The organism is Archangium sp. (genome assembly GCF_057119385.1).
Window position 1 is genome coordinate 1 of record NZ_DBNGVP010000185.1, and the last position, 45619, is coordinate 45619.

Annotated in this window: 33 protein-coding genes and 1 pseudogene; 18 read left to right on the forward strand and 16 right to left on the reverse strand. The window is 70.3% G+C overall.

Annotated features, from left to right (window positions below; genetic code table 11):
• Positions 1-38: 38 nt before the first annotated feature.
• The 4 genes from AC16DP_RS43340 to AC16DP_RS43355 all read right to left on the reverse strand — a co-directional run bounded on the left by AC16DP_RS43340 (position 39) and on the right by AC16DP_RS43355 (position 2652).
• A complete protein-coding gene (locus tag AC16DP_RS43340; protein WP_329733961.1) occupies positions 39-308 on the reverse strand; it encodes a hypothetical protein in 270 nt (89 codons plus the stop codon).
• A 71-nt stretch (positions 309-379) separates the two neighbouring features.
• Positions 380-1027, reverse strand: a complete 648-nt coding sequence (locus AC16DP_RS43345) for a nuclease-related domain-containing protein (RefSeq protein WP_329733962.1) — start codon at positions 1025-1027, stop codon at positions 380-382.
• Between the two features lie 246 nt (positions 1028-1273).
• Positions 1274-1999, reverse strand: coding sequence for a DUF2381 family protein (locus AC16DP_RS43350; protein WP_329733963.1), 726 nt, complete (start codon positions 1997-1999; stop codon positions 1274-1276).
• On the reverse strand, positions 1996-2652 hold the full coding sequence (locus tag AC16DP_RS43355) for a serine/threonine-protein kinase (RefSeq protein ID WP_329733964.1): 657 nt from the start codon (positions 2650-2652) through the stop codon (positions 1996-1998). Before AC16DP_RS43355 ends, AC16DP_RS43350 begins: the two co-directional genes overlap by 4 nt.
• Before the next feature lie 76 nt (positions 2653-2728).
• Between AC16DP_RS43355 and AC16DP_RS43360 the strand changes: the two are divergent.
• Positions 2729-3457: pseudogene (locus tag AC16DP_RS43360) on the forward strand (hypothetical protein); the annotation flags it as partial.
• 7 nt (positions 3458-3464) lie between these two features.
• Here the strand turns inward: AC16DP_RS43360 and AC16DP_RS43365 are convergent.
• Positions 3465-5597 (reverse strand): ATP-binding protein, encoded by a 2133-nt coding sequence (locus tag AC16DP_RS43365; protein WP_329733965.1) that lies wholly within the window; start codon positions 5595-5597, stop codon positions 3465-3467.
• A gap of 177 nt (positions 5598-5774) precedes the next feature.
• Here AC16DP_RS43365 and AC16DP_RS43370 point away from each other — a divergent pair, with 177 nt between their 5' ends.
• From AC16DP_RS43370 to AC16DP_RS43380, 3 genes are all read left to right on the forward strand, one after another.
• The gene (locus AC16DP_RS43370; RefSeq protein ID WP_329733966.1) at positions 5775-7748 is read left to right on the forward strand and encodes a 4-alpha-glucanotransferase; all 1974 of its coding nucleotides are present in this window, start codon (positions 5775-5777) and stop codon (positions 7746-7748) included.
• Positions 7749-8091: 343 nt separating this feature from the next.
• Positions 8092-11298 (forward strand): ATP-binding protein, encoded by a 3207-nt coding sequence (locus AC16DP_RS43375; protein ID WP_329733967.1) that lies wholly within the window; start codon positions 8092-8094, stop codon positions 11296-11298.
• Between the two features lie 12 nt (positions 11299-11310).
• Positions 11311-11799, forward strand: coding sequence for a response regulator (locus AC16DP_RS43380; RefSeq protein WP_329733968.1), 489 nt, complete (start codon positions 11311-11313; stop codon positions 11797-11799).
• A gap of 78 nt (positions 11800-11877) precedes the next feature.
• On the opposite strand, the gene AC16DP_RS43385 is transcribed toward AC16DP_RS43380, so the two are convergent.
• The 3 genes from AC16DP_RS43385 to AC16DP_RS43395 form a co-directional block, all read right to left on the reverse strand.
• Complete coding sequence (locus tag AC16DP_RS43385; RefSeq protein ID WP_329733969.1) at positions 11878-15039, reverse strand: sensor histidine kinase; 3162 nt, start codon at positions 15037-15039, stop codon at positions 11878-11880.
• 123 nt (positions 15040-15162) lie between these two features.
• A complete protein-coding gene (locus tag AC16DP_RS43390) occupies positions 15163-15858 on the reverse strand; it encodes an AMIN-like domain-containing (lipo)protein (protein ID WP_329733970.1) in 696 nt (231 codons plus the stop codon).
• Positions 15859-15960: 102 nt separating this feature from the next.
• Positions 15961-16443, reverse strand: a complete 483-nt coding sequence (locus AC16DP_RS43395; RefSeq protein ID WP_329733971.1) for a CHRD domain-containing protein — start codon at positions 16441-16443, stop codon at positions 15961-15963.
• Positions 16444-16722: 279 nt separating this feature from the next.
• On the opposite strand from AC16DP_RS43395, the gene AC16DP_RS43400 reads away from it, so the two are divergent.
• From AC16DP_RS43400 to AC16DP_RS43410, 3 genes are all read left to right on the forward strand, one after another.
• On the forward strand, positions 16723-18015 hold the full coding sequence (locus tag AC16DP_RS43400; RefSeq protein ID WP_329733972.1) for a pyridoxal phosphate-dependent aminotransferase: 1293 nt from the start codon (positions 16723-16725) through the stop codon (positions 18013-18015).
• A 230-nt stretch (positions 18016-18245) separates the two neighbouring features.
• On the forward strand, positions 18246-19544 hold the full coding sequence (locus tag AC16DP_RS43405) for an NTP/NDP exchange transporter (RefSeq protein WP_329733973.1): 1299 nt from the start codon (positions 18246-18248) through the stop codon (positions 19542-19544).
• A gap of 29 nt (positions 19545-19573) precedes the next feature.
• Positions 19574-20746 (forward strand): SDR family oxidoreductase, encoded by a 1173-nt coding sequence (locus AC16DP_RS43410; RefSeq protein ID WP_329733974.1) that lies wholly within the window; start codon positions 19574-19576, stop codon positions 20744-20746.
• Positions 20747-20883: 137 nt separating this feature from the next.
• On the opposite strand, the gene AC16DP_RS43415 is transcribed toward AC16DP_RS43410, so the two are convergent.
• The gene (locus tag AC16DP_RS43415; protein ID WP_329733975.1) at positions 20884-21315 is read right to left on the reverse strand and encodes a hypothetical protein; all 432 of its coding nucleotides are present in this window, start codon (positions 21313-21315) and stop codon (positions 20884-20886) included.
• Between the two features lie 282 nt (positions 21316-21597).
• Between AC16DP_RS43415 and AC16DP_RS43420 the strand changes: the two genes are divergently transcribed.
• The 7 genes from AC16DP_RS43420 to AC16DP_RS43450 all read left to right on the forward strand — a co-directional run bounded on the left by AC16DP_RS43420 (position 21598) and on the right by AC16DP_RS43450 (position 35101).
• The gene (locus AC16DP_RS43420; protein ID WP_329733976.1) at positions 21598-26049 is read left to right on the forward strand and encodes a DNA topoisomerase 3; all 4452 of its coding nucleotides are present in this window, start codon (positions 21598-21600) and stop codon (positions 26047-26049) included.
• Positions 26050-26250: 201 nt separating this feature from the next.
• A complete protein-coding gene (locus AC16DP_RS43425) occupies positions 26251-27528 on the forward strand; it encodes a hypothetical protein (RefSeq protein WP_329733977.1) in 1278 nt (425 codons plus the stop codon).
• Positions 27525-31595, forward strand: a complete 4071-nt coding sequence (locus AC16DP_RS43430; protein ID WP_329733978.1) for a DUF6531 domain-containing protein — start codon at positions 27525-27527, stop codon at positions 31593-31595. The genes AC16DP_RS43425 and AC16DP_RS43430 overlap by 4 nt, the downstream gene beginning before the upstream one ends.
• A 36-nt stretch (positions 31596-31631) precedes the next feature.
• A complete protein-coding gene (locus tag AC16DP_RS43435; RefSeq protein WP_329733979.1) occupies positions 31632-32834 on the forward strand; it encodes an SMI1/KNR4 family protein in 1203 nt (400 codons plus the stop codon).
• Between the two features lie 48 nt (positions 32835-32882).
• On the forward strand, positions 32883-33413 hold the full coding sequence (locus AC16DP_RS43440; protein WP_329733980.1) for a hypothetical protein: 531 nt from the start codon (positions 32883-32885) through the stop codon (positions 33411-33413).
• Between the two features lie 121 nt (positions 33414-33534).
• Positions 33535-34218, forward strand: coding sequence for a hypothetical protein (locus AC16DP_RS43445; protein WP_329733981.1), 684 nt, complete (start codon positions 33535-33537; stop codon positions 34216-34218).
• Positions 34219-34525: 307 nt separating this feature from the next.
• Complete coding sequence (locus AC16DP_RS43450; RefSeq protein ID WP_329733982.1) at positions 34526-35101, forward strand: DUF2378 family protein; 576 nt, start codon at positions 34526-34528, stop codon at positions 35099-35101.
• 12 nt (positions 35102-35113) lie between these two features.
• Here the strand turns inward: AC16DP_RS43450 and AC16DP_RS43455 are convergent, their stop codons facing one another.
• Positions 35114-36571, reverse strand: a complete 1458-nt coding sequence (locus AC16DP_RS43455) for a phospholipase D-like domain-containing protein (RefSeq protein ID WP_329733983.1) — start codon at positions 36569-36571, stop codon at positions 35114-35116.
• Positions 36572-36704: 133 nt separating this feature from the next.
• Between AC16DP_RS43455 and AC16DP_RS43460 the strand changes: the two genes are divergently transcribed.
• Both AC16DP_RS43460 and AC16DP_RS43465 read left to right on the forward strand, forming a co-directional pair.
• Positions 36705-37769, forward strand: coding sequence for a Rieske 2Fe-2S domain-containing protein (locus AC16DP_RS43460; RefSeq protein WP_329733984.1), 1065 nt, complete (start codon positions 36705-36707; stop codon positions 37767-37769).
• 329 nt (positions 37770-38098) lie between these two features.
• A complete protein-coding gene (locus AC16DP_RS43465) occupies positions 38099-38896 on the forward strand; it encodes a M57 family metalloprotease (protein ID WP_329733985.1) in 798 nt (265 codons plus the stop codon).
• 81 nt (positions 38897-38977) lie between these two features.
• Here AC16DP_RS43465 and AC16DP_RS43470 read toward each other — a convergent pair whose 3' ends face one another.
• The 5 genes from AC16DP_RS43470 to AC16DP_RS43490 all read right to left on the reverse strand — a co-directional run bounded on the left by AC16DP_RS43470 (position 38978) and on the right by AC16DP_RS43490 (position 42678).
• The gene (locus AC16DP_RS43470; RefSeq protein ID WP_329733986.1) at positions 38978-39352 is read right to left on the reverse strand and encodes a DUF5335 family protein; all 375 of its coding nucleotides are present in this window, start codon (positions 39350-39352) and stop codon (positions 38978-38980) included.
• A 28-nt stretch (positions 39353-39380) separates the two neighbouring features.
• Entirely contained in the window at positions 39381-39647 is a 267-nt protein-coding gene (locus AC16DP_RS43475; RefSeq protein ID WP_483957065.1) for a hypothetical protein, read from the reverse strand.
• A gap of 227 nt (positions 39648-39874) precedes the next feature.
• Entirely contained in the window at positions 39875-40420 is a 546-nt protein-coding gene (locus AC16DP_RS43480; protein WP_329733988.1) for a peptidase M23, read from the reverse strand.
• A 57-nt stretch (positions 40421-40477) separates the two neighbouring features.
• On the reverse strand, positions 40478-41470 hold the full coding sequence (locus AC16DP_RS43485) for a HEAT repeat domain-containing protein (RefSeq protein WP_329733989.1): 993 nt from the start codon (positions 41468-41470) through the stop codon (positions 40478-40480).
• 32 nt (positions 41471-41502) lie between these two features.
• A complete protein-coding gene (locus AC16DP_RS43490) occupies positions 41503-42678 on the reverse strand; it encodes a HEAT repeat domain-containing protein (protein WP_329733990.1) in 1176 nt (391 codons plus the stop codon).
• 72 nt (positions 42679-42750) lie between these two features.
• Here AC16DP_RS43490 and AC16DP_RS43495 point away from each other — a divergent pair, with 72 nt between their 5' ends.
• Positions 42751-43899, forward strand: a complete 1149-nt coding sequence (locus AC16DP_RS43495; RefSeq protein WP_329733991.1) for a pyridoxal phosphate-dependent aminotransferase — start codon at positions 42751-42753, stop codon at positions 43897-43899.
• Positions 43900-43999: 100 nt separating this feature from the next.
• Complete coding sequence (locus tag AC16DP_RS43500) at positions 44000-44320, forward strand: hypothetical protein (protein ID WP_329733992.1); 321 nt, start codon at positions 44000-44002, stop codon at positions 44318-44320.
• A 229-nt stretch (positions 44321-44549) separates the two neighbouring features.
• Here AC16DP_RS43500 and AC16DP_RS43505 read toward each other — a convergent pair whose 3' ends face one another.
• Positions 44550-44777 (reverse strand): hypothetical protein, encoded by a 228-nt coding sequence (locus AC16DP_RS43505; protein WP_329733993.1) that lies wholly within the window; start codon positions 44775-44777, stop codon positions 44550-44552.
• Between the last annotated feature and the right edge of the window lie 842 nt (positions 44778-45619).

The window sequence follows — 45619 nt, forward strand, 5'->3', positions numbered from 1 at the left end:
CTGGCGAGACTTGCGGCGCTTCGGACCGCGCTGAGGCACTAATGGCCTGGAACCCGAGCCCCACGGCTCACACATAAAGAGCTGTGACAAGGAGAGCAGCGTGCGTGGAAGATCAGCATGGGTGTCAGCTGGGCGTAGCTCTCCACTCCGCCCACGCCGCCGTCTGGCAGCAGCGCCAGCCCGGTGATCTCCAGGCGGGTCAGGTAGCGCCACCCTCCCGTCATGGACGCCGCGAGCGGCGATGGCATGGCCGTAGCGGGCCGCTCCGCCTGGGACAGCAGCAACAGCACCAGCAGTGCGGAAGTCATCGGCGCCTCCAACAGCAGGCGCCAAGGCTAGCAGAAACCTCATCAACTCCAGCGTTGCTACCCCTCTCCTATTATTGCCACGTCTCCTCGCGCCGTGCTGCCCGGACGAGCTCCTCCACCTCGTGCTCACCGAGTTTCGCGGGCCGCTGAAGCAGGAACGAGAGCAGCATGTCGTCGGCGAGTACCGACACGTACTGCGGCTGCTTCTTCACCGTGAGGGCGGGCTTGACGAAGACGAGCAGGCCGTGCACCCAGAGGGTCTGCCGCCGTGTTGCGCTCGTGAGCTTCTCGCGTACGCGCTTCGCCTCGGCCTCGAGTTTCTCGATGTGGTGGGTGGGCTGGCCGTTCACTTGGAGATGGGGCCCCGCCACCCAGACCTTGCCGCCCATGTTCTTCGTGTTGATGACGAAGACGCCCGGGGGACCCACGAGCAGGTGGTCGATGTTCGCCCCCCGGGCACCGATCTTCACATCATGCTCGATGGCCCACCCGTGAGGCTGGAGCTGCTGCAAGAGCCCGGCGACGTGCTCCTCGCCTTCCGCGCCCTTTCCCCAGGCGGATTCCTCCGTCGGGATGTTGAAGAGACGGGTGATGAGCGTCCGGATGGGCGCCTCTCTCCTGAGGGACTCCTGCCGCTCTCTGGCACTCTGGCCGGGCCGACGTCCCACGCGGCGTGGCGACGCGGAGGCCGAGGGCTCCTTCCTCCTGCCGAAGAACATGAACGTACTCCTGTGGAAGATGACGGCTTGCTGCTCCCGCACACGGGTACGCAGCCAACCATGAACGTTGGAATACCGTCATGATTCCCAGGAGGTTGTATGGCCCCTCAGTCGCCCACCGATCATCGAGCCGAGCAGCTGTCTGCCTGGAAGCCAGCAGTGGGGTGCCGCTGGCCCCCTTTCCAGGGGACTCACTCCAGGGTGATGTTCAAGGAAGGGGTGGCAGGAGCAAATGGTGGGAGCCCCTCATGGGAACGTCACTCCACCGACGCTGAACGTCCGCGCCCCACTCTCATCCCATGGCTTGAGGGTGAAGCGGCCCCGGGCCTGCTCCTCCGTCAGTTCCGCTTCCACCATCACCTCCCATCTTCCTGGCTTGAGAGGAGGGGACTGCCACAGCGTGACGTTCGGCCGCACCCCACCCGGCGCCGTCAGCTGCGCGCCTTCGGCCCTCCAGTCTCGCGCGTCTGGACTCTCCAGCGTCAACTGCACCGCCACCCGCACGCGCTTGTCTCCTGCTTCAGAACTCGGGGCGGCGGTCCGTAATGCGACGGCGTCACTCAGTTCGAGGGCGTTGTCGCGGGCGAGGGTGAGCTTCCTGATGATGCTCTGGGCGTGAACGCCTTCTGGTGCCTCGTCCGGTCCGCCCATCATACCGTCGGCGCGCAGACCGGTGAGGCCCCGTGGCCCGGCCGCGAGACAGCCCGCCTGGGTACGTGCCAACTCCTCCTGACACAGCTGGCGCTTGCGCCGCTCCGCCTCGGCCTCCTGGCAGCAGGCCTCGGCGGAGCGTGGCTGGCGGTACACCTGGACGTGCGTCTCGGCCTGGGCCCACTGCGTCACGAGGGTGAATTCCGCGCTCGCGGGCACGCCCCCATCCGCGAAGGACACCCGGAGCCGCAGTCGCTTCCCTGGCTTTTCCTCACGGGAGAGCACGAGGGGGAGGACGCGGCCCTCCTCATCCAGGCTCACCCGGCGCCACGCGCCCGGACGCCACTTCCTGGCCCGGCGCTCACCGGAGCAGGAGGAGGCGGAGTCCTCCGCATGAGCGCGAGGAGGGCGCCCATGGCCAGCAGCAGCACGAGGCCGCCCAGCGCCCACGTGGCCCACCCCGGCCCTTGCCGTCGCGCCGAAGGCGGCGTGTCCACGGGCGCGGCGTGTGCGGCCTCGTCCTCCTCCAGCGGCGCCTCGCGCGTGGGCGGCTGGAGCGTGGCACTCTCCTCGGGCGGCGGTGCCAGGGCCTGGGCGTACAGCGGCACGTCCCACGTGGCATCCGCCGTCTCCAGTACCTGCGCCAGGGCTGTCTCCAGCGCCTCGGCGTGCGGCGGCCGGGCCCCGGGCTCCTTCTCCAGCAGGCGCAGGCACAACCCGCTCAATGCCTGGGGCACGCGCGGGTTGAGCTCGTGCGGCGGCGGGGGGCTGTGGGTGAGCACCGCGTCCTGCAGCGCCAGCTCGTCCTCGCCGTCGAAGGGGTAGCGGCCCGTGAGCAGGTGGTAGAGGACGACGCCCAGCGCCCACACGTCGTCGCCCACACGGGCCTCGTAGTGGGCGCCCGGCTGGCGCTCACGCACGAAGCGCCACACCTCCGGGCCGCGGTAGTACCAGCTGCCCGGGGGGAGGCCCACCGTGCGCCGGGGCGCCCCACGCCAGGTGCTCGCCCCGAAGTCCACCAGCACCGGCCCGCCCTCAGGCCCCACCAGCACGCTACCCAACGGCTGCGTGCTGCTGGTGACGTGGCCCACCGCCGCGGACTTCGCCAGCGACGAGGCGCGTCTGGCACAAGCCCGCGCCCACGCCCACCTCCGCCCGGATCTGGACTTCGACACCCTCCTGCATACCCTGCGCGAGCGCAGCGCCACGCTCGCCCCCGTGGAGCCCCGCTTCCACCCGGACGTGGCCCCGCTCCTTTCTCGCGTGGTGGACCGCACCGCCAGCCACCAGCGCCAGCGGAGAATCGCCGAGCTCAACGCCTGGCAGCCGCCCGAACCCGAGGAGTGGCGCCCCGCTTCCTCCGCCCTGTCCCCGGACGTGGACAGACCCGAGCGCGCCCTCGAGCACTACAGCGACCTGGCCGAGCACCTCGTGGCCCTGCTGCACACGCAGGTCCCCTCCGTCTTCGAGGAAACGCCCGAGTCCCTCACGGACGTGGACTTCTACTTCTGGCGCGAGGACTTCCCCAAGAGCCGCCTGCGGGAGAACATCGAGGCGTACGCGGTGCCCGCCATCGGCGCGTACCTGGGAGAGGTGCTGGTGCGCAACCTCGGGGGCCGGTGGATACCGCGCCAGAAGCTCGAGGAAGCCCAGGTGCTCGTGGGCCGGCGCGTCTGGTTTCCCTTTGTCCGTGCCCGTCACTACATGAGCTCATGCCAGGCGCTCCTGGACTACTCCCTCACGCGCCTCTACCGCGTCGCCGAGCGCCACCGCGCCTGAAGAGCGTTCAGGCCCGAGGCGCCTCCGCCGCGCCGAGCGTGAAGCGGAACGTGCTGCCCTGCCCCGGGGTGGACTCCACCCAGATGCGCCCGCCGTGGCGCTCGACGATCTTCTTGCAGATGGACAGGCCGATGCCCGTGCCCGGGTACTCCTCCTTGCCGTGCAGCCGCTGGAAGATGGCGAAGATGCGCTCGTAGTACTGCGGCTCGATGCCGATGCCGTTGTCCTCCACCGGCACCGTCACCGTGTCGCCCTCCCGCGCCGCGGACACGCGGATGCGCGGGGGCCGCTCGCCCAGGAACTTCACCGCGTTGCCCACCAGGTTCTGCAGCAGCTGCGCCAGCTGGGTCTCGTCTCCCTTCACCCACGGCAGGGGCTCCACCTTCATCTCCGCGCCCGCCTCCTGCAGCGCCAGGCGCAGGTGTGACAGCGCCCGCTCCACGCTCCGCTCCAGTGGCACGGGCACCAGCTCCTTGCCCCGCGTTCCCACGCGCGAGTAGGCCAGCAGGTCATTGATGAGCGCCTGCATGCGCGTGGCCCCGTCCACCGCGTAGCGGATGAACGCGTCCGCGTCCGCGTCCAGCTTGCCCTTGTAGCGCCGGGACAGCAGCTGCACGTAGCTCGCCACCATGCGCAGCGGCTCCTGCAGGTCATGCGAGGCCACGTAGGCGAACTGCTCCAGGTCCGCGTTGGAGCGCGTCAGCTCCTGCGCGCGGCAGGCCAGCTCGGCCTGGGCCTTCTCCAGGCTCGCCAGCAGCCCGGCGGTGTGTTGACGGGCCCGCTCGGCCTCGGCGCGCGCCGCCTGCTCGCGCACCAACCGGCGTGCGTCCTCCTCCAGGGCCAGCCGCTCGGTGATGTCCGTGCACACGCCCGTCAGCCGCGAGGGCCGGCCCTGCTCGTCCAGCGTGAGCCGGCCATGGGCCTCCACGTGGCGCACCCGCCCGTCCGGCAGGACGATGCGGTACTGCACGTGGTGCTCCGGCTGCTGCTCGGCCACCACCCGCTGGATGCTGGTGAGCACGCGCTCCCGGTCCTCCGGGTGCATGTCGCTCTGGTAGTCCTCGAAGCCGCCGCCGAAGCTGCCCTCGGGGATGCCGTGGATGCGCTCCAGCTCGGGCGACCAGAGGACGCGCTGGGCCTGGATGTCCCACTCCCAGGCGCCCATCCGGCCCGCCTCGAGCGCCACCGCCTGCCGCGCCTGGGCGCGCCTGGCCTCCGTGTAGAGCCGGGCGTTGTCCACCGCGAGCGCGGCCCGGCGCGCCAGCTCCTCCACCAGCTTCAGCTCCTCCGGCCCCAGCCTCCGCAAGGACTCGGCGGTGGCCACCGTGAGCGTGCCCAGCGTGCGCCCCCGGGCGTTGAGCGGCACCACCATCAGCGAGCGCAGGCCCAGCTCGCGGAGGATGCACAGGTGCTCCTCGCTGCGCGCGGCGGCCACCAGCATCGCGTCGGTGATGTCGGAGGTGAGCTCCGGCTGGCCCGTGCGCATCACGTGGTGGATGCCGCTCGTGGCCTCGGGGTCCTTCGGGTAGAGCTCGGCCAGCCGCTGGGCCAGCTCCACCTTGGCGGGGTCCATGTGGATGGAGGCCACCTGCCGCGACGGGGTGCTGTCTCCCGCCAGGTGCACCGCGCACCAGTCCGCCAGCCGCGGCACCAGCAGGCGCGCGGTGGCGGTCAGCGTGCCCTCCAGGTCGAGCGAGGCGGAGAGCAGCTCCCCGGCCTCGGCCAGCAGGCTCAGCCGCTCCTGGGTGCGCATCACCTCGGTGACATCCCGGAAGACGTTGATGGCGTACACCACCTGGCCCCGTGCGTCGCGCACCGGCGCCGCGGACGCCCGGCTCCAGTGCTCCTGGCCCGTGCGCTTGTCGCGGAAGCGCAGCACCCGCTCGGGGGCACTGCCGTGGGTGATGACCTGACGGCCGGGCAGCTGGCCGAGGCTCAACGGATGGCCCCCGGCATCCAGCACGTCGTAGCGCTCGAACACCCCGCCGCTGCCCGTGCGCAACAGCTCCTCCGGGGAGGCGGCGCCGAGGATGCGCGCGGCGGCGGGGTTGGCGAAGGAGAGCGAGAGGTCCTGCGCCTGCCCTCCGGGACGCTCCTCGGGCAGGAGAGGGGGCGAGGGGGGAAGGGCCGCCGTGCTCATCAGGAACTCCAGGTCGAAGAAGACAGTCTCCCGAGGGGGCTCGAAAGCTCCCAATGGAACGCCAGGACGTCCATCCACATGCCCGGCCACTGTTCACTGGTGGGAGCCGTGGACGAAGGGGTTCACGGTTCCGCCGCTATCTCCTAGGGTGAGGCGTCTCCCCCCCGACAGGTGCCGATGCCCCGAGGAAACCTGCCCGAAGACTACCGGCGACACGTGACGGCGGCCCTGGCCGCGCTCGATGTGCGCAACCTGGTGCTGAGCATCCACGACCCGAGCTTCCCGAGCGCTCCGGGCGAGGACACCGGCCGGGGCACGCCCTACTCGGAAGGGGGCATGGGCTTCCTCGAGTTCGCGCGGGAGCTGGGCTTCAACGGCATCCAGCTCGGCCCGCAGGGGCAGACGTCGGAGGACAACGCCTCGCCGTACGATGGGACGCTCTTCTCGCGCAACGTGTTGAACGTGGCGCTCGCGCCGCTCACGCACGAGGAGACGTGGGGCGGGCTGGTGCGGCCCGAGCGGTTGCAGTCCCTCGTCTCGGCGCGGCCGGGGGGGGACGCGCGGGTGACGCACCGCTACGCCTTCCGGGCCTGGTCCGAGGCGCTGGAGGCGGCCTGGGAGGCCTTCCGGCACAAGCGGCCGCGGGCGGCGCCCGGCAGTGCCGTCGCGTGGCTCTCCGAGCACTTCGACACCTTCCGGCGCCAGCACCACGCATGGCTGGAGCGGGACGTGCTCTACGACGTGCTCTGCCTGGAGCATGGCCGTCCCTACTGGAAGGAGTGGCCGAGCGAGTGGGACCGGCGGCTGTGGAGCCCGCGTCCCGGCGAGGAGGCCTCGTTCGCCAAGCGCCGGCAGCTGCTGCTGGCGAAGTACGCGGCGCGGGCGGAGGCCTATGCCTTCCAGCAGTTCCTCGTGCACTCGCAGCACGCGGCGCTCCGGGAGCGCACGGCGGCGTGGGGCCTGAAGCTGTATGGAGATCTGCAGATTGGTTTCTCGCCGCGGGATGCCTGGGCGTACCAGGGGCTCTTCGTGGGCTCGTACCTGATGGGGGCGCCGCCCAGCCGCACCAACCCCGAGGGCCAGCCGTGGAACTACCCGGTGTTGGACCCAGGGCAGTACCACGCGCCTCCCGACCCCAAGGGCCCGTACCCCGGTGTGCGGCAGCCCGGGCCGGTGTTGTGGTTCATGGGCTCGCGGGTGAACAAGATGCTCTCCGAGTATGACGGGCTGCGCATCGACCATCCGCATGGCCTCGTGTGTCCGTGGGTGTACCGGTCCGGGGAGCTGAACGCGCTGCACGCGGTGCAGAACGGGGCGCGGCTGTTCTCCTCGCCGGACCTGCCGGACCATCCGGAGCTGGCGCGCTGGGCCCTCGTGGCGCCAGGACAGCTGGACCGCTCGGTGCCGCGCTACGCGGATGGCTGGGTGCGCGAGCTGAGCCCGGAGCAGGTGAACCGCTACAGCGCGCTCTTCGACGCCATCATCGCCGCGGCGCACGCGCACGGGCGCAAGGTGTCGGACCTGCTGTGCGAGGTGTTGAGCACCATGCCCCATCCGTTGCAGCGGGTGCTGGAGCAGTATGGGCTGGGGCGCTTCCGCGTGACGCAGAAGGCGGACCTGAAGAATCCGCGGGACGTGTACCGCGGTGAGAACGCCGCGCCCCAGGATTGGATCATGGTGGGCAACCACGACACGAAGCCCATCTGGGCGCTGGCGGAGCGGTGGCGCCAGGAGGGCGAGGCGCGGGCCCAGGCGGACTACCTGGCGTGGCGGCTGCACCCGGAGGACGCGGGGCGCGAGGACTTCGCGCGGCGGCTGCTGGAGGAGCCGGGGATGCTGGTGCAGGCGAAGTTCGCGGACCTCTTCGCCAGCCGGGCGGAGAACGTGATGGTGTTCTTCGCGGACCTGTTGGGCATGAAGGAGACGTACAACGCGCCCGGCACGGTGAGCGAGGAGAACTGGAGCCTGCGCGTCCCCCGGGACTACCGGCGCGAGTACGGGGAGAAGCTCGCGGGCGATGCGGCGCTCAACCTGCCGAAGGCGCTGGCCCTGGCCCTGCGCGCGGGCGGCGAGGCGGCTCGTACCCGGCACGCGCCGCTCATCGCGGCCCTGGAGCGGCTGGCCATGCAGCTGAGCCAGCCGCCCGGGTAGACAGCGCCGAGGGGGCGGACTACCGGAGGCGGCCAGAGGCCTGGCTCTTCACTTGGTCCACCCTCCAGCCCGCGGGGATGCTGGCCTGGGCGGCCGAGGGCCGGGCGTCGAGAAAAACAGTACAGACCCGCCGTCAGCGCTCCGTCGCCGCCGCGGCTCCAAAGATGTGCGTTGTGTCAATCCCTCGTCAGACGCGCGTCTTCTCGGGCCCGCTCACCATGCGTGAGAGAAACCTACATCTCCGTTGAAAGCGGGAGAGATGTGACGAACCGGAATCGAGGTAGTGTGGGGACGGCAAAGGGCTACTCCTTCCCCGTACGGATTCCGTCCTCGCGCATCCCTCATGGCTCCCCTGATCTTCCGCCTCCTGGGCCCCCTCGTCATCGAGCAAAATGGTGGCGCGGTGGAAGTCAAACGCACCAAGGCCAGTGCGCTCGTCGCCTATCTGGCGAGCAACCCGCATCGGCATACGCGCAGCCACCTGGTGGGGCTGTTGTGGCCCGAGGTGGAGGAGGCGCGCGGGCTGGCGTCGCTGCGCAATACCCTCTGGGAGCTGCAACGGATTCTGGGCAACGGCTGGTTGCAGACGGATCGTACCGGAGTGCAGCTGTCCCCCGAGCCGGCGGTCTGGGTGGACGTGGCGCAATTCCAGCGCCTCCTCAAGGACGCGGGAGCCGGAGGCCGGGGGGCGGAGCCCCAGCTGGAGGTGCTCGCCCAGGCGGTGGAGCTCTACCGGGGCCGCATGCTGGCGGGGCTCACCCTGCCGGACTGCTCCGTCTTCGACGAGTGGTTGTCGCTGACCACGGAGCGCCACCACCTGATGGTGACGCAGGCGCTGGTGCGGCTGTCCACCACCCTCGTCGCGCGCGGGCAGTTGGAGGAGGCGCTGCCCCACGCCCAGCGCCTCGTCGCGTTGGACCCGACCAATGAGGAGGCGCACCGCTCGTTGATAAAACTGTACGCGTGGCTGGGCCGTTGGTCCGACGCGCTCCGGCAGCACCAGCTGTGCATGGAGGTGCTGCGGCAGGAGCTGGACGTGGCGCCGCAGGCGGAGACGAGCCGGCTGCTGGAGGCGCTCAAGGCGCGCGAGCTGGCGCCGCCCCCGGGCATGGAGGCCGCGGGCGCGAGCGTGGCCGTGAAGCAGGAGGTGGAGGCGCGGCCGTCCGTGGTGCTGCCCTCTCCGGCCACGCCGCTGTACGGGCGTGCCAGCGAGCTGGCGGCGCTGGTGAAACGCCTGGAGGATCCGGCGTGCCGGCTGCTCACGCTCACCGGGCCCGGCGGTATCGGGAAGACGCGGCTGGCGCTGGAGGCCGCCCACCAGCTGGCCGGGACGTGGCGCGATGGGGTGCGCTTCATCCCGCTGGCGGCGGTGGACGAGCCGAGGCGGCTGTCCAACGCGCTGCTGGAGGCGCTGGAGCTGTCCCCCTCCCAGGCCCCGCCGGAGGTGCAGCTGCGCGAGCACCTGCGCTCGCGGCGGATGCTGCTCATCCTCGACAGCATGGAGCACCTGTTGGAGGCCACGCCGCTGCTGGCGGAGCTGCTGGCGCACGCGCCGGGACTCGAGCTGCTCGTCACCTCGCGCGAGCGGCTCAACCTGCGCGGCGAGTGGCTGCAGCCGCTGGATGGCCTGCCCTTCCCCAGCCCGCAGGGCCCCGCGCGGCCAGGTGAGCGCGAGTCGCTGGAGCTCTTCGCGCTGCTGGCCGGGCGCGTGTCGGCGTCCTTCCAGCTCGGTCCGGACACCGAGGCGGCCGTGGCGCGCATCTGCCAGCTCGTCGAGGGCTCTCCGCTGGGCCTGGAGCTGGCGGCGGCCTGGGTGCCCTTCTTCTCCCCGGCGGAGCTCGTCTCCCGCCTGGAGCAGAGCCTGGACTTCCTGGCCGCGCCCCGGGACGCCCCCGAGCGCCACCAGAGCCTGCGCAACACCTTCCTCCACTCCTGGCGGCTGCTGTCCGCCGAGGAGCAGGGGGTATTGCGGCGGCTGTCCGTCTTCCGCGGAGGCATCGCGCTGGAGGCCGCCGCGGAGGTGGCCGGCGCGTCCCTGGCCACGCTCACCTCGCTGGTGCACAAGAGCCTGGTGCGGCGCGCGGCCTCGGGCCGGGTGGAGCTGCACGGCCTGCTGCGCCAGTACGCCGCGGAGCAGTTGCTGGCCGCGCCCGAGGAGCACCATCAGACGCATCAGCGCCATGCCCGGCACTTCCTCGGACTGCTGGAGCGGCTCCACCCCCTGCTGCTGGGCGGCATGGCCCGGCAGGCCGAGGCCATGGCCGCCTTCGGCACGGAGCAGGAGGACGTGCGAGCCGCGGCACGCTGGGCCTTCCAGAATGGCCAGTGGGAGCTGATGGACCGGGGCCTGGAGGCCTTCTGCCTGGCGCGGGAGCTGCGCGGGCAACCCCACCAGGCCTTCCTCGGGCTGGTGGAGCTGACGGGCTTCCTGCGGCCGGTGGTGGACGTGAAGGCGCCCGGGCCGCTGCGGCGGCTGCTGGGCCGGGTGCTGGTGTGGCAGGCCCGCTTCGCCCTGAATGGCGCGGACTGTCCGAACGGCATGGCGCTGGCCCGGGTGGAGGAGGGCCTGCTGCTGCTGGGCGCGGAAGGGGCCCGGGAGCTCGTCCCCGCGGGCCTGCTCACCGCGGGCCAGCTGGCGCTGCGGCAGGGCAACGTGCCCACCGCGCGCTGGTGCTTCCACGGCAGCCTCTCCCTGGCGCGGGCCAATGGGGACAAGCGCGCCGCCGCCCTGGCCCTGAGTGAGTTGTCCGGGGTGGCCTCCCTCCGGGGCCAGCCCGCGCAGGCCCAGCGCCTGCTGGCCCGGGGCCTGGCCACCTTCCGGGCGCTCGGCGACGAGCGCCACGTGGCCACCTGCCTGGGCCGGCTCGCCACCTTCCTGCACACGCGCGGCGAGCTGGCGCAGGCCGCCTCCACCCTGCGTCAGGGCCTGCGCCTGCTGGAGGCCGCCGGGCTGCGCCTGCAGGCCGCTCCGCTGCGCGCCCAGCTCGCCGAGGTGCTGTTGCCGCTGGGCGCCGTGCAGGAGGCCCGCCAGCTGCTCGAGGCGGACCTGCACCTGGGGCGCTCGCTGGGCCATCTGGAGACGGTGGCCCAGTCCCTCCACGGGCTGGGGCTCGTGGCCGTGCACCAGCAGCAGGGGGCCTCCGCCCGGGAGCTGCTGGAGGAGGCGCTCGCCCTGCGCGGGCAGCTGAGCGCCCGCCGCGCCTACGCCGAGTCCCTGCTGGCCCTGGGCCGGCTGGAGCTGTCCCAGGGGGACCTGCCCCGCGCCCGCGCCCGCCTGCGCGCCGCCCTCCAGGCCGCCACCGAGGTGGGCTCCCAGCCCCTCATCCTCGATGTGCTCGGTACGCTCGCCGGGCTGGCTCCCTCCAGCGGCGGGGAGCGGCTGCACCGCGCCGCCCGCGCCCTGCTCGTCCACCCGCTCACCTCCCATGCCACGCGGCAGCGCGCCGCGGCCCTCCTTCCTCCCCAGGAGCTGCCGCCCGTCGCCGACTTCTCCCGGCCCCCGCTGCCCCAGCTGGTGGCGGACGTGCTGGCGGCGGTGGGGATGGATTAATAAAAGAGCCCCATGCCCTTCAAACAGCTGGATGCGCTTCTGCAACAGGTGGTCGCCGCCCAGCGCGAGCAGGCCGAGCACCCGCGCATCGTCGTCGTGGACGATGATCCAGGCATGCGCCGCTCGCTGGAGACGTTGCTGCGCGGCCTCTACCAGGTGGTCCTCGCCAGCAGCGCCACCGAGGGCGTGGCCGCCGTGGATGGCGACACGTGCGCCGTGGTGCTCGACATCAAGATGAAGGGGTATGACGGCTTCTGGGCCAGCACGGAGATCCGCAAGAAGTACCCGGACGTGCCCATCATCTTCTACTCGGCCTGGCAGGACTTGAAGGACCCCTACGCCGTCATCAACGAGCACCACCCCTTCGGCTACCTGACGAAGGACGGGGACACGGCGCGGCTGCTGGACATGCTGGAGTCCGCGGTGCGCATGCACCGGATGACGCTCTACAACAAGAAGCTGGTGGACGGGCTGCTGCGCGCGCGCCGCGAGGAGGGGTGAGCGCGGGATGACGCTGCGCTGACGGTGGGGGTGTACTCCATGCGCTCTCGGGGACGTGAGTCGAGCCGGGGTGGGGCCTCACCCAGCCGCCGTGGGGGCGGATGCTGCTCCGTGGGGCATGGAAACGGAGAAGGTAGTGCCCCGCCCCGGCTCGGATTGGACGTCGATATGGCCGCCGTACAGGGACACCAGGCGCGCGACCATGGCCAGCCCCAGCCCGGTGCCCGAGTGGGCCTTGGTGCTGAAGAAGGGCTGGAAGAGGTGGGCGCGGTGCTCCGGGGCGATGCCCCCCCCCGAGTCCTCCACCCACAGCACGCACGTCTCCTGCTCCCAGCGCGCCTCCACCCGCAGGCGCCGCTCGCCGCCGCCGGGCTTGTCCCGCAGCGCGTCCAGCGCGTTGAGCACCAGGTTCTTCACGATGGAGTAGGCGTGCTCCTGCCGGCCCCACCACTGGCAGCCGTCGGGCACGCGCACCTCGAGGGCCACGTCCCCCAGGGCCTCGCGCGACTCGCCGAGCACCGCCTCCACCAGGGGCCCGAGCGCCACCGGCTCCTGGCCCGGCGTCTGCCGGCCGAGCTGCGCGAATTCCAATATCTGCCGGGTGATGGCCAGCCCCCGGCCGAGCGCCGAGTCCACGTCGTGCAGCACCGTGTCCAGCTCCTCCTGCCGGGTGTTCACCTCCTGGAGGCGCCGGGCCACGGAGGCGTGCACGTCCGGGGGCAGCACGTCGCGCACCTGGAGGTAGAGGGCCATGAGCTGCTCGCTGGTGTCCGCCGGGAGGCTGGTGCCCTGGGGCCCGCGGTAGGCCCGGCCGATGAGCATCTTGGCCCCGGTGAGGGCGTTGCGCATCTCGTGGGCGAAGCCGCCGGCCATGCGCTGCTCGAGGGCGGCCTTCTCCAGGGCGAGCACGCGCTCCTGGGCACGGGAGAGCTCGGCGGTGCGCTGGGAGACGAGCTCCTTGAGCTCGGCGTTGCGCCGCTGGAGGGCGCGCTGGCGCAGGCGGAAGCCGGACAGGCCGGCCAGGCCCAGCAGCAGCAGGCTCCCGGCGGGCACCCAGGGCGAGCGCCACCACGGCGGCCGCACCACGAAGGGCAGGGAGGCCACCGGCCCCCAGGCGCCGTGGCGCAGGCGCGAGCGCACCTGGAGCTCGTAGCTTCCCGGGACGAGGCCCGCGTGGCGCAGGCGCGAGCCGGTGAGGGGACGGAAGTCCTGCTCCAGGCCCACCAGCCGCGACTGGTGCTCCACCTCGTGCTGGCCGGAGAAGGTGAGGGCCGTCACCTCCAGCTCCAGGGGGCCGGCCTCGGCGGGCAGCACCAGCCCCGGGAGGGCGGGCTCCAGCGCATCCCCCGCGCCCAGGCGCGAGAGCAGCGTGGGAGGGGGCGCCGCGGGCTCCGTCTCCAGGTGTCCGAGGAACTGGCCCAGTCCCGTGCGGGTGCCCACCCAGACGGTGCCGTCCGGCTCGGCGAGGAAGGCGCGCGGGGCGCAGTCGTCCCCGGGCAGTCCGTCCGCCTGGGTGTGGCTGGCCTCGGGCGAGTCGGCCTCGCGCGGCAGCACGTCCACGCCCCGGTCTCCTCCCACCCAGAGCCGGCCCCGGGCGTCCTCGCCCAGCAGGTGCACGGCATTGCCGCGCAGCCCCGAGGCCCGGTCCAGGTGGCGCAGGCCCTGGAGGGAGGTGCCCTCGGGGCGGAAGCACGAGAGGCCCAGCGCGTCCTCGTAGGAGACACACAGCTCGCCGGAGTGGCGCGTGGCGAGCAGGCGCACCCACGTGGCGCGCAGCCCCTGGGCCGAGGTGAAGCGCCGCGCGCCGCCCGGCTCCAGGAGGAAGAGGCCGCGCACGGTGGCGGCCCACAGCCGGCCCTGGCCATCGCGCGCGAGGTCGTTCACCGGGGCGGGCTCCTCGTGGGGCAGCAGCTCCACGGGGGCGAAGCGCACGTCCCGGCCCGTGACGGTGCCGCGGAAGAGTCCCGCGCTGGTGCCCACCCACAGGGTGGAGGGCGGCTCCCAGGCGAGCGCCTGCACCACGGCGTCCCGTAGGCCCTGGGCTCGTCCCAGGCGCAGCACCTCGCCCGTGCCCGGCTCGTAGCGCCACACCTCGCGGTCCGCGGCCAGCCACAGCGCGTCCCCGGCGGCGGGGAGGATGCGGCGCACGGCGGTGTCACGCAGCGGGGCCTCCAGTTGCCAGCCCTCGGCGGTGGCGCGCGCGAGGCCGCGCGGGGTGCCCACCCACAGCCGTCCCTTCGTATCGCGCTCCAGGGCCCACGGTGTCTCCGAGGGCAGTCCCTGGCGCTGTCCATGCCGGTGCCACAGTCCCCGCCCCGCGAGCCGGAAGAGTCCCGCGCTCCCCGCCACCCACGGCGAGCCCTCGCGGTCCACGAAGACGTGGCTCCACCACCCCGGAGGCAGGCCCTCCACGCGGCGCACGTGCTCGCCCTCCTGGTGGAAGAGGCCCTGGTTGCCCGCCCACCAGAGCGCGCCCCGCGCGTCCAGCGCGGTGGAGACGCCCAGCAGCTCGTTGCCCACGGGAGGCCCCGGCTCGAAGGCGCGCGCGCCCGGCCGCAGCACCCAGGTGCCTCGCGAGCCCCACGTCCACACCCGGCCCTCTCCGTCCCGCGCCACGCCGGCGAGCTGCTCGCGGGGCAGCCCCTCGGTGGCGCCCCACGTCCGCCACTGGCCGTCCGTGCCGCGCTGGTGCAGGGCGCCCAGGGCGGCGACGTACAGCTCGCCCGAGGACTCCACCCACAGCGCGCGCGGCAGCTCGCCCGTCCACTCGGACACCGGCTCGCAGCACTCGGGCGCCTCGCGCAGCCGGAAGAGGCCGCGCGAGGTGAGCAGCCACGCCTGGCCCCGCCCATCCAGGGCGAAGTCCTGTCCCGGCCACCCCACGCGGGAGGGCAGCTCGAAGCGTTGCCAGTGTCCCCGCCGCCAGCGCGACAGCGTGTCCGCCGCCAGGCACCAGACGTCGCCCCCGGGGCCGGCCACCAGCTCGCGGATGCCGGAGAGGCACGCCTCCTCGGCGCCGGGGACGCGTTGGAAGTGGCGCCCGTCGAAGCGGTACAGCCCCTCGTGGGTGGCCACCCAGAGGTAGCCCTCGCTGTCCTGGGTGACGACGTCCACCCGTCCCGGCTCCGGCAGCTCCACGCCGACGAAGGGCAGCTCGCCCCGGGGGGAGGCCTCCCGGGCCCACGCGTCGGAGGCGGGCCACGCCCACCACAGCAGCAGCACCACCACCCGCCATTGCATGGCTTCACGCTACCACCTCCGGGTGCTCCGCGGGCCGGCCGCGGGCCGCCTGGGCGGCGTGGGTGAAGGCCCGGCGGTTGGAGACGTCGCCGGAACTTCAGGTGTCCCGAGAGGGGCGGTGGCTCAGTACTGCACGTCCACCACGAGGCGGGTGGGCTCGCGCAGCTCCATCACCCGGTACTTGTTGGGGTGCTTCATGCCGAGCACCCAGGTGACCTCGCCCTCGAAGTCACACGTCAGCTCCAGCTCCTGGATGATGGGCAGGCCGGGCTTGCGCTCGCGCTCGGCGACGGTGACCGTGGTGCCCTCGTGGGCCTGGGCGGGCTGGACGCGGACCTGGAGCCAGCCCTGGCCGGCGATCTCGGTGGGGTCTCCCGAGCCGCACTTGATGACGGGCTTGTCCACGTACTCGATGTGGTAGCCGGGCAGCTGGTCGCCGTCGAACTGGAGCACGAGCCGGTCGAAGCCCTCGTTGCGGGCGGTGCGCACCTCGCGCAGCGTGATGGGGGCGAAGCCGGAGCGCTTGACGTCCACGAGGCCGGCGGTCCACTCGCGGTTCTTCGGGTCCTCGGGCTGGGCGGCCTGCGAGCCCGGCGGGGTGGTGCCGGGCGGGGTCCCGGCGGAGGTCCCGGCATCGGTGTCCATCCCGGGGCCCGCGTCGGGGGGCTGCGCGGCGGGAGGAGTGGGCTTCGCGGGCGTGGAGGGCTCCGCGGCGGGAGGGGGCGGGGTGGGGGTGGCCTCCTCCTTCTTGCAGGCCGCGGTGGTGAGGCAGGCGGCGAGTCCCAGCGTCGGCATCCAGCGTCCAAGCACCTTCATCATCGTCTCCTGGCGGCCCACGGGTCGGGCCGGACGGCGCCCCATGTGGCACGAGCGGCGTCCGAGTGCCAGCACGATTGGTGATGGGGAAGGACGCGGGGTGCGTCAGTCCTCTTCCTCCTTGGGAATGAGCTGGCCGCGGATCTCCCCGGCCGGGTGTCCGGTGGTGTGGACGTTGATGTAGAAGAGCCCGTCCTTGAAGGCCTTCTGCTCGGCGTCGGAGAGGTCCTTGGTGCCGGTGTAGCTGCCGTTGCGCTGATCCGTGGTGGTGATGCTGAGGTCGAGCACGACGGGGCCATTGACCCCCTGGGCGGCCTGGTGGACGTGGGCCGCGCTCTCGGTGCCGGTGGCCACCTGCAGGTCGCTCTGCAGTCCGCTGAAGGTGCCGTTGATGGTGAGCTTGTCTCCCTCGAGCTTGGCGGTGGCGATTCCCATGGTGGTGGTGGGCACCGAGGTGGGAGGGACCTCGTTGGTGCCCGAGAGCTGGGTGGTGGCCACCCAGGAATTCGAACCGCAGCCGGCCAGCGCGAGCAGCCCGGCTCCCAGCACTCCCAGCACCGTCCAGCGCTTCGTGTCACGCGTGTGCATCCGTCTCTCCTGTCTGTCCGCCAGGGCTCGTGGGGGACCCGGGGTGGGTCTGGCGCCTGGCGGCCGTCCCCGTGTCTAGAGGACTTCCGCGTCACGATCGCGCCACGGGAAGAGGGAGTGCCCGGTATCGGGCAGTCCCTTGGCCTTGCAAGAAAGGCGTGGGTCCGGGAGTTGTCCCTTCAGGGGGCGTGGAAAATCCCACGGACCGCCTGGGAGGATGTCCCCCGCCGCGTATATCGTTCGGCCGGACGCGTTCCCCCCCTTTGGAGTGAAGCACCCATGGCTCTCGACCTCACTTCCCTGCTTGGCGCTCGACGGGACGACACCGTTGGTACGATGGTGCGTGGCCTGATCGGCAGCGAAATCCTCCGCATCGCGGGGGAGATCCGCGAACTGGTGGCGCAGGGGAAACAGGTGTGCAACCTCACCGTGGGGGACTTCAGCCCTCGCGAGTTCCCCATTCCCGCGCAGATGGGTGAGGCCATCGCCGCGGCGTTGAAGGCGGGCGAGACGAACTATCCGCCCTCGGACGGTGTGCTGACGTTGCGGCAGGCGGTGGTGCGCTTCTACGAGCGGGCGCTGGGCCTGAAGTATCCGCTGGAGAGCGTGTTGATCGCCGGAGGCGCGCGGCCGGTCATCTACGCCATCTTCCGGGCGGTGGTGGACGCGGGCGAGACGGTCATCTACCCGGTGCCCTCGTGGAACAACAACCACTACTCGTACATGGTGGGGGCCAGGGCCGTGGAGGTGGTGACGAGCCCCGAGCACGGCTTCATGCCCACGGTGGAGCAACTCGCGCCGCACCTGTCCGAGGCGCGGCTGCTATGCCTGTGCAGCCCGCTCAACCCCACGGGGACGATGATTTCTCCCGAGGCGCTGAAGGACATCGGCCAGCGGGTGGTGGAGGAGAACCGCAAGCGCGAGGCGCAGGGGCGCAAGCCGCTCATCGTGATGTACGACCAGATTTACTGGACGCTGACGTTCGGGCAGGCGAAGCACGTGACGCCGCTGGAGCTGGTGCCGGAGCTGGCGCCGTACACGGTGTTCGTGGATGGCATCTCGAAGGCGTTCGCGGCGACGGGCGTGCGCGTGGGGTGGGCGGTGGGGCCGCCGTCGATCATCTCGCGGATGAAGGACGTGCTGGGGCACGTGGGGGCGTGGGCGCCCAAGGCCGAGCAGGTGGCGGTGGCGCGGTTCCTGGATGACGTGCCGGCGGTGGCGAGCTACCTGGAGACGATGAAGCGGCGGGTGGACGAGCGGCTGGTGGCGCTGCACCAGGGCTTCTCGGCGATGAAGGCGGCGGGGCTGCCGGTGCGCTCCATCGCGCCGCAGGGGGCCATCTACCTGTCGGCGCAGTTCGAGCTGATCGACAAGGCGGGGCTGAAGACGAACGACGACATCCGCAAGCTGCTGTTGGACAAGGCGGGCTTCGCGCTGGTGCCCTTCCAGGCCTTCGGGTTGAAGGCGGACACGGGGTGGTTCCGCCTGTCGGTGGGCGCCGTGTCGATGGAGGAGATCAAATCGGCACTGCCGAGGGTGGAGGCGGTGCTGCGCGAGGTGGTGGGCAGGTAGCGGTCCAGGCCCTCCCTCATGCCCTCCCTCTCCCCTCGGGAGAGGAGCCCCCCGTCGTTCAAAGGGGGGGCAAGCCCCCCGGGGTGAGGGTGCCGGGCATCCGTCCGGGTGCCCTGTGCTGGCGTGTCCCGGGCACCTCGGGAATAGTGCCGGCGTGCCGAGGTTCATGGCGGCACGCTCGGAGGGTAGCCGAGCCCTCCCCGAGCACTTCCGACACGGCACCAGCACCCATGCTCAAGAGATTCGTGAACGTGAAGGACGAGGAGGTGGGCTCGGTCCTGCTGTCCTTCGTGTACTTCTTCACGCTGATGTGTGGCTACGCCATCCTGAAGCCGCTGCGGGACGAGATGGCGACGGCGGGGGGCGTGAAGAACGTGGCGTGGGTCTTCACGGCCACGTTCGGGGTGATGCTGGTGGCGGTGCCGGCGTTCTCGGCGCTGGTGGCGCGCTGGCCGAGGCAGCGGGTCATCCCGCTCGTCTACCGCTTCTTCCTGCTCAACCTGCTGGGCTTCTTCGTGGTGCTGAAGCTGGGCGCGGTGGAGCGGGCGCTGGTGGCGCGCGTCTTCTTCGTCTGGGTGAGCGTCTACAACCTCTTCGTCGTCTCCATCTTCTGGAGCTTCATGGCGGACCTGTTCGAGAGCGAGCAGGGCCGGCGGCTCTTCGGCTTCATTGCCTCGGGGGGGACGGTGGGGATGTTGGTGGGGCCGTTCCTCGTCAACCTCCTGGCCGAGTCGCTGGGGGCCGTCAACCTGATGCTCCTCACCGCGGTGCTGCTGGAGGTGAGCGCCCAGAGCGTGCGGCGGTTGTCGCACCGGTCCGTCGTCGTGCGGCCCCGGGAGACCGCGGCCGAGGCGCCCGTGGGTGGTGGCATCTTCGACGGCTTGCGGCTGCTGTTCTCCTCGCCCCTGCTGCTGGGGTTGGGGTTGCAGATCCTCCTGTATGCCGCGACGTCCACGTTCCTCTACAACCAGCAGGCCCACATCGTGGCCTCGGTGGCCTCGGGCGCCGACGCGCGCACCGCGGCCTTCGCCAACATCGACTTCTGGGTGCAGGCGCTCACGCTCGTACTGCAGATGGTGGTGGCGGGGCGCCTCATGTCGCGCTTCGGCCTGGGGCTGGTGCTGGCGGTGGCGCCGCTGGTCACCGCCATCGGCTCGCTCTGGCTGGCGCTGGTGCCCTCCATGCTGGTGCTCATCGCCTTCAAGTCGCTGCGCGGCGCCACGCACTACTCCCTCGAGCGGCCCGCGCGCGAGGTGCTCTTCACCAGCGTGGACCGTGAGGCGAAGTACAAGTCCAAGGGCTTCATCGACACGGTGGTGTACCGCGGCAGCGACTCGGTGAGCTCCTGGCTGTACACGGGCCTGGACAAGCTGGGGATGAGCACCTCGGCGCTGTCCCTGGCCACGATTCCGCTGGCGGGCCTGTGGCTCGCGGTGTCCCTGTGGCTCGCCCGGCTCGCCCGGCAACCGCGGGACTCCGCTCCCGCCGCGACGCCCGCGCTGGCCTCCCCCGTGGACGCGGCCCGCTGACTCCGTTTCATTCGAAGAGGGGGTCACGCATGAAGTTGTCTCGCAGAGGGGTATTGCAGGGCGCCGCCGCGCTCGGGTCGCTCTGGGCCGTGGGGTGTGCTTCCACGAAGAAGGAGGGGAGTGAGGCGGCGAGGGCGTCCGCGCCGAAGGGCGGGAGCAAGCGCATCCTCATCCTCGGTGGCACGGGCTTCCTCGGGCCCCAGCTGGTGGAGGCGGCGCGCGCGCGGGGCCACACCGTCACGCTCTTCAACCGCGGCAAGACGCGGCCCCACCTCTTCCCGGACGTGGAGAAGCTGCATGGGGACCGGGATCCCCAGAACGGCGAGGGCCTGAAGGCGCTCGAGGGCCGCACCTGGGACGCCGTCGTGGACACCTCCGGGTACGTGCCGCGCGTGGTGCGCGCCTCGGCGGAGCTGCTGGCGCCCCACGTGGGCCACTACGTCTTCATCTCCACCATCTCCGTGTACAAGGAGCTGCCGCGGCCGGGCATGGACGAGGACTCGCCGCTGGCCACCGTGGACGACCCCGCCAACGAGAACGTCCGTGAGAACTACGGTGCCCTCAAGGCGCTCTGCGAGAAGGCGGTCGAGGCGGCCTTTCCCGGGCGCACCACCAACATCCGCCCGGGCCTCATCGTGGGCCCGGATGACCCCACGCAGCGTTTCACCTACTGGCCGGTGCGCGTGGCCCAGGGGGGCGAGGTGCTCGCTCCCGGCAGCGGCTCGGATTCGGCGCAGTTCATCGACGTGCGCGACCTGGCCGAGTGGACGATCCTCACCCTCGAGAACCGGGAGCTGGGCACCTTCAACGCCACGGGCCCGGCGAAGCCGCTCACCATGAAGGGGCTGCTGGAGGCCTGTAAACAGGCCAGCGGCGGCGACGCCACCTTCACCTGGGTGGACGCCGCCTTCCTGGAGAAGCACGGCGTGCGGGCGTGGATGGACATGCCGGTGTGGGTGACGCCCGGAGGGGAGATGGCGGGCATGAGCGCCGTCAGCAACGCCCGGGCGGTGGCGCGCGGCCTGAAGTTCCGCCCGGCGGTGGACACGGCACGCGACACGCTCACCTGGTTCAACGGGCTGCCCCCGGAGCGGCAGGCGGAGCTGCGGAAGCGGGCCGGCCTCCCTCCCAAGCGTGAGCGCGAGGTGCTCGCCGCCTGGCACCAGCAGCAGTCCGGCGTCGGCGCGGCCCACGCGCCCTGAGGGCGGGGAGCGGACAAAAAACAGGGGATGCCCGGGTTGAACCGGGGCATCCCCCATCACTCCGGCCTCGACTGCTCTGCCCTCCCCCTCCGCCGGGGCAGGAGTCGCCGGGCCGTCCACCTCGGAGCCGCGAGGTGCTACCAGCTGTAGATGCCACCCACATCCACGCCCAGGTCGAGCTCGTGGGCGTAGGCGGGCTCGAAGTGCTGCTCTCTGCTGAGCACGATGGGGGCCACCGCCAGCCGGGGTGAGAGTGGCCGGACCGCCGCGAGGCACGTCACCCCCGTGACCACCTCGCGCAACCCGTCCGTCACCCCTGCCTCTGCCAGCACCACCAACTGGGCGCGCTTCGCCCCCGCGAAGGACGCCAGCCGGGGTACCGTCAGCCGGTTGCCCCCATCGCGCTCGGACTGTCCGGCCATCGGAGATAGCCGGACCAGAGTCTTCATCACCGGCGCGTTCTGCTCCCCCCCCACGTGCAGCACCACCCCCGCCTTGCCGTTGCCCCGCCGCATTCCGTGGACCTGATGACGCGTCGCCTTCATGCTGTTCTCCAGCTCGCGCTGCATGGGCTCCCCTCCGTGTGGCACGCCCGTGAGCGAGATCGGTGACAGGCGGGGATAATGGCCAAGGTGCGCCCGGGAGTTTTCTTCGCGGACGCCAACCGGTTGCGTCAGGGCGCCAACCCGGGGCGGAAGCGCCTCGTGGGCGGGCCGGAGGGCGATCAATCTCACCCTGCGTGTCTGCCTGCCTGCTCTCCGAGCGAAGGGGCGGAGTGCTGAACGGCCTTGCAGGTGGGTGGGGGCGGCGGGGTATGGAACGATGTAGGCCGCGATGAGGATGGAATGAACATGGGTGACGGAGGAGGACGGGGCGTGCTGGCCGTGGTGGCGGAGAAGCCGGCCATGGCGCGCGACATCGCTCGGGCGCTGGGCGCTCGCGAGCAGGGCGACGGGTTTCTGCGCGGCAATGGCTACGTGGTGACGTGGGCCATTGGCCACCTGGTGGGGCTGGCGCAGCCGGACGAGATGCGGCCCGAGTGGAAGCGCTGGCAGCGCGAGCTGCTGCCGATGCTGCCGGGCGACTGGCCGCTGGTGGTGCAGGACAAGACGGCGAGCCAGTTCAAGGTGGTGAAGCGGGTGATGAACGCGCCCGAGGTGGACGCCGTGGTGTGCGCCACGGACGCCGGGCGCGAGGGCGAGCTCATCTTCCGCTACATCTACGAGGCGGCGGGGTGCCGCAAGCCGGTGAAGCGGCTGTGGGTGTCGTCGCTGACGGAGGGGGCCATCCGGGATGGCTTCCGCGCGTTGAAGCCGGGGCGCGAGTACGAGCCGTTGGCGGACGCGGCGAAGGGGCGGAGCCGGGCGGACTGGCTGGTGGGGATGAACCTGACGCGCCTGTACACGCTGGCGTGCGGCGGGGACATGCTCTCGGTGGGGCGGGTGCAGACGCCCACGTTGGCGATGGTGGTGGAGCGCGAGCTGGCCATCCGCGACTTCGTGCCCAAGGACTACCTGGAGATTGTGGCCACCTTCGGGCCTGCGGGCGCGGAGGGGCCGCGGGGGAGCTATCAGGGCACGTGGTTCCGTCCCGCGGAGCCGGGGAAGGAGAAGGAGTGGGACGCGCGTGAAGCCCGGCGCCTGTCCGCGGACGGCGAGGAGGCGGGGCGCATCGTCGAGCGGGTGAAGACGGGCCGCGCGGCGGTGGAGTCCGTCACCGCCGAGACGAAGCGGATGGCGGCGCCGTTGCTCTACGATTTGACGGAGCTGCAGCGTCACGCGAACCGGCTGTATGGCTACAGCGCCCAGCGGACGTTGGAGCTGGCGCAGGCGCTGTACGAGAAACACAAGCTGTTGAGCTATCCGCGTACGTCGAGCCGGCACCTGACCAGGCAGATCGCCGACACGTTGCCGGAGGTGGTGCGCGCGATTCGCGGGCCGTGGGAGGCGCTGCTGGCGCCGGAGACGGGAGTGCGCCCGTTGGGACGGCGCTTCGTGGACGACGCGAAGGTCGCGGACCACCACGCCATCATCCCCACGACGACGTCGCCGGAGAGCGCGAGGCTGACGCGGGAAGAGCGGAACATCTACGAGCTGGTGTGCCGGCGGCTGCTGGCGGCGTGGCACGAGGACTTCGTCTGGTCGGTGACGACGGTCATCACGGCGGTGACGTCGGCGCCGGAGGTGGACCGGTTCCACAGCGCGGGCACGATGGTGGTGCGCGAGGGCTGGAAGGTGCTGGACGTGGGGGGAGGGCAGAAGGCGCCGAAGCCGAGGGAGGCGGGGAAGAAGGGGAGCGAGGCGGAGGCGGAGGAGCCGGAGGACGAGCAGGAGTTGCCGCCGGGGCTGGCGAAGGGGCAGGCGAGGGTGGTGCGGGACGTGAAGCCGGTGACGAAGCGGACGAGGCCGCCGCCGCGGCTGACGGACGCGAGCCTGCTGACGGCGATGGAGACGGCGGGGCGGACGCTGGACGACAAGGAGCTGGCGGACGCGATGAGGGAGTCGGGGCTGGGGACACCGGCCACGCGGGCGGCGATCATCGAGACGTTGCTGGATCGCGGCTATCTGGTGAGGAAGGGGAAGTCGTTCGAGGCGACGGAGAAGGGAATCGGGCTGATCCGGGTGGTGCATCCGGACGTGAAGAGTCCGGCGATGACGGGGCAGTGGGAGGCGTGGCTGCATCGCATCGAGCAGGGCAGCGGGGACCTGGAGTCGTTCCTGAAGGGAATCGAGGCGTACGTCATCGAGGTGGTGGGCAATGTCCCGCCGAACCTCCCCATGCCGATGGTGGCGGCGACAACCCCCAGGACACCCACCCCCCCAAGAGGGCCAACAACCCCAAGAGGGCCAACAACCCCTCTCCCTTCGGGAGAGGGACGGGGTGAGGGTATCTCGGCTCCCAGGTTGAGCCCGCGTGAATCCCCTCTCCCTCTGGGAGAGGGTCAGGGTGAGGGTCAACCCCGTCCCCATCGCAACCAGGTCGCCACCGAGCCCCAGTCCCCACCGAGGAACACCGCGCGCCCGGCCCTGACGCGCATGTCCCCCGGACCCACTGGTCGTCCCGAGCGCACCCAGCGCCAGCCCACGAGGCCCTCCGAGCTGCGTGGCCTGCTCAAGCAGGTCTTCGGCTTCGAGGACTTCCGGCCGTACCAGGAGGCGGTGTGCCGTGCGGCGACGGAGGGCAAGGACCTGTTGCTGGTGATGCCGACGGGAGCGGGCAAGTCGCTCTGTTACCAGCTCCCGGGCCTGGCGCGAGCGGGGACGACGCTGGTCATCAGCCCGCTCATCGCACTGATGGAGGACCAGGTGGCGAGGCTCCAGTCGCTCGGCCTGGCGGCGGATCGCATCCACTCGGGGCGAGACAGAGCCACCTCGCGCCAGGTGTGCGCGGATTACCTCGAGGGGCTGCTGGATTTCCTCTTCATCGCGCCGGAGCGGCTCGGAGTGCCGGGCTTCGTGGAGCTGCTGGCCCGGCGCACGCCGGCACTCGTCGCGGTGGACGAAGCGCACTGCATCTCGCAGTGGGGTCACGACTTCCGTCCGGACTACCGCCTGTTGGGCGCGCGGCTGCCGATGCTGCGTCCCTCGCCCGTCATCGCGCTGACAGCCACGGCGACACCGGACGTCCAGCGCGACATCGTGCAGCAGCTCGGGCTCGAGGGAGCGGGAAACGCCCCCGCGCGCACCTTCATCCACGGCTTCCGGCGCACGAACATCGCCATCGAGGTGCGCGAGCTCAACCCGAGCCAGCGCTCCGACGCCATCCGTGAGCTGCTGGCGGACCCCTCGCACCGGCCGGCGATCGTCTACGCGTCCACGCGCAAGCACGCGGAGCGGTACTCGGAGGAGCTCGGAGCGGACTTCCGCACGGGCATGTACCACGCGGGCATGAGCGCGTCGGATCGGGACGAGGTGCAGACGGCGTTCCTCGGGGGCCGGCTGGAGGTCATCGTGGCGACGACGGCCTTTGGCATGGGCATCGACAAGGCGGACGTGCGCACGGTGGTGCACGCGGCGCTGCCAGCGAGCCTGGAGGGCTACTACCAGGAGCTGGGCCGCGCGGGCCGGGATGGGAAACCCTCGCGCGCGGTGCTGCTGCACTCCTTCATCGACCGGCGCACGCACGAGTTCTTCCACGAGCGAGACTACCCGGAGCCCTCGGTGCTCGAGCGCATCTACCGGGCGTCGCGCGAGGAGGCGGAGCCGAAGGAGTCGCTGGCGGCGCGGGCGCGCGTGGCGGTGGACACCTTCGACAAGGCGCTCGAGCAGCTCTGGATTCACGGCGGCGTGGAGATCAGCCCGGACGAGTCGGTGCGCCGGGGCAAGCCGGGCTGGGCGGCCTCGTACGCGGCGCAGCGCGAGCACAAGCACTCCCAGCTGGAGCACATGGCGCGCTATGCCGAGTCGCACGGGTGCCGGATGAAGCACCTGGTGGACCACTTCGGCGACCTGCAGGACACGGGCGCCGAGTGCGGCCTGTGTGACGTCTGCGCGCCCGACTCCTGCGCGACCCTGCGCTTCGGCGAGCCCACCGCCAGCGAGCTGCACGCGCTCGGGCGCATCCTCGAGGCGCTCCACGAGCGCGACGCGCAGGCCACCGGCCGGCTCCACCGCGAGCTGTTCGGCGAGGCGCTGCCCCGGCGCGACTTCGAGCGGCTCCTCGGGGGGCTGGTGCGTGCCGGGCTGGTGCGCCTGTCCGAGGACACCTTCGAGAAGGACGGCCAGAGCATCACCTTCCAGCGCGTGTCGCTCACGCCCGAGGGCCGGCGCACGCGCGAGCCCGCTCCCGGCCAGGTGCAGCTGCCCCGGCCGCCGGACGAGGCCCCCGCGCGCAAGCGCCGGGGCTCGCGGGCCAAGGGCACCCGGGCGGAAGGCGGCCGCAAGAAGGCCTCGCGCCGCAAGGAGTCCGCCTCCGGAGGCAGGAAGAAGCGCCAGGCCCTGGCGCGGGCCGAGCCCGCCTACTACGCGTACGAGGCGCAGGACGAGGCACGCCCCTCTCCGGCCCCTCGTGGCCGGGAGGCGCTGACGCGGGCCCTGGAGCGCTCGCGGCGCAGCGGGGAGACGTTGGGCGTGGGTACGCCCTCGCCCCAACTCGTGGAGGCCCTGAAGGCATGGCGGCTCGCCGAGGCCCGCCGCCGGCGCGTCCCCGCCTTCCGCATCCTCACCGACAAGGTGCTCGGGGCCATCGCCACCGCGCGTCCTCGGGACGGCCTGGCGCTGCAGCGCATCCACGGCGTCGGCCCCAAGCTGGCCGAGCGCTACGGCGAGGCCATCCTCGGCCTCGTCGGCCGCATGTCGTCCTGAATCGCCCTCCGCCAGGGGGGGATTCGGTTTTCCGCCGACAGAACAGTTTTCCAGACGGGAGTGCCTTCACCTGCCGTCGGGAGGCTCCGCGCCGAGGGCATGTCTTGGCTCGTTTCCTTGCGCCGTTTGCCAAACAATAATGAGCGCTTCGGGAATCCAAGTGGGCCGATGAGAGGGGCGGCAGGAACGGACGGAGGCCACATGAAGAACGCGGTGGAGAAGCGGCTGGGCTGGCTGCACAACCAGTGGGTGGAATTCGCGCAGGCGCCTGAGGCGCGGTTGTTGCGCTGGTTGGTGGAGCCGAGCGAGGCGCGCATGGTGGAGGCGTGGCTGAAGAAGGAGGGCGATGAGCGTACGGGGGAATGTCCTGATCTCTTCCTGCGCTTCGACATCCCTTTCGTGCAGCCGGAAGCGTATGGGCTCGAGCTGCGCGAGATGCTGGTCGCGATGGTGGCGGAGAGCCAGGAGGAAGTAGACCTGGGGCGGGTGGCACCCGGGCAGTCGGGGGCGGAGGTCTTCTTCAGCGCCTGTGAGGCGCTGCAACGCCATTACGCGTCCGTGTGCGAGGTGCTGGCGGTGGTGCTGGTTCCGGGCCAGGTGTCGGAGGTGAAGGCGTGGCGGCAATGGCTGCAGAAGGCGCTGGCGTCCCCGCACTCGCCGAAGGTGCGGGTGGTGGTGCTGGATGACGTGCGGGTGAGGGTGTTGGAGCCGCTGGCGCAGGCGGAGCCGACGCGGATCAAGACGATGGTGGCGGACCTGGACATGCCAGGGGCCATGGAGGAGGTAGCGCGTGGAGCGGCGGGTATGGATCCGGCGGGCGGGCGCTACCGGGAGTTGCTGGTGCGGCTGGGCGCTGCGGCGGGACGCGGCGAGCTCCATCAGGTGACGCGGCTGGGGGAGGAAGCGGTGGCGTTGGCGGCCGGACAGGGCTGGTCGGCGCTGGTGGTGGCGGCGCGTTGGGCCATGGGAGCGGCACTCCTGGTGGCCAGCAAGCCCACGGAGGCGTTGGAGCATTACCGCAAGGCGGAGGCAGTCGCGATGGAGGCCGAGACCAGGGGCGAGGCCCAGGGAGCCGAGTTGCGGCTGAAATCCCGCATGGCGATGGGGGCTGTGCTGGTCACGAGGCAGGAGTGGGCGGAGGCGGCCGTGCTCTATGAGGAAACGGCGCCCCTGGCGCGAAAGCTGGCGGATGCGCGCCTGGAGCTGGAGTGCTGGCGCATGGCGAGCTTTTGCCGGGAGTCCATCCAGGAAATGGACAAGGCCTGGGAGAGCAGTGAACAGGCCTGGAGCCTAGGGCTGGCGCTCGAGCCCGAGGCACGCGCCTCCTCGACGTTGCCCTATGTGGCGGAGGCCCGGGTGCGGCTGGGCCGGGCGCGCCAGGGGGAGGCCGCCGCGCGGCGGCTGGAGTCCGAGGCCGAGTCGCTCCTGGGCAACGATTGGCGGCCGGATGTCCAGGCCGCGGGAGGTCAGGCGGCATGATGCCCGCGGTCAAGCACCTGGATCCGGTGTTGGGAATCGACATCCATTTCATCATCACCCCCCCGGGGGCGGTGGTGCCCATTCCCCACCCGCATATCGGCATTGTCTTCGATCCGTTCGACTACATCCCCATCATCGGCGCCACGGTGTTGGTCAACGGCTTGCCGCGGGCGCAAGCGGGCACGGGCGGGGTGACACTGCCTCCCCACTTCCCCATTGGAGGCGCCTTCGCCAAGCCGCCCGGCAACGAGAACGAGACCTTCATGGGCAGCTCCACCGTCATGGTGGACGACGAGCCCTTCACCTACATGACGCTGCCGGTGCTGAGCTGTCAGGACATCGGCATGCCGTCGCCGCCGCGCAAGAAGGGGCCTGGGGCCAAGACGCTGCTGCTTCCCACCTCGATTGCCCTGTCCATTCCAGCGGGACCCCCGGTGGTGGTCGGCGGGCCTCCGACGATTTCCTTGTCAGGGCTGATGATGAAGCTGGCCCTGGGCGCATTGCTGAAGGGCTTGAAGAAGCTGCGCGGCCTGCAGAAGGCCAGCCGGAAGATGAGTGACGTGTCCGACCGCATCCACAAGGCGGCGAACAAGGTCATGGACAAGGTGGGGCTGGGCGAACGGGCGCGTGATCGGATCCACAAGGCCATCTGCACGCTGACAGGACACCCGGTGGACGTGGTGACGGGGCGGGCGGTGACGGAGGCGGTGGATTGGGAGTTGCCGGGGCCCGTTCCGCTCAAGTTCGAGCGTCACTACTCCTCGAGCCTTTGCGGACGCGATTCGGCGGTGGGCCATGGCTGGAGCCACTCGCTGGACCTGGCGGTGTGGGAGGAGCAGGGGAAGGTGGTGTTCCGGGCGGAGGATGGGCGGGAGATCGAGTTCGATGTGAGCCAGTTCCCCCGGCAGCGGGCGCCCCTGGGCGAGGCGGTGTATGAGCCGATGGACCGGCTGACCCTGCGGCGCATGGGGGAACTGCAATGGAGCGTGGAGCAGGCGAACGGGCTGGTGCACGAGCTGCGCTTCGTCGGGGGCGAGGACCCGGGGCTGTGCCGGGTGACGCGCACGCGCAACCGGGCCGGGCACGCCATTCATTACGAGTATGACGGGCACGGGCGGTTGGAGTGGGTGGTGGACAGCGCCCGGCGGCGGCTGCGTTTCGAGCATGATGTCCGGGGGCGGCTGGTGAGGACCTGGCTGCCACACCCCACGCAGCCGGGCCTGGTGCCCTACAACCGCTATGGGTACTCGGAGGCGGGTGACCTCGTGGAGGCCTACGATGCGCTGGGGCACGCCGCCCGTTATGAATACAGCGGCCACCTGCTGGTGCGCGAGACCGACCGCACGGGCCTGAGCTTCTATTTCGAGTACGACGGCCAGGGCGCCGAGGCCTGGTGCGTGCACACCTGGGGCGACGGCGGCATCTTCGACCACCGGCTCTTCTACAACAAGGAGAGGGGGGTCACCGAGGTCACCAACTCCCTGGGCCACACCACCACGTACTACTCCGATGGGCGCGGGGTGGTGGTGAAGGAGGCGGACCCGCTGGGCAATTGCTGGCAACGCGAGTTCGATGATGCCCTGCGCCTGGTGAAGGAGGTGGACCCGCTCGGCAAGGCCACCGTGTATGAGTATGACGAGCGCGGCAACCTCACCAGCATGGCCAAGCCGGATGGCTCGAAGCTTTCCGCCAAATACAACGAGCTGGGTCTCCCCGCGGAGCTCCACGATGCCTGCGGCAATGTCTGGCACACCCGCTATGACGGGCGGGGTCTGCCCATCGAGCGCACGGACCCGCTCGGTGGCAAGACCCGGTACGAGTACCGTGAAGGTTTGTTGTCCGCGCTCATCTTCTCCGCCAGGCTGCGCGTCGACGTCGTACGCGATTCCCAGTGGCTCATCTCCCAGGCCAGGGTCGCAGGCCGCGTCCTCTTTTCTTGCACCAACGACCGGTTGGGCCGCCCCAGCCAGATGGTGGACCGCGAGCAGCGCACCTGGCTGCTGAAGCGTGATGCGGCGGGGCGGCTGTATCAGGCCGAAGTGCCCGGTACCTCGAACATCACGCGTTTCTCCTACGATGAGGAAGGGCAACTCCTGGAGCTGCGGGAGAACGGGCGCCTGTCACGCTTCGCCTACTCCGGTTTCCGAAAGCTCGCGAGCCAGGAGGATTCCGGGGAGACGATCCGCTTCCACCATGACACGGAGGGGCGGCTCCTCCAGGTCATCGCGCCCACCGGCCAGGTCCATTCCCTGCTGAGGGACGCGTGTGGCCGTGTCGTGGAGGAGCGGGGCTTTGATGGCCGGAGCCGTCGCTTCACCAGGGATGCGATTGGCCGGACGGTCCGCGTGGAGCTGCCTGGTGGCGGTTGCCGCGAGCTCGTGAGGGATGCGGCGGGCCGTGTGTTGAGCATCCAGTACCCGGATCGCAGCGTCGACGAGTTCGCCTACCGCGCGGATGGTGTGCTCATCGAGGCACGTAATGCCACAGTGAGTGTGCGGCGCGAATTCGATCCTCTGAGACGCCTGCTCAAGGAGTGGCAGGGAGATGATTGGGTGGCCTCCGAGTATGACGAGCTCGGCCACCGGACATCCGTGAGTTCCTCATTGGGCGTGAGGCAGGAGTGGGTGCGCGATCCTTTCGGGCACGTCCATGCCGTCCAGGCCCAGGGAGAGTTCGGGAGCTGGCAGACTCGTTTCCGGCGCGATGTGGCCGGGCGTGAGGTGGAGCGCAGACTGCCCGGAGGCGTGGTGTCCAGCTGGGAGCGTGATGCGTTTGGGCTCCCCTTGCGTCAGCGCATCCACGTAGGAGAGCAGGAGGTCTCCCAGGTGGGCTACCGCTGGCAGGGCCAGCAGCTGGTCGGCCTGGTGGATGCGCTCGAGGGGCTGACGTCCTTCCAGTACGACGCGCGCTCGCGGCTGGTGGCCGCAAGACGGCCGGATGGCACCCTCCAGCACCGCGCCGCTCCGCCACTGGACGCGCTGTTGCGGACCCTGGCGCGACCGGGTCCAACGCCCTCCCCGGGTGATGAGCCGCTCCCGGGTGATGGCCCCCGGTTCCAGTATGATGACCTGGGCAATCTCGTGGAGAGACGCGACGCGGATGGCTCGCGCTGGCGCTACGAGTACGATGCCGCGGGGCTGCTCAGGGAGGTCGTCCGGCCGGATGGCGCCGTCGTGAGCTTTGCCTACGACGCGCTGGGCCGGCGAGTGCTGAAGAGTGGAACCCGGGGCGAGGTGCGTTGGCTCTGGGATGGTGACAACCCTGTCCATGAGCTCGGACGGCAGGAGCCGATGACCACCTGGCTTTTCGAGCCCGGGCGCCCGGCTCCTCTCGCCAAGCTCCAGGGAGACAAGCGCTACGGCATCCTCACCGATCATCTGGGCACTCCCTCGGCCCTCTACGACGAGGGGGGCCACCTGGCCTGGAAGGGACGGCTCGACATCAATGGCGCGCTGCGGGCCGAGGTGGCTCAGACCCGCTGCCCCTGGCGCTGGCCCGGCCAGTACGAGGACGAGGAGACGGGGCTCCATTACAACCGCTTCCGTTACTATGACCCCTCGACCGGGCAATACATCAGCCAGGATCCCATTGGCCTGCTCGGGGGTCTGGACCCGTACGCCTACACGGATGACCCTCTCACCTGCATCGACCCCTTCGGTCTGGATGACGGGCACCACACCGTTCCCCGCAGGCTGATGGAGATAATGGAGGATAAGGGCCTGCTGACCGAAGATGTGCGCAATGCGTTGGATCCTACTCGACGTACGGGGACCGTCATGCTCGATCGCACAACCCACAGCAATGTCCATGGGGCGCTGTCCGGCTTCCTCAAGGAGCGCTACCCCGGGCTGGAAATGCGCAATGGCTACCAGCATGGCTCTGACTGGAATGAGTACCTCAACCGCATCGAAAACGAGGGCAAGCTCAGTCGCAGTACCATCCTGGGAGACCTGGAGGACTTCTATCACAGACACCTGGAAACGAAGGGATTGGTGGACGCGAAGAAGCTTGATGAATTCAAGAAGGGGTTCGATCACGATGCGGCGAAGATCAAAGCGTGCTCATGAGCAGGTGGTCGTGAAGGCACAGAGGAGAGGGTGACCATGGCGAATGAAATGCCCTGGAAGCAGGTGGCCCGCGATTGGAGTCCCCTGGAGCGGCGCGAGGACGTGAGATCGGAGGATTGGGTGCGGTTGGTTCCCGTGGTGGGACCTGAACTGGCCGAGCTCGGACCGGCGAAACCCGTCCCCCTGGACGCGGATGGAGTTCCCCTGCACGCACGCGAGCGCCCCATCGATCGCAAGCTGACGCCTTTGCATGACCTGATGCAGCCTGGGGCAGGCCCGGACCTGGTGTGCTCGGAACGGCTCGTGCGGGCGTTGGAGTCCTCTGGCGCCACTGGGTGGACGGCCACGCTCGTGCCGCATGTGACCCCCAACCGTGTCGCGGGCCACCGGCTCTACCGGCTGGATACCGAGGGCCATACCGGGCCGCTGGTGGACACGCAGCTCCGCCTCAACAAGCTCAACCCACAGACCTTCCATCCCCGAGGCACGGACGAGCGGCTCAACGGCATTCCGCTGACGCCCGTCCGCTTCGATGCGCGAGGGTGGTCCGGGCACTCCGTCTGCTGGTCTCCGTGGTTCAACGGGCCGCGAAGCTGGTGGCGAGCCCTTCTCGTCCGGGGAGATGTCTTCCTGGCCCTCCAGAAACATCTCGAGACCCTGGTGCTGCGCATCGATCGGGTGAGCTGGGAAGGGGAGGCGCATGCTCGGCCAGTGCAGCCCGGCCACCGGCAGGGGCCGCAAGAGCCACCGCCCGAAGCGCCCGGCCTGGAGGAGGTGCTCGCGCGCGTGGAGGGCGAGGCGGAGCGTTACCAGCACACGTTCTCCGCGGGGGCCAGTGATGCGGAAATCGCTCAGGACTTCGGCCGGTTGGGATTGACCCCTCCCGAACCCTTACACCGATTGCTCGCCCGGCATAACGGCGCCCGCCTCTTCCAGGGCGCCCTCGTGCTTCATGGGGTGGGCGCACAGGGCTCCCTGGTGAGCAGCAACGAGGAACTGGTGCAATACCCATGGTATCGCCGTGAGCCGGGTTGGGTGGTGTTCGCCGAGGCGGCGGGAGGGCAGGTTCTCTGGGCAGTGGATGCACGGGGACATGTGCGTGGTCTGGGGCGTGATGAGATCGTCTACGGTCCAGATGCCCCCTTGCACCAATGGTTCTCGGATCAAGTGGCGGACCTGCGCTATGCGTGGGACCACGACGGGCAGCTGCCCTGGACCGAGCGCGTCCTGCGCGGTTGATGCGCGTGCTCCTCTTTCATTCGAGAGGGGAGAGTAAGAGGGCTCCCAATGTACTTGGGAAGGGTCGACACCGATTTCAATGGGCTCGTGTTGTTCGATCCCTCCGCGCTGCGCCAGCACCATGGGGGCAGGATCCGCGAGGGGACGGATCTCTTCACCCGCTATGTCTCCACTGATGAGGGCGATGAGGTGCTCTCCAAGGGCCTCATCGTCCCGGTGCTGGCGATCGATGACGCTGGCTACGATATTGCTGTCCGCTTGGCCTCGGAGTCCTATGCGCCACCAGGTGAGGTGTTGGTGGAGAATGGCAAGTACGCCCTCCGGGTGGTTGCGCGCCTGGTCGTCGCGGACCTGCTCGTGCTCAAGGAGTGGAGCAACAAGTTCGAGTCCTGGAAGGAAACGGGAATAGACCCTGGAGTCTACGCCGTGACGGTGCGTGGCTTCAGGAACATGGCGATGAAGGGGCGCAAGAGGCAGCTCGTCCAAGCGGGTTATGAATTCGTGCTGGAGCCCAAGCGGAAGCTCCCGAAGGTCTCCGCCAATACAGGCACGGACATGAGGGTGCTTCGGCTCGACTGACCAGGGTGGAAGTCATTCCTCATTCGCGTCCGGCTCCTCGCGGAGAACCGGGCTTGATACGGACCTGGCTGTTGCATCGCCTCAAGCCCCATATCCCGGTGAGAGGGTACAGGAGCACTTCGTGATGCGAGTTGTGGAAAAGTGGGGACCCCATCTGGAGCAATCCGGGTGGATTGCTGTTCCGGGCGATGCCGCCGCCCCGCACCTCTTTGGTGGCAGTTCATGGCGGATCCTGGGAGGAGCGGAGTCGCCTCCCGCGCCGTGTCTGCTGCTATCCCTGGACCTGAAGGCGCTGCCGGAGTCGTCCCTTGTTGGAGTCTCCCAGCTACCCTTGGTCCTCTACCTCAACTGCGATCTGGGCAAGCAGACGCAGGAGTACCAGTTCGACGTGCGGACAAGGCGGATCGACTGGCTCGCTGGCGATTGTTCCTCTGGGCATCCGTTCGGCCTTGAGAATCGGATTCCTGAGCCACTACCAGAGCGGTGCGTATCCCTGCGTCCCATGCAGCCGGAGGAACTCCCCGGAGATGAAGAGCGTTACTGGTCGGCTTGCGACAACTTTTTGGGGGGAGCGGGATTCCTGCGAGTCCTGGGGGCGCCCGTCTGGCTGGCGGAGCCGCTGGAGGCTGTCTGCGTCTGCGGGCGGCACATGCGGTATGTTGCCAGCCTGGGGTATGAAGTATCTGGCGAACCCTCGGTTTTTCTTGAAGGTGAGCAGGTGCTCTTCGTAGGGGAGATGGCTTTCTATTTCTTTCTCTGCGCGGACTGCCGCCGGGTGCGCGTCCTGTCCCAGCCATCCTCGTAATGCGCGAGGTGTCTTCTGGTCTTGCCGATGTGCCTCGCGCCCTGCTCCTGAGCAGCGGCAGCGGCGGATCGCGGGCTCAACGTTTCGGTCCGGTCAGCGTTTGGGGCCGTGGGAGAGACAGCGCGGATGCATCGGCCGCATGTCGTCCTGAGTCGCACAGCGCCGCCGTGTGTCTCTTTTCAAGAGGGGGAGTGGCGGAGGTGTTTTTCTTTATGAGAAAGTGAGCAGTGTCTTCCGACGAGGGCAGCGCTCCGCCTCCGGAGCCGCTTTCCTGGCAGGGCGCCGATGAGGTGCCGAAGGGACGGTCATGCCGCCGGAGAAAGTGGTGTTCGCCACCGCCGTCGAAGCCCTGTTCGTCCGGGCCCTCGGGGGCAACCTGTCGAGCCTCGCGCGGCGGCGGCTGCGCGAGGCGGGGTTGGACCTGGAGAAGCCGTTGGCGGTCTCCTATCCGCTCGACGACTGGAAGACGTTCGTGCACGTGGCCTCCGGGGCCCTCTATCCGCACCTGGAGCCCGTCGAGGCGCACTGGTGGATGGGCATCCACTTCCTGGAGGGCTACCTGCAGACCTTCACGGGGCGCGTGGTGGCGGAGCTGGCCCCGGCGCTCGGCCCCCGGCGCATGCTGGAGCGCATCGGCCAGGACCTGCGCAGCGGCAACAACTTCAGCGAGGTCGAGCTGGTGGGGCACTCCCCGCGCCACTGCGAGCTGTGGATGAATGACGTCCTCGACGACGTGCCCTCCTTCGCGGCGGGCTTCATCCTCCGGGCCCAGCAGCTGGCCGGCGCGCGCGGCGTGCACGTGGACGTGGCCTCCTACGATGGCACCGCGTGCACCTTCGACATCCGCTGGCGCGAGGCCCTCCCCCAGGCCGCCAACGGCTGAGTCGCCGCGGGCCTACAGGTACGGCGACAGCAGCCGGGCCACGCCGTCCCGCAGGCGGATGGGCAGCGGCCGTGCATTCAGCTCCTCCAGCGTGACGAGCCGCGAGCGCGACAGCCGCTCCTCGATGAGCGCGTCCAGCTGCGCCGCCAGCTGCGCGTCGTAGCACTCCACGTCGAACTCGAAGTTGAGCCGCAGCGAGCGCGGGTCCCAGTTCGCCGAGCCCACGAGCGACCACACCCCGTCCACCACCATCAGCTTCGTGTGGTCGAACGGCGGCGCGGTGAGGAAGAGGCGGCTGTTGGAACGCATCACCTGCCACAGCTGCGCGATGGAGGCCCACTGCACCACCGGGAGGTTGAGCTTCTCGGGCAGCACCAGGTCCACCCGCACGCCCCGCAGCGCCGCCACGTTCAGCGCGGTGATGAGCGCCGAGTCCGGCAGGAAGTACGGCGTGACGATGCGCACCGTGCTCCGCGCGCATGCCAGTGCCCCCAGCAGCGTCAGGCGCAGCGTCTCGAAGTCCTCGTCCGGGCCATCCGGAATCCCCCGCGCCATCACCGGCCCGGCGGGCTCCAGCGGGGGAAACCACGTCTCTCCGTGCAGGCGCTCCTTCGTGGTGAAGGCCCAGTCCTCGGCGAACGTCTCCTGCAACTGCCCCACCACCGGCCCCTCCACGCGGAAGTGCAAATCCCTCGCGTCGCCGTGGCCCGGCAGGAAGTGCTCGCGGATGTTCATCCCCCCGGTGAAGCCCACCCGGCCGTCCACCACCAGCAGCTTGCGGTGGTTGCGCAGGTTCATGAAGGGCAGGCGCGCCGGTATCAGCAGCGTGGGCAGGAAGCGCGCCACCCGCACCCCGGCGCGGCGCAGGCGGCCGGTGATGGGCGGCCAGTCATAGCGTGCCCCCAGCGCGTCGATGAGCACGCGCACCTGCACCCCGCGCTCCACCGCCCGCCCCAGCGCCTCCACGAACCGCCGGCCCGCCGCGTCGTTGTCGAAGATGTAGCTGCACAGGGAGATGGAGGTACGCGCCGCCTCGATGGCCTCCAGCATGGCCGGGTAGGCGCCCGCGTGGGCCTCCAGGGGCACCAGCTTGTTGCCCGGCAACAGCGGCCGGTAGCGCACCACCTCGTCCACCAGGCGGACGAGCGAGGCCAGGTGCGCCGCCGGGGGCGCCTCCGCCGCGAGCTGCTCCGGGGTGCAGGGGGCCACCCGGGGCCTGGGGGGGAACTGGCCGTGCTCCTGGCGCAGGGTCAGCGAGCGGGCCCGGCGGCGGATGCGGTTGATGCCGAGCATCAGGTACAGCACCACCCCCACCAGGGGCACCAGCCACACCAGCCCCACCCAGGCCACCGCCGCGCGCACGTCCCGCTTGCGCAGCACCGCGTGCCCGGTGGCCAGCAGGTTGGCCATCACCGTGAACGCCGCCGCCACGTGGGGCCAGGCCTGCAGGAGCAGCGATTCCAGCGTCATCCTTCCTCCGTCCGATCCTCGGGCCGGGCGTGAAGGTCAATATGTGCATGCTCCGGGCCCGGAAGCGGGCGGGGAAGGGGGCTGTCCGTCCAGCATCCTTCAGAGTGACCCCGGAGGTCATAGACTGCACCCCATGCAGCCCCTGCCCGACGCGCCCCTTCCCGACGTCACCCGCTTCTTCCACCCCGTCCTCCCCGCCCGGAAGCTGAAGGACAAGCCGGTGCGGGTGGAGCTCGCGGGCCGGGCCTATGCCCTCTTCCGCGATGCCGAGGGCCGCCCCGCGGCGCTCGCGGATGCCTGCCCCCACCGCATGGCCCCGCTGTCCGCCGGCCGCGTCACCCGCGAGGGCCAGCTCGAGTGCCCCTACCACGGCTGGCGCTTCGACGCCGACGGCCACGGCCGCAGCCCCAGCCAGCCCGACCTCAAGAAGTGTGACGCGCGCGCCTTCCAGCTCGTCGAGCGCTTCGGCTACCTGTGGCTCTCCGCGCGCGACACGCCCCTGTCCGCCTTCCCCGACTTCGCCCCCGAGGGCTTCGACTTCAACGGCGCCTTCTCCATGCTCTTCCGCGCGCCGCTGCACGTGACGCTCGACAACTTCAGCGAGGACGAGCACACCCCCTTCGTCCACACCCGCCTCGGGTGGAACCGCTCCCAGGCGAAGGACATCTCCTTCGAGGCCCACAACCACGAGGACCGCACCGAGGTGCGCTACCGCGCGCCCCAGCGGCCCTCCTTCCTCATTCCCCTGCTGCTGCTGCGCAACGGCGACTTCTTCCACAACCACTGGGTGACGCGCTTCGATCCGGTGCGCACCGACTACACCATCACCTGGACGGGCCCCGCCGGCGAGCAGCGCCCCTTCACCAACCGCGCCATCATCTTCTTCGTGCCGGAGACGGCGGCCACCACGCGCCTGCACACCTTCTCCTTCGGCCAGCTCCACGACGCGCGCCTGCGCCCGCTACTGCCCCTGGTGCGCCGCGCCGCGCTCGTCCTGAGCTGGTACGAGATTCGCGACGACGCCCGCTTCATTCCCCTGGTGGCTCACACCCCCTACAGCCTCAAGGGCATGCGGCTGGGCAAGTACGACAAGCCCCTCATCCACCACCGCAAGCTGCTCGAGCGCATCTACTTCGCCGGGGGCGACGCCTCCTCCCCGCCCACGCCCCTGCCGCTGCCCGAGGCCGCCAACGGCTGAGCGCCCCTCCGCCCCAGCGGGCGCCTCCCACGGGGTGCCCTGTCCCGCGACAGTGCGTGTCCGATTCCCGGACAGTGAAGTGGTTGCGGCGTAAATGGTTGAAATGCTTAATGTTTGAGCGCGAAGTGTAACGCGCCTTGGCAATCGTGAGGCCGCACCTGGAGTGTTTCCGCACCAACTCAATTCGTGAGAGTCCAGCCAGGTCCTTGAAATGACAAGAGTCTGCCTTCCTGGCACGGCGGGTGCTCAAGGGAGGGGAGCGAGGCCGCGGCTGGTAGCCCAGGCGGCCACGTCAAACCCCCACGTCGTTCCCGAAAGAGGAAACCCCCATGCGTAAGCTTTCCATGGCGTTGCTGGCTGGTGTGGCTCTCGTTGGCTGCGGTGGTCCCGAGGCCTCCGAGCAGAAGCTCCCCACGTTCGAGGAGTTCCAGGCCTCCGCCATCCAGGACGAGGGCGACGTGTTCGTCGTCAACGGCGACGAGGCCGTCGAGGGCGTCGAGGGCCTGCGCGCGTACTATGACAACTACGTGGCCAACGGCGACGTGGGCGCCACCGAGGGCGGCCTGGCCGTGTACTACAGCGGCGGCGACATCAAGTGGAGCAGCACCACCGCGCGCAACCTCACCTACTGCGTGAGCTCCTCCTCCTTCGGCACCCGCTACAGCACCGTCGTGAACGCGATGAACAGCGCGGCCGCGGCCTGGGAGGCCACCGCCAACGTCAACTTCATCCACTCGAGCAGCTACGACTCCAACTGCACCGCGTCCCAGACGGGCGTGCTCTTCGACGTGCGCCAGACCACCGTCACCAGCTACCTGGCGCGCGCGTTCTTCCCGAACTCCAGCCGCTCGGCCCGCAACATCCTCATCAGCACCAGCGCCTTCGGCAGCATCTCGCCCTGGACCCTCACGGGCATCCTCCGCCACGAGCTGGGCCACACGCTCGGCTTCCGCCACGAGCACACCCGCCTGAGCTCCACGGGCTGCTACGAGGACTCCGCCTGGCGCGCCCTGACGTCCTACGACTCGGCCTCCGTCATGCACTACCCCCAGTGCAACGGCACGCAGACGGGCGACCTCGTCCTCACCAGCCTGGACAAGACGGGCGCCCGCGCGCTGTACCCGTAATCCCTCCGCTCTCATGAGCTGACGAAGGGCCGGGGATGCACGCCTCCACGTGGGGCGGGGCGTCTCCGGCCTCTTCGTTTTTCACGCGGGCGCGGAGGACTCCTCGCGCAGCTCGTGCGACTCGAAGTGGATGAACGTCTTCACGTGGTCCTCGTCCTCGATGTCGAGGCACGCGAGCTCCCCGCTGTCGCTCTCCTCGGCCCAGACGTGCACCGGGCGCAGAATCCGATGGGTGAGCTCCTCGCCGGGAGGGCCCACCGTCACCTCGATGGCGCCCGCGTCGCTGCCCTTCTCCTCGACGGAGATCTCCACCAGCGGCAGGTTCCAGGCCACCGTGTGGTCGCCTGGCTCCGGCCCCTCGGCGTGGATGCGGACCTGCTGGTCGCGCTCGATGGTGCTCAACAGGAGGAGGTAGTCGGCCCACCCCTCCCGGGGAATCTCTCGCGTGTGCTGCATGGCGCACCTCGGCGGAAGGCGGGAGGACTCACTTGCCCTGGGGCGCGGCGGCCCCCGGGAACAGCTCCACGGTGGTGGCCTCGTAGTGGCCCTCGTCCTCGTCATAGGCGGCGCGCACCTGCATGCCCTCGCGCAGCTGCGTGCGGGCCGCCTGCTGGCCCTGGCGGAGGAAGCGCGTGTCGTCGTCCAGCACGAGCGTCATCGTGGTGCCGCCCCGGTCCCGCACCGTCATGCTGCCGGGGGCCGTCTTCGTCACCGTGCCGTAGATTTCCTGGTCCGCCAGGTCCTTGTGCATGGCCATTCGCTCCTCACGTGTCCCAAAGCCGATGCTTCCAAGGTGGGCAGCCGGAGCGGGCGCGGCCACGGGGAAGCGGGTGGGGAGCGGAGCGGACGGGCCCGTCCGGAGTGCGGACATCCAGGCGGGCCTCGGGCCCTCGAGGGGAGGGCGGGCCACGGCCCGGGGAGACAACCGCCCCGCCCCGCCTCTCACAGGACAGGGGGCGGGGCGGTGGGGACCGCGGATTACAGCGTGGGGTAGCCGACGACGTTGCCGCAGTAGGCGCTGGAGCCGCAGGTGGTGCCCTTGCTGGTGTACCAGGCGGACTTGCGGGTGCCGTACTGACGGTTGTCCGCGTGCACGTGCGCGCCCGTGGAGTTACCGGTGGAGCCGACCAGGCCCAGCGCGCAGCCGTCGCACGTCTTGGAGCCGGAGCTGGCGTTGGCGTTGAGGTGCAGCTGACGGAAGTCCCAGCCGCTGGCGCCCGTGACGACGTAGTAGTTGCCGGCGCCGCCGTTGCACGTGGTGCCGCCGCTGCAGTTGGCCGCACAGCCGCCGTAGTAGGCGTAGTAGCGGCTGCCGGCGATCATCGCGCGGTGGTTCCACTCGCTGCAGGTGCCGTTGCTCATGTCGAGCGCGGTGTGGCTGCTGCCCGAGCACGAGTAGTACGTGGTGGAGCCCACGCGAGCGGCGGTGTCGCAGATGGCACCGTTGGCGGTGGCGGCGCTGGCCACGCCAGCGAAGCCCGCGACGAGCGCCGCGGCGGCATACATCATGTTCTTCACGTTCATGCTTCCTCCTGGGGGATTCACTGCGGGGGGTACTGCGTTGAGGGCGTTCTCGGACCGCTACTTGCGGATCCGTTCCTTCTCCCGGAGCACCAGCGTCCACTCCTGGAGCCCGCGCCGCAGCACGGTCTCCCAGGCGTCGATCTCCGGGTCGAGCGCGGGCGCCACACCGCGCAGCGAGCCGAGGGTGGGCAGCGCGCCGCTCAGGCCGAGCCGGGCGATGCCCTGCAGCGCGGCCTTGCGCACCGCGGGGTCCTTCTCATTGCGGTACAGCTCGACGAGGGAGCTGGTGGCGCCCGGGGCCTCGGCGCCCGGCACGCCGCCGAGCGCGCTGGCCGAGGCCGCGCGCAGGGTGGGGCTCTCCGCCTTGAGCTGGCCGGTGAGCTTGCGCACCGTCTCGGAGCCCACCTGCTCCATGGACACCTCGCGCAAGAGCTTCGCCGCCACCTCCGGGTCCGGCGAGGCCAGCGCGGTCTCCACCGCCGTCTCGGACACGGTGCGGTCATGGCCGGAGTACACCGTGGCGTCCTCCGCCACGAGGTTGCCCACCACCGCCTCGCGCACCTCGGGCGAGGCGTCGCGGATGAGCTGTGCGTACGTCACCGTGTTGCCGTTCCTCGCCAGCGTCTCCACCGAGCCGGTGCCGCGCAGCCCGCGCACCGCCGCCGCGCGCGTGGCCGGGTCGGCGTCCTGCGACGCCCGCTTCAGCAGGGGCTGCAGCGCGGTGGGGTCCTCGGTGAAGCCCGCGTGGGTGGCCAGGGCCGCGCCCAGCGCCTCCAGCACGGCCGGGTCCCTCTCCTGCTCCACCGCCGCGCGCAGCTCCTCCGGCGGCATGGCCCGGGCCGCCTCCTTCAGGTGCTGCAGCAGGTACTTGCGGTAGGCGGGCGAGCCCGTCTTCAGCCCCGCGCGCAAGTCCTCCAACATGTTGCTGAACGAGCACGTCACCCGCTCGATGGGGAGCTTGTCCTGGGCGCCCGCGGGGGCGGGCAGCAGCCAGGCGGCGGCGGCCAGCAGCGCCATGCGCCAGGTGGGAGTGCGGTATCCGTGAGCCATGGACGTCGTTCCTCGAGAGTGCACGGGGCGCATCAGTGGGGCGCCCCTTCTTCCATCAGGCAGTCGTGGCGCTCCTCCACCCCCAGCCAGATGCGGGCGAAGTCCACCGTGCCCTCGGCGTAGAGCCGCTGGAAGTTCTGGAGGTCCGCGGCGAAGCGCGGGTCTTGCGCGGCGAACTGCCGCAGCAGCGGCAGGGCGTTGGGGCCGGCGGCCCGGACGGCGAAGCGGAAGAGGGCCCAGCGCACGCACTCGTCCTGCTCGGTGGGGAAGGCGTTGCGGTAGGCCTCCAGCGCCTTCTCCGGCTCCTCGGTGACGGCGAGCCGGAAGGCGGCCATCTCCCGCACGTCCCGCTCCCGGTCCGTGGTCATGATCTTACTGAGCCGGTCGATGGAGTCCCCGTCGAGGATGGGGTTGGAGTAGCTGGGCATCTCCAGCGCGAGCAGGCGCACGGCCATGTCGTCGGACTTCTCGCTCAGGTCCATCAGCTCCTTCCAATACGGGGCGAAGGTGCCGGTGCGCTCGAAGTCCTCCTTCATCACCCGGCCGATGGTGCGCGTGGCCAGCCAGGACGTGGAGTCCAGCGACTCGTCCAGCGCGAGGGCCTTCACCCGCTGCAGCTGGGCCGGGCCCAGGCGCTTCTGCGTGTCCAGCGCGTCCAGCACGGCGCCCCGGTTGATGAGCAGCGCGCCCTTGTCCTCGCCAATCTTCAGCAGGGCATCCACCACCTTCGGGTTGTGCACCGCGTCCGAGGCCTTGAGCGCCTCGATGTAGACCCCGAGGTACGGCGCCGGGGCGCCCTCGGCCCAGGCCACCACCTGGAGCGCGCGGTTCACGTCGCCGCCGATCAGCTCCGTGAGGCGCTCCTGGAGGTAGCCCGCGAGGTAGCGATCCGGCCCCGCGACGGCGGCCTCCAGGGCCTGGCGGAAGTTGTCGAACGAGAGCGTCCTGTCCAACTCCCCCAGCCCCTTCCAGCACAGGGGCATGGGCAGCAGCTCCTTCGCGGGGGGACGGGGCTCCTCGGAGCCCGTGGGGGCGCTCCCGGAGGGACGTGCGCCGCTCCGGGCGCCAGAGGCCGCGGACGTGGCGCTCGCGGACGCCGAGGACTCCTCGCGCGGCGAGGAGGACCGGCCCGACAGCAGCGCCGCCCCGAAGATGATGAGCAGCACGGCGCCCAGCAGGACGCCGACTTTGGTAGATGTGCGATCCATGTCGTGAACCAGTATTCCTGGTATCACGAGAAATAATTGGACTTCAAGAATTTCTCAAGGAACGAGGGAAAAATGCCCCACCATCCGCGCTACGCCCCGTCGGTGTCGGGCATGTCGAGCTCGCTGTACTCCGCGCTGGCGGAGCGGCTGGCGAGCAGGTCCGGGGAGGTGTACCCGCTGCACGTGGGGGACACGTGGATGGAGCCGCCCGAGGGCTGCCGGATGGAGGACTTCCGGGTGGCGGAGCACCCCGGGATGCACCGCTACGCGCCGGTGCAGGGGATGCCGGGGCTGCTGGAGGCCATCGTCGAGCGGGTGCGCGCGAAGACGGGGGTGGCCACGGAGCGCTCGCAGGTGCTCGTCACCACGGGGGCCACGGGGGCGCTGGGGGCGATCATCGGCGGGCTGGTGGCGCCGGGCGAGGAGGTGCTCATCCTCGCGCCGTACTGGCCGCTGATTTCGGGCATCGTCACGGCGTTCCATGGGAGGCCGGTGCCGGTGCCCTTCCTGGACTGTGAAAGCCCGGAGGCGCTGGTGGCGGCGGTGCGCGAGCGGCTCACGGAGCGCGGCGTGGCGCTCTACCTCAACACCCCCAACAACCCGTCGGGGCGGGTGTTACCGCGGGCGTGGGTGGAGGCGCTGGCGGAGCTGGCGCGGCGCGAGGGGCTGTGGCTGCTCTCGGACGAGGTGTACGAGGACTATGTGTACGAAGGCGAACACACGTACGCGCGTGCGTTGGCGCCGGAGCGGACGCTGTCCTCGTACTCGTTCAGCAAGGCCTACGGCATGGCGGGCAACCGGTGCGGCTACGTGGTGGGGCCCGAGGAGGCCGTGGCGCAGCTGCGCAAGGTGAGCACGCACTCCTTCTACAGTGCGCCCACCGCCGCGCAGCTGGCCGGGGAGCGCGTGCTGCGAGGGCCGGGAGACGCCTGGGTGGCCATGGCCTCCGCGCGCTACCTCGACACGGGGAGGAAGGCGGCCGCGCGCCTGGGGGTTGCGCCTCCGCAGGGCAGCACCTTCCTCTTCCTGGACGTCTCCGCGCACCTGGACGAGAAGGGCCTGCCGGGGTTCCTGGAGCGGTGCGTCGAGCGCAACCTGCTGGTGTCTCCGGGGCCCAGCTTCGGACCGTTTCCGCACCACATCCGGCTGTGCTTCACGTGCTCGCCGCCCGAGGTGGTGCTGCGCGGCGTCGAGGTGCTGGCGGGACTCCTGGGCCGGTAGAGGAGGGCGCGGGTTCCCCTCTGGTATCCGCCCGGTACATCCGCGTCGGCTCCACTGGAGGGGACTTCCACCCGACCGTCAAACTTCCGAAGATGGAGCCATGCCTTCCATCCATTTCATCTGTCGTGATCGACTCAACCTCCACCGCGTTTCCGATGACGGCGAATACGAAAGCGGGAACTGGGGTGTCACGGCAGCCGATGCCGAGAAGCTCATCGGAGGGATGATTTACCTGCACAACACGAAGTCCGAGCGTTCCTACTTTGGCGGCAGGATCAAGATGGCCCGCCCCGTGGTCACCGACGATGCCCGCTCCGTTCGGTTCGTCTTCCGCTTCGAACCGCTCCAAGACGCCAGAGAGGTTCGCTGGACGGGGGCTGACCACGGCATGGCTTGGACGAGTAGTGTGGTGGAGGACTAACGGCAGAGGATCGTTCGCCATGGCCGGGGGCATTCACCTCATTCCCTGAAGCTCGTTAGTTTCTCTCCAGCGGCCCTGGCGAGTTCATAGGGCATCACCCGGAGTCCCTGACCGGCCTACACCCTCCCTTCCCCTTTGTGGGGTGGGCATGGTGAGGCCGGTTTTTCGTTCCCCCAGGGGAAGCCGTGAAGGGCTCCCCCGGGGCACCGGAGGGGCCTTGATGGGCGAACTACCAGAGCCCGTTACGGCCACCCGCGAGCTTCTCCATCCGGTTCATCAGCTTCATGGCGGGGGACTCCGCCAGCTGGTTCATCAGCTTCATGGCGGGGGACTCCGCCAGCTGGTTCATCAGCTTCATGGCGGGGGACTCCGCCAGCTGGTTCGCCAGCTTCATGGCGGGGGACTCCGCCAGCTGGTTCACCAGCTTCATGGCGGGGGACTCAAACACCGCAGTCATGCTCTCGATGGCTTCCGAGAGCGATGGGCTCAAATGGCGCAGTTCCTTTGGCCGAAGCTGGTTCGTTCCAGGTGGTGGAGGACTCGCGGGGGCCTCCTCACAATGGGTGGACTTGGCGCGGACGTGCATCAGCGCATCGTGGTACGACCCACCGTTGCGAGCCTTACGCTCACGAGCCAGCTTCTTCGCTTTCTTATTTCCGTTCACAGTTGGACTCCTTCGGGCATGGCAAGGCCAGAGGTCCGTGCACCGCGCCTGCCGCCCGTCAGGGGCCGCAACAACCATCCGAGGACAGAGTCCCCTTAGCCCTTTGAGTAGGCTCCGCACGGGGAGCCAATAAGGGTTAGGCGTGGATGCGACGCCCGTAGGATTCACTGTTGATCGGCTTCAAACCCGTGTCAACTGCTACGGCCCCAGGAGCCTCTGAAGGGCCGACCCGCTACCCCCCCACCCCCGGGGCCCCGAAAGAGGCCCAGCGGGGCGCCTGGGAGAGTCTGGAGGGGCAGCAAGGGGGAGCCCGGATATAATGCGCCAATCGCGAGCGACGCAGAGGGCACGCAATGCCGAGAGCCCCGAAGAACTACCTACGAGGGAACCCGAAGCTTCCTTGGGAAGAGTACGAGGGGCAGGTCAAAAACGTGCTGGAGTCCTCAGGTGGGCGGGTGAACCTTCGTGTTAGAGGCAAGCGCACCCTCAAGACCGGAGATGCCGAGTACTGTTACCGAGCACGCTGGATGAGGGAAAAGCGGGCCAGAATGAGCGAGCTGGGTGATGGGCAGGCTCCCCGTGAGCAGGGGTATCCCATCACCGAGACTGGAAAGGTGAGGCACGTTGGCTGATGG

Bases quoted from the DNA above. Each gene is read 5' to 3' on its own strand.
- AC16DP_RS43340 (WP_329733961.1), bottom strand. From the start codon at position 308: ATGACTTCCGCACTGCTGGTGCTGTTGCTGCTGTCCCAGGCGGAGCGG.
- AC16DP_RS43485 (WP_329733989.1), bottom strand. From the start codon at position 41,470: ATGGCTCACGGATACCGCACTCCCACCTGGCGCATGGCGCTGCTGGCC.
- AC16DP_RS43495 (WP_329733991.1), top strand. From the start codon at position 42,751: ATGCCCCACCATCCGCGCTACGCCCCGTCGGTGTCGGGCATGTCGAGC.
- AC16DP_RS43450 (WP_329733982.1), top strand. From the start codon at position 34,526: ATGCCGCCGGAGAAAGTGGTGTTCGCCACCGCCGTCGAAGCCCTGTTC.
- AC16DP_RS43440 (WP_329733980.1), top strand. From the start codon at position 32,883: ATGTACTTGGGAAGGGTCGACACCGATTTCAATGGGCTCGTGTTGTTC.
- AC16DP_RS43425 (WP_329733977.1), top strand. From the start codon at position 26,251: ATGAAGAACGCGGTGGAGAAGCGGCTGGGCTGGCTGCACAACCAGTGG.
- AC16DP_RS43465 (WP_329733985.1), top strand. From the start codon at position 38,099: ATGCGTAAGCTTTCCATGGCGTTGCTGGCTGGTGTGGCTCTCGTTGGC.
- AC16DP_RS43505 (WP_329733993.1), bottom strand. From the start codon at position 44,777: ATGACTGCGGTGTTTGAGTCCCCCGCCATGAAGCTGGTGAACCAGCTG.
- AC16DP_RS43345 (WP_329733962.1), bottom strand. From the start codon at position 1,027: ATGTTCTTCGGCAGGAGGAAGGAGCCCTCGGCCTCCGCGTCGCCACGC.
- AC16DP_RS43475 (WP_483957065.1), bottom strand. From the start codon at position 39,647: ATGCACAAGGACCTGGCGGACCAGGAAATCTACGGCACGGTGACGAAG.
- AC16DP_RS43370 (WP_329733966.1), top strand. From the start codon at position 5,775: ATGCCCCGAGGAAACCTGCCCGAAGACTACCGGCGACACGTGACGGCG.
- AC16DP_RS43460 (WP_329733984.1), top strand. From the start codon at position 36,705: ATGCAGCCCCTGCCCGACGCGCCCCTTCCCGACGTCACCCGCTTCTTC.
- AC16DP_RS43455 (WP_329733983.1), bottom strand. From the start codon at position 36,571: ATGACGCTGGAATCGCTGCTCCTGCAGGCCTGGCCCCACGTGGCGGCG.
- AC16DP_RS43480 (WP_329733988.1), bottom strand. From the start codon at position 40,420: ATGAACGTGAAGAACATGATGTATGCCGCCGCGGCGCTCGTCGCGGGC.
- AC16DP_RS43410 (WP_329733974.1), top strand. From the start codon at position 19,574: ATGAAGTTGTCTCGCAGAGGGGTATTGCAGGGCGCCGCCGCGCTCGGG.
- AC16DP_RS43430 (WP_329733978.1), top strand. From the start codon at position 27,525: ATGATGCCCGCGGTCAAGCACCTGGATCCGGTGTTGGGAATCGACATC.
- AC16DP_RS43395 (WP_329733971.1), bottom strand. From the start codon at position 16,443: ATGCACACGCGTGACACGAAGCGCTGGACGGTGCTGGGAGTGCTGGGA.
- AC16DP_RS43380 (WP_329733968.1), top strand. From the start codon at position 11,311: ATGCCCTTCAAACAGCTGGATGCGCTTCTGCAACAGGTGGTCGCCGCC.
- AC16DP_RS43470 (WP_329733986.1), bottom strand. From the start codon at position 39,352: ATGCAGCACACGCGAGAGATTCCCCGGGAGGGGTGGGCCGACTACCTC.
- AC16DP_RS43435 (WP_329733979.1), top strand. From the start codon at position 31,632: ATGGCGAATGAAATGCCCTGGAAGCAGGTGGCCCGCGATTGGAGTCCC.
- AC16DP_RS43400 (WP_329733972.1), top strand. From the start codon at position 16,723: ATGGCTCTCGACCTCACTTCCCTGCTTGGCGCTCGACGGGACGACACC.
- AC16DP_RS43405 (WP_329733973.1), top strand. From the start codon at position 18,246: ATGCTCAAGAGATTCGTGAACGTGAAGGACGAGGAGGTGGGCTCGGTC.
- AC16DP_RS43375 (WP_329733967.1), top strand. From the start codon at position 8,092: ATGGCTCCCCTGATCTTCCGCCTCCTGGGCCCCCTCGTCATCGAGCAA.
- AC16DP_RS43500 (WP_329733992.1), top strand. From the start codon at position 44,000: ATGCCTTCCATCCATTTCATCTGTCGTGATCGACTCAACCTCCACCGC.
- AC16DP_RS43420 (WP_329733976.1), top strand. From the start codon at position 21,598: ATGGGTGACGGAGGAGGACGGGGCGTGCTGGCCGTGGTGGCGGAGAAG.
- AC16DP_RS43390 (WP_329733970.1), bottom strand. From the start codon at position 15,858: ATGATGAAGGTGCTTGGACGCTGGATGCCGACGCTGGGACTCGCCGCC.
- AC16DP_RS43385 (WP_329733969.1), bottom strand. From the start codon at position 15,039: ATGCAATGGCGGGTGGTGGTGCTGCTGCTGTGGTGGGCGTGGCCCGCC.
- AC16DP_RS43365 (WP_329733965.1), bottom strand. From the start codon at position 5,597: ATGAGCACGGCGGCCCTTCCCCCCTCGCCCCCTCTCCTGCCCGAGGAG.
- AC16DP_RS43415 (WP_329733975.1), bottom strand. From the start codon at position 21,315: ATGCAGCGCGAGCTGGAGAACAGCATGAAGGCGACGCGTCATCAGGTC.
- AC16DP_RS43490 (WP_329733990.1), bottom strand. From the start codon at position 42,678: ATGGATCGCACATCTACCAAAGTCGGCGTCCTGCTGGGCGCCGTGCTG.